We start from the raw sequence: 56,765 nt of genomic DNA, 5'->3' as shown, positions 1-56,765 counted from the left end.
GTGCGGCAGCCTCGGGCCGCACAGCACCAGGTGGCCGGGCTGGAACGGCCCGATCCAGTCGCCCACGAAGGCCTTGCCGGAGCTGGCGACGATCAGGTGCAGCTCGTACTCGTCGTGGTGGTGCCAGCGCGCCAGCGGCGTTGGAAAGCCGTGCGACAGGCAGCGGATGAAGCCCACGTCCTCCGGCGCCTCGTAGCCCAGCGCCGGGCTGCGGGCATAGTCATGCTCCAGCTCGGGCTGGCGCTGGCGGGGGAGTTGGGGCGGGTGCTGCATCAGTGGGCTGTGACGGGCGAGTGCGAAGCAACGAAGCTTGCCACGCGCGCGCTGGCGCCTTGCAAAGCGGCCAGCAGCGCGGGCGTGCCGGCCAGTTCACCGAACAGCACCGTGTCCGCCGCGAAGGCTGCGACCGGGTCCGCCGCGCCGCAGATCGCGTGCGCCACCGCCGGGTCCATTGCCTGGTCGTGGTAGACGTGCGGCAGCGTGCCGGCATGCCAGCGCTGCAGGTAGGCCAGGAACAGCGCCGGCAGCATCGCCACGCTGGCAATGCTGGCGCCCGCGGCCAGGCGTTCGCGCAGCGTCGGCGCAATGAAGCCGGGGATCTTCGAGAAGCCGTCCATCGCCACGCGCTGGTTGGTATCGGCAATGGCAGGGTTGGCGAAGCGGTCCAGCACCACGTCGCGGTACTTGGCGAGGTCGATCGGGCTGGGCTTGGCTGGCGTGTCCAGCACCGGGATGGTGTCGTTGGTCACGTAGTCGAAGGCCAGTTGGCGGATGGCCGCGTCCTGCGTGCCTTCATGGATGTAGGTGTGGCAGACCAGCGTGCCGGCCCAGGCGATGCAGCTGTGCGTGGCGTTCAGCAGGCGAATCTTGGCTTCCTCGTAGGCATCCACCGACGAAACCATTTCCACGCCGACAGTCTCCCAGGCCGGGCGGCCAGCGGCGAAGCGGTCCTCGATGACCCACTGGATGAAACTTTCGCCCATCAGCGCGGCAGCGTCGTCCACGCCGGTCGCTGCCAGCACGCGCTCGCGCACGGCGGGCGTGGCGCGGGGCGTGATGCGGTCCACCATCGCATTCGGGCAGGTGGTGCAGACCTCCACCCACTCGCGCAGCGCGCTGTCGCCGATCAGGTCGATGAACTGCAGCAGGCCGCTGCGCACGCGGTCGCCGTTGTGGCGCAGGTTGTCGCAGTTCAGCAGCGTGAGCGGGCCGCTGGCCTGCTGCATGCGGGCGCGCAGGATCTGCGTCAGTGCGCCGTAGATCGTTGTGCCGGCTCTGTTCGCCTTGAGGGCTTCGACATCGGCCGCCAGGTCGGCGAAGTTCAGGTCCAGCTGGTGGTCCGCATCGAGGTAGTAGCCGGCTTCGGTCACGGTGAACGAGACGATGCGAGTCAGTGGGTCCGCACCGGCGGTGACCAGGCCTTGCAGCTGCGCGTCCCAGCCGATCACACGGGTGATGGCGCTGATGCGCTGATAGACCCGCTCGCCGGCCGGTGACACGGTTTCCAGCGTGTAGGCGCCGCCGGCGGCCTGCAGCGCGCCGATGGTGTCGGCGCCATCGGGCCGGATATTGCCGCCAGCCAGCACCCAGCGGCGGTCACCGGCGTCGTGCAGCGCCTGCTGGTAGACAGCCTGGTGCGCGCGGTGGAACGCGCCCAGGCCCAGGTGCAGCATCACGAACGGGGCTTCGGCGGAGGAGGGAGAGGCGGTGGTCATGGAAGCAAGGGGGAAATGAAGAGGAATCTCAATGGGTCGCGGCGACGGCGACGCCCGTGCGTGTCACGCGGCCACCGGCATCGAACAGGTGCACGGTCTCGGGCTGCAGCTGCAGGCCCACGCGGTCACCGGCGGACAGCGCGCTGCGCGAGTTCTGCCGCGCCACCAGCTGCGCGCCACTGTCGGTGCTGACGTAGATCAGCGTCTCGGCGCCCAGCGCCTCGACCAGCTCGACCTGGCCGCTGAGCTGGCCCTGGCCGGCCGGCAGCACGGCCAGGTTCTCGGGGCGCAGGCCGATGAAGCCGTCCGCCGCGACCGGCAGGCCGTAAGCGGCGGCGGCCTGCGGCATCTGCGCCGCGGCCACCACGTTCATCTGCGGCGTGCCGATGAACTGCGCCACGAACTGGTTGGCCGGCTTGTCGTACAGCTCCAGCGGCGTGCCGACCTGCTCGATCTTGCCGTCGCGCAGCACCACCACGCGGTCGGCCAGCGTCATCGCTTCGACCTGGTCGTGCGTCACGTAGATGGTGGTGGCGCCCAGCTCGCGATGCAGCTTGGCAATCTCCACGCGGGTCTGGCCGCGCAGCGCGGCGTCCAGGTTGGACAGCGGCTCGTCGAACAGGAAGACCTTGGGCGAGCGCACGATGGCGCGGCCGATGGCCACGCGCTGGCGCTGGCCGCCGGACAGCTCCTTGGGCGTGCGCTGCAGGTAGGCGGTGAGGTTCAGGATCTTCGCGGCACGCTCGACCTTCTCGCGGATCTCGCTTTCGCTGACCTTGGCCAGCTTCAGCGCGAAGCTCATGTTCTCGTACACGCTCATGTGCGGGTACAGCGCGTAGCTTTGGAAGACCATCGCCAGGTCGCGCTTGGAGGAGGGCGCGTGCGTGATGTCGCGGCCATCCAGCATCAGTTGGCCGCTGGTCACCGTTTCCAGCCCGGCGATCAGGCGCAGCAGCGTGGATTTGCCGCAGCCCGAGGGGCCTACGAACACCACGAACTCGCCGGGCTCGATGGACAGGTCCACGCCCTTGATGGTCTCGACCGCGCCGAACTGCTTGCGGAATTGCTTGAGCTGAAGGTAGGCCATTTCAGTCTCCTTGAAATTGATTGCGTGAGGTCATTTCACAGCGCCAAAAGTAAGGCCCTGGACGAGTTGTTTTTGACTGAACCAGCCGAACACGACGATGGGCGCGATGGCCATCAGCGAGGCAGCGGAGAGCTTGGCCCAGAACAGGCCTTCGGGGCTGGCGTAGGAGGCGATCAGCGTGGCCAGCGTTCCGGCCTTGGCGGAGCTGAGGTTCAGCGACCAGAAGGCCTCGTTCCAGCTCAGCACCAGGCACAGCAGGCCGGTGGAGGCCAGGCCGCCCATGCCCAGCGGCAGCAGCACCTTGTAGGCCTCCTGCCAGAGCGTGGCGCCGTCCATGCGCGCGGCTTCGAGGATTTCCGGCGGAATGTCCTTGAAGGCCGAATACAGCATCCAGACCATGATGGGCAGGTTGCTCAAAGTGAACACGAGGATCAGCCCGGTGCGCGTGTCCAGCAGCGCGCTTTGCTGGGCCAGCACGTAGATCGGCACCAGCGCGCCGACGGCCGGCATCATCTTGGTCGACAGCATCCACATCAGGATGTCGCGCGTGCGCTTGCTGCGGAAGAAGGCCATCGAATACGCGGCCGGCGCGGCGATCATCAGGCCCAGCACGGTGGACACCACGCTGGTGATCAGCGAGTTGGTCGCGTAGAGCAGGTAGTCACTGCGGGCCTGCACCTCGTGGAAGTTTTCCAGCGTGGGGCTGAACAGCCATTCGGTGGGCACGGCAATCGCCTGCAGTTCGGTCTTGAACGCGGTGGCGATCAAAAAGCCCAGCGGGAAGAACAGCAGCAGCGTGACCAGCCAGGCGACGAGGGTGCGCACGACCAGCGCCAGCGGGAAGCGGCGCGGCGCGAGCAGGATCTCGGCCGGCGCGGTTTCCACAGTGGGCAGCGTGGAAGAAGTGGTGGTGGGCATGTCGTTCCCTCAATCGAGGTTCTTGCCGACGAGGCGGATCAGGAAGATCGCCGCGATGTTGGCCAGCACGACGGCGAACAGCGCGCCTGCGGAAGCCACGCCGGCGTCGAAGTTCAGCAGCGCCTGCTTGAAGATCAGGAAGGCGATGTTGGTGCTGGCATCACCTGGGCCGCCGGAGGTCGTGGTGAAGATCTCGGCGAACACGCTGATCAGGAAGATCATCTCGATCATCACCACCACGGCCACCGAACGGCCCAGGTGCGGCAGCACCATGTAGCGCAGCTGCTGCAGGTAGTTGGCGCCGTCCATGCGCGCGGCTTCGAGCTGCTCGCGGTTGAGCGACTGCAGCGCGGTCATGAAGATCAGCGTGGCAAACGGCAGCCACTGCCAGCTGATCATGATGATCACGCTGAGCAGCGGCCAGTCGGTCAGCCAGTCCACCGGCTGCGCGCCGAAGGCCTGCCAGACCTGCGCCAGCACGCCGTAGATCGGGTTCATCATCATGTGCTTCCACAGCAGCGCATTGACCGTGGGCATGACGAAGAAAGGCGAAATGAGTAGCACGCGCACCAGCCCGCGGCCGGGGAAGGGTGCGTCGATCAGCAGGGCCAGCCCCACGCCCATCACCACGGTGATGACGATCACGCTGCCGAGCAGCAGCACGGTGTTCATCACCGCCGGCCAGAACGAGGCGTCGGTGATGAAATATTCGAAGTTCTCCAGCCCCGCAAATCCGGTCACGTCCGGCTGCATCAGGTTGAAGCGGATGGCGCTGAAGTACAGCGTCATGACCAGCGGCACGATCATCCACAGGAAGAGCGTGCCGATGGCCGGCGCCATCAGGGCGCGGGGCATGAAGCGATTCATGGCGAGGTCTCGGCAATGAGGCTGGCCACCGCCGCAGCGGTGGCCCGTCAGGCGGCAGGTGCCGGCTTACTTGTAATAGCCGCCCTTTTTCATTTCACGTTCGGCGGAGATTTGGCTGGCTTTCAGCGCCGCGTCCACCGTCGTCTTGCCCGACAGGGCAGCGCTCATCTGCTGGCCCACGGCAATGCCGATGGCCTGGAACTCCGGGATGGCCGCGAACTGCACGCCCACGTACGGCGACTTCGGCAGCGTCGAGTCGTTCGGGTTGGCGCTGTCGATGGCGGTCTTCTCGGCTGCGGCAAAACGCGCGGCCTTCTGGAATTCCGGCGAAGCGTAGGTGGACTTGCGGGTGCCGGTGGGCACGTTGGCCCAGCCGTTGGTCTTGGCAACCAGCTGGATGTACTCCTTGCTGGTGGCCCAGGTGATGAACTTCTGCGCCGCGTCCACCTTCTGCGAGCCGGCCGGGATGGCCAGGTTCCAGGACCACAGCCAGTTCGCGCCCTTGGGCGTGACGGCGGTGGGGGCCTGCGCAAAGGCCATCTTGTCGGCCACTTTGGACTGCTTCGGATCGCTGACAAACGAGGCGGCAATCGTCGCGTCGATCCACATGCCGCACTTGCCGGCGTTGGTCAGCGCCAGGATCTCGTTGAAGCTGTTGGCCGAGGAGCCTGGGGGGCCGTAGTTCTTCAGCAGGTCGACGTAGAAGGTGATCGCGTCATGCCAGGGCTTGGTGTCGATCTGCGGCTTCCACTGCATGTCGAACCACTGGCCGCCGTTGGTGTTCACCAGCGTGGTGAGGAAGGCCATGTTGTCGCCCCAGCCCGGCTTGCCGCGCAGGCAGATGCCGTACACGCCGTTCTTCGGGTCGTGGATCTTGGACGCCAGGTCCTTGATCTGGGTCCAGGTCGGGCGCTCCGGCACGGTCACGCCGACCTTGTCCGCCAGGTCCTTGCGGTACATCAGCATCGAGCTTTCGGCGTAGAAGGGGGCGGCGTAGAGCTTGCCGTCCAGCGAAAGGCCGCTGCGCACGGCCGGCAGCAGGTCGTCCACGTCGTATGCGGCGTCGGTCTTCAGGGGCTGCAGCCAGCCCTTCTTGCTCCAGATCGGCGCTTCGTACAGGCCGATGGTCATCACGTCGAACTGGCCGCCCTTGGTGGCGATGTCGGTCGTCACGCGCTGGCGCAGCGTGCCTTCTTCCAGCGTGACCCACTTCAGCGTGATGCCGGGGTTGGCCTGCTCGAAGTTCTTGCCGAGCTTCTGCATTTCGATCATGTGGCCGTTGTTCACCGTGGCGATCACCAGCTCGGTGGCGGCATGGGTGAAGGTGGCCGAGGCCAGGCCCAGCGCACCCAGCGCGGCCTGGACGACGAGGGTCAGGCAGGTCTTACTGCGGTTCATGTTGTGTGTCTCCTGAGATGTCGGGGCGTTTGGTGTTGTCGCTGCCTGCCCGCATGGCGCAGCGTGCGCATCTTCAGCGAGGGAGGGCTGTGGTTTTGATACTGCCGCCGCCAGTGTCTGTACTTCATTGCGCACAAATGCCCAGGTTTTCCCCAGGTCGGTGGAATTGGATACAGATTGAACGCTGGGTGGCAGCTTTGCTGCATCCAAGGTCAGGTCGCTGCCCTGGCTGCCGCAGCAGGGCAGGCGACAATCCGGCGCATGAAAGCCATCCGCCTGCGCGAAGGAAAAGAACGTTCGCTGCTGCGCCGCCACCCCTGGGTGTTCGCCGGCAGCGTGGAAAAAGGCAAGGCCGATGCGGGCGAGACGGTGCGCGTCGAAAGCCACGATGGCCAGTTCCTCGCCTGGGCTGCGTTCAGCCCGCTGTCGCAGATCCGCGTGCGGGCCTGGAGCTTCGACGAGGCCGAGCGCATCGACGCCGCCTTTTTCCAGCGCCGCATCCGCGCCGCGGTTGCCATGCGCCAGCGCCTGGCGGTGGCCAGCAATGGCGTGCGCCTGGTGCACGGCGAGGCCGACGGCCTGCCCGGCCTGGTGGTGGACCGCTACGGCGACATCCTCAGCGCGCAGTTCCTCTCGGCCGGCAGCGAGCGCTGGAAAGCGGTGATTGCCGATGCGCTGCTGGCCGAAACCGCGGCGCTGGGCTGCACCCGGCTGTACGAGCGCTCCGACGTGAACGTGCGTGAACTCGAAGGCCTGCCCGAGGTGACCGGCTGGCTGCGCGGCGAGGGCGACACCGGCGTCACGCTGCGCGAGCACGACATCCAGCTCACGCTGGACGTGGCCGAGGGCCACAAGACCGGCTACTACCTGGACCAGCGCGAGAACCGCGCGCTGTTCGCCCGCCTGGTGCGCCAGTTCGGCTGCCAGCGTGTGCTGAACTGCTACAGCTACACCGGCGGCTTCTCCATCGCTGCGCTGGCCGGCGGCGCCGCCGAGGTCACCAGCGTCGACTCCTCCGGCCCGTCGCTGGCCCGCGCCACCGCCCACGTCGCGCTGAATGGCTTCGATCCGGCACGCCACACTGCGCTGGACGCCGACGTGAACGCCACGCTGCGCCAGTGCCTGCAGGAAGGCAAACAGTTCGACGCCATTGTGCTCGACCCACCGAAGTTTGCGCCCACTGCTGCGCATGCCGAGCGCGCCAGCCGCGCCTACAAGGACATCAACCGGCTGGCCTTCAAGCTGCTGGCGCCCGGTGGCTTGCTGTTGACCTTCAGCTGCTCCGGCGGCATCAGCGCCGACCTGTTCCACAAGATCGTCGCCGGTGCCGGCATGGACGCGCCGGCTGACGGCTACCTGCTGCAGCGCCTGGAAGCCGCACCGGACCATCCGACGACGGTGTGTTTCCCCGAGGGCGAGTACCTGAAGGGCTTGGTCATCCTCAAGAAATAGGCCGAATCCCCTTTTCATTGCATTGGTTTTCATCGCCGGCAATGTCTCGGTGCGATGCAGGCGCTAAGGTTTTTCCTTCCGTGACATCAGCCGCGCGCCGCCCCGCCCGTGCCATGTGAAGCACTGAGCGAGTCGTCCTGGCCTGCGGCCTCCGACCAAGCGCGAGGTTCCAAAGCATGGATGGGGAATTGCTGGACAAGGGCTCGTCCGCCGGGCGAGCCAGGGGCACCGCAGGTGCGCGCGATGCGCTGCAAAGCCTGCTGAAACTGGCCGATGTGCGCCTGGGCGGCGATCGGCCCTGGGACATCCGCCCGGCGCCGGGCGCTGCCGCGCAGTTCGAGCAATTGCCGCAGCGCGTGCTGGCCGAAGGCTCGCTCGGCCTGGGCGAGGCCTACATGGACGGCTGGTGGGTGGCGGACCGGCTGGACCAGCTGTTCGAGCGCCTGCTCAAGGCCAGGCTGGACCAGCGGGTCACACCCTGGCCGGTGTTGTGGCACGGGCTGAAGGCCAAGCTCTTGAACCTGCAGAATCCGCGCCGTGCCTTCCAGGTCGGCGAGCAGCATTACGACCTGGGCAATGACTTCTACCAGGCCATGCTGGACCCGCGCATGACCTACACCTGTGCCTACTGGGGCGGCCAGCCGGGGGTGGCGCCAGCTGCGCTGGACGCCGCGCAGGAAGCCAAGCTGGACCTGGTCTGCCGCAAGCTGGGCCTGAAGCCGGGCATGCGGGTGCTGGACATTGGCTGCGGCTGGGGCAGCTTCATGAAATTCGCGGCCGAGCGATACGGCGTGCGCTGCGTGGGCGTCACCGTCTCGGCCGAGCAGGTGGCGCTGGGCCAGCAGCTGTGCGAAGGGCTGCCGGTCGAGTTCCGGCTGCAGGACTATCGGCAGCTCGACGAGCGCTTCGACCGCATCGTCAGCCTGGGCATGTTCGAGCACGTGGGCCACAAGAACGCTGGCACCTACATGGCCGTGGCCCGCCGCTGCCTGGCCGAAGACGGACTGTTCCTGCTGCACACCATCGGCCGCAACGACAGCGCGCACGGCACCGACCCGTGGGTCCACCGCTATGTGTTCCCCAACGGTGAGCTGCCCAGCATTGCGCGCATCGGGCGCAGCGCCGAGCCGCATTTCGTCGTCGAGGACCTGCATAACTTCGGCGCCGACTATGACCACACGCTGATGTGCTGGCACCAGCGCTTCGAAGCCGCGTGGCCGCGCTTTGCCGAACGCCTGGGCGAACGCTTCCACCGCATGTGGCGCTACTACCTGCTGAGCTGCGCCGGCGCCTTCCGCGCGCGCGACATCCAGCTCTGGCAATGGGTGCTGTCGCCGCGCGGCGTGCCGGGCGGATACAAGCGCGTGTCGTGAAACTGGCTATCGTTCGGGCATGAGCACTTCATCCCAGGATTCCCACGGCCCGCGCATAGCCTGGGCCGGTTTCGAAACCCATGCGCCGGAGGTCATCAAGGCCTTGCGCGCGCTCGGCCAGGCGGTCGACGAAGGCGGGCTGGACAAGTCCTTGACCGAGCTGCTGAAGGTGCGCGCCTCGCAGCTCAACGGCTGCGCCTTCTGCCTGCAGTTCCACCTGAACCTGGCCCGCAAACTGGGTGTACCGGCGCCCAAGCTGGACTTGGTCGCCACCTGGCGTGAAGCCGGCAGCGTCTACACCGCCCGCGAACGAGCCGCGCTGCAATGGACCGAAGCGCTCACGCTGATGGCTGGCCGGCCCATCGCCGACGCGGCCTACGGCGAGCTGCAGACGCAGTTCAGCGAAAAGGAAATTGCGCTGCTGACGACTTCCATCGGTGCAATCAATGCCTGGAACCGCATTGCCGGCAGCCTGCAGTTCACACCGCCAATTCCGAAGGCGATGGCCTGATCAGGCTGGCGCGGGCGCAGGCATTCGTGGGTCGAACTTCGCCCGCTTCACTGCGAAAAAGCTCTTCACGTTGCGCACGTTGGCGTCCTGCGTGAACAGCGATTGCGTCAGCGCCAGGAAGGCCGGCATGTCGGCCGCCCAGGTCACCAACACGAAATCCGGCCCGGGCGAGACGCGCCAGCATTGCTGAAGCACGCTCGCGGCGCCGCCGTCGAAGGCGAGCGCGCGCGCCTCGAAGGCGTCCAGGTGCTCGGCGCCCTGGCGATCCAGCGTCACCTCGCAGATGGCCTGCAGTCCGCGGCCGGCGAAGGCGGGTGCCAGCAGCGCAGTAAAGCGCTCGATCACGCCCAGCTCGCGCAGCCGCTTCACGCGTCGCAGTGCGGTAGCAGGTGACACATGCGCGGCCTCTGCCAGTGCCTGGTTGGTGAGGCTGGCGTCGGCCTGCAGCAGGTCCAGCAGGCGCCAGTCAATGGCGTCCAGCGTGACGGAAAAATTCTCTGATGCATTCACTTTGAAATATTCGGCCATCATCAATCAGTAGTGACTGAATATTTCACATTGGTATCGATCTAGCAAGCTTCTGTTGTGTTCCCAGGCCTACGATTCGCCTCGTTCCCTCACAGAAAGCGAGCACCCCATGTGCGGCATCGTCGGCGCAGTCAGCCACCACAACATCGTCCCCGTCCTCGTGCAAGGCCTGCAACGGCTGGAGTACCGCGGTTATGACTCCTGCGGCGTGGCGGTCTACCAGGACGGCGAACTGCGTCGCACCCGCTCGACCGCCCGCGTGGCCGAGTTGCAGCAGCAGATCGACACCGACGGCGTGGCCAGCGGCACCGGCATCGCCCACACCCGCTGGGCCACGCACGGCGCGCCGGTGGTGCACAACGCGCACCCGCACTTCTCCAGCGGGACCGCCTCGCAGGGGCGCAGTGGCGTCATCGCGCTGGTCCACAACGGCATCATCGAGAACCACGAGCAGTTGCGCGACGAGCTGAAGGCCAAGGGCTACGCCTTCGAGAGCCAGACCGACACCGAGGTCATTGCCCACCTGGTGCACCACCTCTACGACGGCGACCTGTTCGACGCCGTGCAGCGCGCCGTGCTGCGCCTGAAGGGCGCCTACGCCATCGCCGTCTTCTGCCGCGACGAGCCGCACCGCGTGGTCGGCGCCCGCGAAGGCTCGCCGATGATCCTGGGCCTCGGCACCGAAGCCAGCGGCGGCGCCAACTACCTGGCGTCCGACGCGATGGCGCTGGCGGGCGTCACCGACCGCATCGTCTACCTCGAAGAGGGCGACGTGGTCGACATCCAGATCGGCAAGCACTGGATCGTCGCCAGGGACGAGCATGGCCAGTTCCGCCCGGTGCCGCGCGAAGTGCGCATCGTGCAGGCCCACACCGGCGCCGCCGAGCTGGGCCCGTACCGCCACTACATGCAAAAGGAAATCTTCGAGCAGCCGCGCGCCATTGCCGACACGCTCGAAGGCGTGGCCGGCATCACGCCCGAGCTGTTTGGCGACGGCGCGTACAAGGTCTTCAAGGAAGTGGACCGCGTGCTGATCCTCGCCTGCGGCACCAGCTATTACTCCGGCTCCACCGCCAAGTACTGGCTGGAGAGCATCGCGAAGATCCCCACCAGCGTCGAGATCGCCAGCGAATACCGCTACCGCGACAGCGTGCCGGACCCGCGCACCCTCGTCGTCACCATCAGCCAGAGCGGCGAGACGGCCGACACGCTGGCCGCGCTGAAGCACGCCCGCTCGCTCGGCATGCCGCACACGCTGACCATCTGCAACGTGGCCACCAGCGCGATGGTGCGCGAATGCAAGCTGGCCTACATCACGCGCGCCGGCGTGGAAGTGGGCGTGGCCAGCACCAAGGCCTTCACCACCCAGCTCGCCGGCCTGTTCCTGCTCACGCTGGCGCTCGCACAAGTGCGCGGTCACCTGACGGAAGCGCAGGAGGCCGCGCACCTCAAGGCCATGCGCCACCTGCCCGCCGCGCTGCAGGCCGTGCTCGCGCTGGAGCCGCAAGTCGTGGCCTGGGCCGAGGCCTTCGCCCGCAAGGAAAACGCCCTTTTCCTCGGTCGCGGCCTGCATTACCCCATCGCCCTCGAAGGCGCGCTGAAGCTCAAGGAGATCAGCTACATCCACGCCGAGGCCTACCCCGCAGGCGAGCTCAAGCACGGCCCGCTGGCGCTGGTCACCTCCGAAATGCCGGTGGTCACCGTGGCCCCGAACGACGCACTGCTGGAGAAGCTCAAGAGCAACCTGCAGGAAGTCCGCGCCCGCGGCGGCCAACTCTACGTCTTCGCCGACGCCGACACCCGCATCACCAACGCCGAAGGCCTGCACGTCATCCGCATGCCCGAGCACTACGGCGCTCTGAGCCCCATCCTGCACGTGGTGCCACTGCAGTTGCTGGCGTATCACACGGCGGTGGCGCGAGGGACGGATGTGGACAAGCCGCGCAACCTGGCGAAAAGCGTAACGGTGGAGTGAGCCTGGCGCGGCATTTCGCGGGCGGCTGTCGCCAGCACCACCGCTGCAGTGTGGGACCACATGCCCTGTTCACATGCCTATTTGTTGCTGATGATCTCCAGCAACTCGCCCCGCACGGCTGGGTCGGCCATGTATTTGCTGTACAGCGGGGACATCCTGCGAACGTAGGGTGAAAAGTCGATCACGTTCGCGAATTGGGCGCCGTCCTTGGTCACGGCGGCGCGAGCGGTGACGACCCGCTTGTCCCACAGCTCGCGCATCAACAGGGCAGAACTCTTGCCCGCCTTTTGGAACACGACCCGGTCCTGCGGGCTGAGCTTGTCCCACAGCTTGGTGGAGACGACCAGGGCTTCGGGTGACACCATGTGGCTGTCCAGCAGCATGTACTTGGCGGCCTTGTACTGGCCGGTGGATTCGTAGGACACCATGTTGCCTTCGGCGCAGTCCACGGTGCCTTTCTGCAGGCCGTCCAGCACGTCCTTGTAGGGCAGCACCACCGGGGTGGCGCCGAGCAGCTTGACCATCTCGATGTAGGCCTCGGATTGCTGCACGCGGATCTTCTGCCCCGCGAAATCTTCCGTCCGCGTCATCAGCTTGTTGGCACAGAAGAACGAACGGGCGCCGCCGTTGTACCAGCCCAGCACGACAAAGCCGGAGGCCCTCAACTTCTCGGCCAGGCGCTCACCGGCGGCACCGTCGAGGAAGCGAAACATGTGGGCCGCGTCGATGAACAGGAAGGGCAGGTTGTAGGCCTTCAAGCCGGGCGCCGCTTCGGACAGCGGCGCCGAGTTGAACTCGGCCACGTCGATTTCGCCGGCCTTGAACATCGTCACGGCCTTGGCCTGGTCGCCCAGCGCTGCGTTGGAAAACAGCTCGATCTTGATGGCGCCCTTGGTGCCCAGCTCGACCTCGTGGATGAAGCTTTTCATGGCCTCGGTCACCGGATAACCGTCCGGGTGGGTGTTCCACGCGCGGAGCTGGGTCTGCGCGGACGCCGGCCATGCGCCCATCCATGTGGCCAGGAAAAGACCGCCGAGCAATGCTTTGCGCATGAATGTGCCGCTGTTCGAGTTTTGATGAAGCGCGGGATGCGCGGTGGGTCGCTCCGCACATCGTCAGTCATCGTACAACTCGCGGGCGGCCGTATTTCACAGCAGCTGAGCCGTCGGCAAGTAGCGGGTATGTACCAGGGCCGCCGGCTGTCTTTGGCGTGGTGGCAGCCCTGGCGTGCGCCGCGCCGCGACAATTGGGCGCATGACAAGCACGCCCTCCGCCTCGCTGCTGCACAGCGCCTTCTACCGCTTCGTGCCGCTGTCCGACCCCCAGGCTGCGGCAGTGCAGCTGCGCAGCTTGGCGCATGCGCTGCAAGGCAGCATCCTGGTGGCAGCGGAAGGCATCAACGGCACTGTTGCGGGTGAGCTGCAAGCGGTGGCGGCCTTCGAGGCGGCGCTGCAGCAGGCGGACGTGCTGGCGGGCGCGTTTCGCGGCATGCCGTTCAAGCACAGCGAATGCGCCACGCCGCCGTTCGGCCGGCTCAAGGTCAGCGTCAAGCCGGAGATCGTGGCGCTGGGTTTGCCGCAGGACCCGGCAGCTGCGCTGCCGCCACCGGACGAGCGCGACGCCAGTCACCTGTCGCCAGAGGCCTGGCGCGCGCTGCTGGCGCGGGACGACGTGGTGCTGCTGGACAACCGCAACCACTTCGAGTTCCGCCTCGGCCATTTCCGTGGCGCGGTCGATCCGCAGGTGCACAACTTCAGCGACTTTGTCGCCTACGTGCAGGCGCAAGCACCGGCCTGGCGAGCCGCCGGCCGGCCGGTGGCCATGTACTGCACCGGCGGCATTCGCTGCGACAAGACGGCGCCGTGGCTGCGCAGCCAGGGGCTGGATGTGTGGCAGCTGGACGGCGGCATCCTGAACTACTTCCAAAGCCTGCCCGATGCCGAGCGCGATTGGCAGGGCGAGTGTTTCGTGTTCGACAAGCGCGTGGCGCTGGACACCCGGTTGCGCGAGACCGGCACGACGGCAGAGCAGGTTTTCGATCCCACCCTTCCCGACGAGGCGTGGCGCCTGCAGCGGGCGCGTCGCCTGGACGGGGCGGGCGGCTGACGGCGACGCGGCCGGGCTGCTCTGGCAACGCGTGGTGGACAATTGCCATTGTTTGCCCAGGGCACGGCTCAAGAGGTTGTTTGCACGGGCGCAAGTGAGGCCTTATCCCTGTGGCCAGCCTTCTTTGCAGCGACCCTTTTCAGCAAGCACGATGCCCGCATACCGTTCCAAGACCTCCACCGCCGGCCGCAACATGGCCGGGGCCCGCTCCCTGTGGCGCGCCACCGGCATGAAAGACGAGGACTTCGCCAAGCCCATCATCGCGGTGGTCAATTCGTTCACCCAGTTCGTGCCCGGCCACGTGCACCTGAAGGACCTGGGCCAGCTCGTCGCCCGCGAGATCGAGGCGGCCGGCGGCGTCGCCAAGGAATTCAACACCATCGCGGTGGACGACGGCATCGCCATGGGCCACGACGGCATGCTGTATTCGCTGCCCAGCCGCGACATCATCGCGGACTCGGTCGAGTACATGGTCAACGCGCACTGTGCCGACGCGATGGTCTGCATCTCCAACTGCGACAAGATCACGCCCGGCATGCTGATGGCCGCGATGCGGCTCAACGTCCCGGTGATCTTCGTCTCCGGCGGCCCGATGGAGGCCGGCAAGACCAAGCTGGCCAACCCGGTCACCAAGGTCATGGAGTTCAAGAAGCTGGACCTGATCGACGCGATGGTGATCGCGGCCGACGCGAAGTATTCGGACGCCGAAGTCGCCGAGGTCGAGCGCTCCGCCTGTCCCACCTGCGGCTCCTGCTCGGGCATGTTCACCGCCAATTCGATGAACTGCCTGACCGAGGCGCTGGGCCTCTCGCTGCCGGGCAACGGCACCGTGGTGGCCACCCACGCGGACCGCGAGATGCTGTTCAGGCGCGCCGGCCGCCGCATCGTCGAGATCACCCGGCAGCACTACGAGCAGGACGACGCCCGTGTGCTGCCGCGCTCGGTCGGCTTCAAGGCCTTCGAAAACGCGATCACGCTGGACATCGCGATGGGCGGCTCGACCAACACCATCCTGCACCTGCTGGCCATCGCCCGCGAGGCCGAGATCGACTTCGGCATGGCCGACATAGACCGCCTCTCGCGCACCGTGCCGCAGCTGTGCAAGGTGGCACCCAACACCAACAAGTACCACATCGAGGACGTGCACCGCGCCGGCGGCATCATGGCCATCCTCGGCGAGCTGGACCGCGCAGGCAAGCTGCACACCGACGTGCCCACGGTGCACACGCCGACGATGAAGGAAGCGCTGGCCCAGTGGGACATCGCGCAGACCACCGACCCCGACGTGCGCCGCTTCTACATGGCCGGCCCCGCCGGCATCCCGACGCAGGTGGCCTTCAGCCAGGAAACCCGCTGGCCCAGCCTGGACCTGGACCGCGCCGAAGGCTGCGTCCGCTCGTACGCACATGCCTTCTCCAAGGAAGGCGGCCTGGCCGTGCTGACCGGCAACATCGCCCTCGACGGCTGCGTGGTCAAGACGGCCGGCGTGGACGACAGCATCCTGGTCTTCGAGGGCAAGGCGCACGTCACCGAGTCGCAGGACGAGGCGGTCGAGAACATCCTGGCCGACCAGGTCAAGGCTGGCGATGTGGTCATCGTGCGCTACGAAGGCCCCAAGGGCGGCCCCGGCATGCAGGAAATGCTCTACCCCACGAGCTACATCAAGTCCAAGGGCCTGGGCAAGGCCTGCGCGCTGCTGACCGATGGCCGTTTCTCAGGCGGCACCTCGGGCCTGTCCATCGGCCACTGCTCGCCCGAAGCGGCGGCCGGTGGCGCCATCGGCCTGGTGCGCAACGGCGACCGCATCCGCATCGACATCCCGGCCCGCACGATCAACGTGCTGCTGTCCGACGAGGAACTGGCCACGCGCCGCGCCGCGCAGGACGCCAAGGGCTGGAAGCCGGCCCAGCCGCGTCCGCGCAAGGTGTCGGCGGCCTTGAAGGCCTACGCCAAGCTGGTCATGTCGGCCGACAAGGGCGCCGTGCGCGACCTGTCACTGCTGGACGATTGAAGCGGGCGCGATCGGCGCCTTTCTCCTCCCCAAGCCGCTCCTCGAAGCGGCTTTTTCGCGTGATGGGTGATTGGTGAGAAGGAAATTCTCCGAACACGGGGGAACCCCTGTGCAATGAAGAAGATTCTCCTCCGCTGTGAGAAGAACAATTCTGCATGAGCATTGGTTCCGCTTCCCCCATCCGCCGCCCCGACTACCGCCTGTCCGACAACCTGTGGGCCAAGGACGGAGTCGTTTTCCTCACCGGCACCCAGTCGCTGGTGCGCCTGCTGGTCATGCAAGGCCAGCGCGACGCGGCCCGCGGCCTGAACACGCAAGGCTTCATCAGCGGCTACCGCGGCTCGCCGCTGGGCATGGTGGACCAGGCCATCTGGAAGGCCGGCAAGAAGTTCACCGAAGCCGGCATCCGCTTCGTGCCGGCCATCAACGAAGAACTGGGCGCCACACAGGTGCTGGGCACGCAGCGCGTGGAGCTGGACCCGGAGCGCACGGTGGATGCCGTGTTCGGCATGTGGTACGGCAAGGGCCCGGGCGTGGACCGCGCGGGCGATGCGCTCAAGCATGGCAACGCGTTTGGCTCATCGCCGCGCGGCGGCGTGCTGGTGGTGGCGGGGGACGACCACGGCTGCGTGTCGTCTTCGATGCCGCACCAGAGCGACCAGGCCTTCCAGGCCTGGGGCATGCCGGTGCTGCAGCCGGCCAGCGTGGCCGAGTACCTGGAGTTTGGCCTTTACGGCTACGAGCTGTCGCGCTACTCGGGCGCCTGGGTCGGCATGGCCGCGCTGTCGGAAGTGGTGGAGAGCGGCGCCACGGTGGACCTGGACCTGGTCAACGCCCGCGCCGCGGCCTGGGTCGATGCGGCCAGCGTCACCGCCGCCACCGGCTACCAGCCGCCAGCCGATGGCCTGCACATCCGCTGGCCGGACCTGCCCTCGCTGGCCATCGAGGCCCGCATGGCCGCCAAGCTGCAGGCGACGGCCGCATTCGCCAAGGTCAACAGCATCGACCGCCACGTCATAGCGAGCCCGCATGCCACGGTGGGCATCATCACCTGCGGCAAGGCGCACTACGACCTGATGGAAGTGTTGCGCCGGCTGGAGATCTCGCCCGAAATGCTGGCCGAGGCCGGCGTGCGGCTCTACAAGGTGGGCCTGAGCTTCCCCATCGAGACGACGCGGGTCAAGGCCTTTGCGCAGGGCCTGAAGGAGATCCTGATCGTCGAGGAGAAGGGCGCGGTCGTTGAGACGCAGCTGCGCGACCTGTTCTACAACGCGCCGGCCGACGCGCGCCCGGCCCTGGTCGGCAAGCACGACCGCGACGGCAAGCCGCTGGTCTCGGCGCTGGGCGAGCTGCGGCCATCGCGGCTGATCGAAATCACCGCGCACTGGCTGGCCGAGCATTTCGGCGAGGCCCGTTTTGGCGACCACTTGCGCCATGTGCGGGATTTCACGCCACCGCCGCTGCTGTCCAACGGCGGCGACACGGTCAAGCGCCTGCCGTACTTCTGCGCAGGCTGCCCGCACAACACCAGCACGAAGGTACCTGAAGGATCAACGGCCCGTGCCGGCATCGGTTGCCACTTCATGGCCAACTGGATGAACCGCGACACCGAAGGCCTGATCCAGATGGGCGGCGAGGGCGTGGACTGGATCTCGCATTCGATGTTCACCAAGGTGCCGCACGTCTTCCAGAACCTGGGCGACGGCACCTACTACCACTCGGGCTACCTGGCGGTGCGCCAGGCGGTCGCGGCCAAGGCGGTCATCACCTACAAGATCCTGTTCAACGACGCGGTGGCGATGACCGGCGGCCAGCCGGTGGACGGCGTGATCAGCGTGGACGCGATTGCGCGCCAGATGGAAAGCGAAGGCGTCAAGCAGGTCGTGGTCGTCAGCGACGACATAGCCAAGTACGACGAGATGCGCGAGCGCTTCCCCGCCGGCACCGAGTTCCACGACCGCGCCGAGCTGGACGCCGTGCAGCGCCGCTTGCGCGAGGTGGCCGGCGTCACCGTGCTGATCTACGAACAGACTTGCGCGGCCGAGAAGCGCCGCCGCCGCAAGAAGGGCGAGATGGTCGATCCGGCCAGGCGCCTGTTCATCAACGAGGCGGTGTGCGAAGGCTGTGGCGACTGCACGGTGCAGAGCAACTGCGTGGCCGTGCTGCCGCTGGAAACCGAGCTGGGCCGCAAGCGCAAGATCGACCAGAGCAACTGCAACAAGGACTACTCCTGCGCCAAGGGCTTCTGCCCCAGCTTCGTCGGCGTCACTGGCGGCAAGCTGCGCAAGCGCGCGGGAGCGCTGAGCACCGGCAAGGCGGCGTTCCTGGCCCGTGTCGAAGCGCTGCCGCACCCGGCCGAACACAGCTGGGCCGCGCCGTACGACTTGCTGGTCACCGGCGTCGGCGGCACCGGGGTGGTCACCGTGGGCGCGGTGATTGCGATGGCCGCGCACCTGGAAGGCAAGCGCGCCAGCGTGCTGGACTTCATGGGCTTTGCGCAGAAAGGCGGCGCGGTGCTGAGCTTCGTGCGCCTGGCCGACGTGCCCGAGCGGCTGAACCAGGTGCGCATCGACACCCAGCAGGCCGACGCCATCCTGGCCTGCGACGTGGTCGTCGGCGCCTCGCCGGACGCGCTGCAGACCGTGCGCCACGGCCGCACCCGCATTCTGGCCAACACGCACCAGATCCCCGTGGCCGAGTCGCTGCGCAACCCGGATTCCAGCCTCAAGGTCGACCTGCTGCTGGAGAAGATGCGTTTTGTCGCCGGTGACGAACAGGTCGAGACCTTCGACGCCCAGGCGCTGGCCGAAGACTTCCTGGGCGACACCATCACCTCCAACATCCTCGCCATGGGCTACGCCTGGCAGCGCGGCCTGGTGCCCATCAGCCTGGCCGCGCTGACCAAGGCCATAGCGCTGAACGCGGTGGCTGTCGAATCCAACCTGCTGGCCTTCTCGCTGGGCCGCCTGGCCGCGGCCGATCCGCAAGGCCTGAAAGCCTTGCGCAGTGGCGCAACAGAGGTGCCTCTTGACGAGTCCGTCGACGCGCTGGTCGCGCGCGCCGTGGCGCATCTCTCGGGCTACCAGAACGATGCCTGGGCCCGCCGCTTCGAGGCCACGGTGCAGCGCGTGCGCCAGGCCGAGGCAGTCCTGGCAGGTGGCGATGCCAGCCTGCCGGTCACCCGCGCGGTGGCCAGCAGCCTGCTCAAGCTGATGAGCTACAAGGACGAATACGAAGTCGCCCGGCTCTACACCGACGGCAATTTCCGCCGCAAGCTCAGCGAGCAGTTCGAGGGCGAGCTGCAACTCGAATTCCACATGGCGCCGCCGCTGTTGTCCCGCCCGAAAAACGGCCAGGCCCCGCGCAAGATCCGGCTGGACGCCTGGATGCTGCCGGCCATGCGCCTGCTGGCCAAGGGCAAGGCGCTGCGCGGCACCGCGCTGGACCTCTTCGGCTACACCGAAGAGCGCCGCATGGAGCGGCAGCTGATTGGCCAGTTCGAGGCCCGCACCCAGGAACTGATAGCAGGCCTGGCGGTGGACAAGCAGGCACTCGCCGCCCAGATTGCGGCGGTGCCCATGAGCATGCGCGGCTACGGCCACATCAAGCTGGCGAACGTGGCGCTCGCCCGCGCCCGCGAAGCCGAGCTGATGCACCGCTACCTGCCGCAGCGCTACCCGAAGCCGCCGTCGTCCACCAAGGCCGGGCAGATTCGGGGCGTGGCGGTGGTGGCGGGCTGAAGCGGCGCTTGCTCGCCGCTGTTTCGCCGCGGCCGGGCCGTGGCGGCTGCTGCTTGACCGTGGGTGGCCCTCGCCTATCCTGGCGGCCGGCCGGCGCAGGCGGTTCTAACAGGTTGTGAACGCAAGTTGCCGATTCTGGCTAACACTGCCGGGTGCCCTGGTGCTGGAATGGCACATGCCACGCACCCGCAGCCGGAGAGATCGATGAGCACTGACACCGCCCCAGGCCAGGAACGCACTGTTTTGGGGGCATGTCCCCATGACTGCCCCGACACCTGTTCGATGATGGTGAAGACCAGGGACGGCAAGGTCACGGGCGTCGAAGGCAACGCGTCCCACCCGTTCACGCAGGGCCGGCTTTGCGCCAAGACGAACCACTACGAAGAGCGCGTGAACCACGCCGAGCGGGTGCTTTACCCGATGCGCCGGGTCGGTCCCAAGGGTGCCGGGGTGTTCGAACGCATCAGCTGGCAGGAGGCGCTTTCCACGATCGCGACGCGCTGGCGCAGCATCATCGCCGAGCACGGCCCCACTGCCATCCTGCCGTACAGCTACCTGGGCACGCAGGGGCTGGTCAACGGGCTCACCGTCGGCGATCCCTTCTTCAACAAGCTCGGCGCGACGGTCTCGGAACGCACGTTCTGCGACTCGGGTGCCTGCACCGCCTACATCATGACGGTGGGCCCGACGCCGGGCATGGACCCGGAGAGCTTCCAGCATTCGAAGCTCATCATCCTGTGGGCCTGCAACATGCTCAGCACCAACGCGCACATGTGGCCGTTCGTGGAGAAGGCGCAGCGCAACGGCGCCAAGGTGATCGTCATCGATCCGGTGCGCACCAAGGGCGCCCTGCTGGCCGACCAGCACATCCGCGTGAAGCCCGGCACCGACGCGGCGCTGGCGCTGGCGCTGATGCACGTCATCGTCAACGAGGGCCTGGTGGATCGGGACTACGTGGACCAGTACACCGTCGGCTACGAAGACCTGAAGGCGCATGTCCAGCCCTACACGCCCGAATTCGCGGCCGCCGAGACCGGGGTCGATGCAGAGGTGATCCGCACCCTGGCCCGCGAGTACGCCGCCACGCAGCCGGCCGCGATCCGCATCGGGGTGGGCATCGAACGTTCGGCCGGCGGCGGCCAGCTGGTGCGGGCCTTGACCAGCCTGCCGGCCCTGGTGGGGGCCTGGCGCAGGCCTGGCGGCGGCATCCTGCAGCTGCCGCTGTGGGCCTTCCCCATCAACTGGGCCGGCCTGCACAGAGCCGACTTCATCACGCCCGGCACGCGGGTGATCAACCAGTGGCACCTGGGCCGCGCCCTCACCGGCGATCTGCCGCTGGACACGCCGGTGCAGTCGCTGTTCGTCTACAACAGCAATCCCGTGGTGGTTGCGCCCGACCAGGCGGCGCTGCTGAAGGGGCTGTCACGCGAGGATCTGTTCACCGTCGTCAGCGAACACTTCATCACCGACACGGCCCGCTACGCGGACCTGCTGCTGCCCGCCACCACCCAGGCCGAACAGGTCGACCTGATGTTCTCCTGGGGCCACTTCTACCTCACGCACAACACGCAGGCGATCGAGCCGATGGGTGAAGCGGTCAGCAATTCGGAGCTGTTCCGGCGGCTCGCGAAGGCGATGGACTTCGACGATCCGTTCTTTTACCGCGACGACGAACAGATCATGCAGGACGCGATGCTGTGGGACGCGCCAGCGCTTGCCGGCATCACGCTGGAGACCTTGCGCATCACCGGCTACATGCGGCTCAACCTGCCCGAGGCGCAAGCGTTTGCGCCGCACGCCGAAGGCAACTTCCCGACGCCGTCGGGCAAGGTGGAGCTCAAGGCCTCGATGGCGGCGGGCGGCAACTTCGTGGTGCCGGTGTTCCGGCAAGGCTCCAACGACCACCAGGATGGCAGCCCGGTCGAGGCGCTTCCGACGTATCACGCCAGGCATGAATCGGCGGCGAAGACGCCAGAGCTGGCCGCGAAGTTCCCGCTGTCGATGATGTCGCCCAAGAGCCATGCGTTCATCAACTCGAACTACCCCAACCTCAAACGCCAGTTTGCGCACCAGGGTGAGCAGTTCGTGATGATCAATCCGCAGGACGCGACGCCGCGCGGCATCGCCCACAACGCGGTGATCAAGGTGCACAACACCCGCGGCGCGTTCACCGCCATCGCGCGCGTCACCGAAGACGCGATGCCAGGCGTGGTGGTGGCGCCGCTGGGTCATTGGCTGGACAAGACCCGCTCGCATGCGACGCCGGCTGCCTTGAACCCGACCGCCTTCGCCGATCTCGGCCGCGCGCCGACCTTCTCCGACAACCTGGTGGATGTGAGCCTGGCCTGAATCGCCTCGCGCATCACAGCACTTTCGACAGTCTTGAAGGAATCATTGGAATGACCCATGTTGTGACGGAGAACTGCGAGCAATGCAGGTTCACGGAGTGCGTCACGGTCTGCCCGGTCGCCTGTTTCCGTGGTGATGGCAGCCGGCTCTACATCGAGCCCGACCTCTGCGTGGACTGCGGGGCTTGCGTTCCGCTGTGTCCCGTGCATGCAATCGTCGACAGCTTCGATCTGTCGCCCGGGCAGGAGGTGTGGATCGAGACGAATCGTGCGCAGGCCAAGCTGCTGCCCGGCGTGCGCGAGCGGGCCGCGCCGCTGCCGACCGCTGCGCAGCGCCGGGCCGAATTGGGGCACTGACGTGACCGGGATGCAGCGCACCAGCCCCACGTTCGCGGTCATCGGTGCCGGCCCGAGCGGCTTCTATTCGGTCGAGGCGCTGCTGCGCGAGGTTCCCGGGTGCGAGGTGCACCTCATCGAGCGCACGCTGGCCCCGCATGGCCTGGTGCGCTACGGCGTTGCGCCGGACCATCAGAAGCTCAAGCAGGTCACCGCTGTGTTCGACCAGATCGTGTCGGACGAGCGCGTGTTCCTGCACGCCGGCGTCGATGTGGGTGGCGATGTGCCGCTCGACGAGATCCGGGAGCGCTGCCATGCCGTGGTGCTGGCCACCGGCAGTGCGGTCGGCCGCCAGATCGGCGTGCCTGGCGAGTCGCTGCGGCAGGTTTTCACCTCGGCCGAGTTCGTCGGCTGGTACAACGGGCATCCTGACCATGCTGCGCTGGGGCCTGACCTGGCCGTGTCGAGTGCGGTGATCGTCGGCAACGGCAATGTTGCGCTCGACGTGTGTCGCCTGCTGGCGCGCGCCATCGAGGACCTGGAGGTCTCGGACATCCCCGAGCCGATGCTGCAGGAATTCCGCAGGCGCCGCATCCGCGAAGTGCACCTGCTGGGCCGTGGTGGACCCGGCAATGTGAAGTTCACCTTCCGGGAGTTCAGGCAACTCGCCGATCTACCCAATGTGCGCATCTGCATGCCGCAACTGGATGCGCTCGGCGATGCCGCATGGGCCGGCAGCGCCAGTGCCGATGCGGCCCGGGTGGCGCAGTGGCTGAAGGCCCACGCAACTGCCGTCCCGGACGCTGCCGACACCAGCCGTGTGACCGTGAACCTGTGGTTCAACGTCGTGCCCGCAGCCTTTGTCGGCAAGGGGCCGGTCACAGCGGTGGCGCTGCGGCCGTCCGCTCCGGGTGAGGCACGCACAAAGGACGAAGCCACCGCCACCACCACGATCCCCTGCGGCATCGCGGTCAGCTGCGTGGGCTTCTCCTGCAGGCGGCTGGCCGGCATGCCGGCCTACAGTGACGCCGGCTTCGTTCAGCACGACGCCGGCCAGGTGCTGGGCCTGGACGGGCGTGAGGTGCCCGGCCTGTTCGTTGCGGGCTGGGCCAAGCGCGGCCCGACGGGGATCATTGGCACGAACCGCGCCGATGCGGAGGCCACCGTGCGGTCGCTGTTGCAGCGGCTGCCTCAGTTGCTCGATGACGCTGCGCGCCTGCGCGGTGGCGACCTGCACGCACTGTTCAGGCAACGAGGCCTGCAGACGTTGACGCATGCCGATTGGCACGCCCTCGACCGCATCGAGAAAGTCCGAGGCGAGGCCGGCGGCAAACCGCGAGAGAAGCTGCTCTCGATCGACCAAGCACAGGCGGCCTTGCGAGGGCCGCTCGCCGCCTGATGCGCAGCCACGGCGAAGACCTGCGCTCGACGCGCCTTGCCCCGTGGTTGACCGGTGAAACCTTGGTGTGCTTGGTCTGCATCGGCGGACGCTGAAGAAGCTGTGGACCGCAAACTTGCCGGTTCCGGCTAACGCCCGCCAAGCCCTCGCCAACACAATTTCCACGTGCTCGCTAATGGGCGCTAGGAGTGGAAATTGGAAGCTTGTCGTCTCTCTGCCAAACGATCTTTGGCCCTTACCACCCGCATCGCCACCACGGCTCTGGCACTGGCGCTGAGCGCGCATCAGGCCTGCGCGGTCGATACCGATCCCGGTGACTACACGGCGCTGCCCGATGGCACCAACGCATTTCTCCTGTACGGGCAGTACGCGCAGCGCAATGCGAACTATGTCGATGGCACACGGGTCGCAGGCTCGCAGCGCCTCAAGAGCGAAGTCGGCATCGTGCGCTTTCTCCATGTGGTGCGCATCGATGATCGCTGGACCGTCGACCCGAACGTGCTTTTGCCATTCGGGCACCTCAATCCTTCAGGAGATCTCTCGGTGCTGGGCAGTGCCTCCGGTATCGGGGACTTGATCCTGGCACCCGCATTCAAGTACAAGATCGACCCCGTCGCCGGCGAGACCTTCGGCTTCACGCCATACCTCTACCTGCCAACCGGCTCGTACCACGCAGACCAGGCGCTGAACCTCGGCGAGCACCGCTGGAAGCTGGCGCTGCAGGCGGCCTACACCCGGCCGCTCGCGACGCGGTGGCGCGTGGATGGGGTCGCAGACGTGACCTTCCATGGCGACAACGACGGCTGCAGGGCCGCCTGCGGGTCGACCACCAACGTGACCCTGCAGCGCGATGCGCTGTACTCGGTGCAGGGCCACCTGCGGTACGAGGCCTCGGCGGCATTGTCCGGCGCCGTCAGTCTGATGCATTTGTGGGGCGGCGAGAGCCAGGTGGGCGGCACATCTCAGGGCGACCGCGTGCGCACCACGGCAGTTCGCCTCACCACCTCCTACTTCGTTGCGCCGAACACGCAACTGCTGGGCACCTTGGCACGCGACGTCGCAGTGGAGAACGGCCTGCGCGAGAACATGCGCGTCAACCTGCGGGTGCTGTACCTGTTCTGAACCGGCGGCAGTGCGGCGCCTGCATCAGGGCACCGCGCTCACAACCTCAACTGCGGCGCTGCAGCGTCTCCGATGGCCTTTCGCCGTACATGCCGGCGTACTCCTTGGCGAACCGGGGCAGGTGATTGAAGCCCACTGCCGCGGCCACGTCCTGCACCGTCGTGCCGCCGCGCGCGGAGGTCAGCGCCCTGCGTGCCGCAGAGAGCCGAAGCGTGCGCAGGTAGGCCACGGGATTGACGTCGAAGATGCTCTCGAATGCATACTGCAGGGCACGCCGCGAGCAGCCCAGTTCGTTGCACAGGTCGCTGATCGAGATCGGCTCGCTCATCCGCTCCATCATCACGGAACGGGCGTGCCGGACGATGCGTGGATAGCTGTCAGCCCGCAGCTTGGGGACGGACATCGGGTGCCGGTCCAGCACGTCGGAGATGTAGTCGAGGCTGAGTTCGGTGAGGTCCTGGACCTCGGCGCACAGCCCATCCGGCTCGGCCCCGGACGGCTCCAGGCAGGTGGCTTCGAGCCGGGCCGCCAGGGCGGACTTCGCATTGCCGCCATCGCTCCAGCAGTCCATCGAGGCGAAGTGCCTGACCCAACGCTCCCCGGGGAGGTCCGGCGCGAGCGACTGCAGCATGCGCATTGGCAGCGATATCCCGACGCAGACCGAATGTAAGGGGGTGCGCAATTCGAACTCCCGGCCCGGCGTGAACGCGACGACTGCGTCTATCCCGATGTGGCGGCCGTTCCAGTAGGCCTGCTCTGAAAGCTCGCGGGCCACCGCGATGGTGATGTGGCGCTCATCCGAGTGACCGGTCTGGTAGACGCTCCGGTTCAGTGTTTCGCGGAACACCGTGACCTCGCCCACCGCGACCGACAGCAGGCTGCCGGAGAACTGGCCGGTTGACAACTGCTGGTACGACTGGTCCAGCGGCGCCAGGCCGAGCGCCTGCTCATCGGCATCGCGCGCGCAAACGATGCGCTTCGACGCCTGCGGCGCGGGGCTTTTGCCCCAGCTTGGGGATGACGCTTGGTGCATGCCAGACGTTTCAGCTACCTGTGGCAGCCCAAGCAACATTCGAGCCGGCATGTGGGCGAATCCGCCGCAGCGCGGGTTTGCCGCTTGCCGCCTGACGGAAACCGGGGCGCCCCCGGCGCTGCCCTGTCGGCATCCTGGCACCCAGGGATTGAGCAGCGATGCCGCTGTTCCTTGGAAGTCTCCAGCAGGTACATCGGCTCAGATCCGCATCGCGATAGAGCGCATCGGCGCGAGGTGGGCCGAATTCGCCGTCTCTCAGTCGGCCGTCACCTGTTCGAGCACGCCCTGCGCCGGCGCGCCGTCGGGTTGGGCAAGCCAGTTCAGGGCGTTGCCTTTGGCGCAGCCGGTGCCTTCTTCCACAGAGGTGAGGGCGTTCAGGGCGGTGGCGATGCTGCGTTTGTAGCAGCTGCCGATGTTGTCGCTGTAGCTGACTGTTTGCGTGCCCTCCTGGCCCACGCGCTGGGTGGCGCCACCGGTGTTGCTGAAGATGAGGCCGGATTTCGAAGTGAGGCTGTTCTCGAAGGCGCTGTTGAACACGGCCTTGCCGTTGACTGTTCGCGCCACCACGGTGCTGAAGTCCTGGGCCATGGTGCTGTTCTGGGTGTTCGCATCGCCGTCGTAGACGTAGCCCACGTCCAGCGGGTAGCTGAAGGCGAAGGTGTCGACCGTCTTGTTCTTGCCGCTGGTGGTCGTCACGGTGGCGGCCACGGTGGACTTTTGCGCAATGGTCTGCGAGTACAGCACGTCGGTGATCTGGAAGGTCTGCAGGTTGCTGAACGTCAGATCCTGCTGCACCGTGGTGGTCACGCGGCCTTTGGACGTGTCGACGTAGCCGGTGATCGCATAGCTGCGCGTGGCCGTCACGCTCAGCGGGCCATTCGCGCTGCCGTCGTCAGCCACGACAACCTCGTTGGTCGTGACGGGCGCGGTCAGTGCAGTGCTGGTCAGCGTGTTGCTGCTGACGGCGCCGCCCGTCGTGGTGGCGCCTGCGTCCCGGTAGACCAGCAGGTTGCCGACGACCGAGTAGTGGTCCTGGGCCCCTTCGACCGAGATGGCCACGGTGTGCGACGCGCCGTCGCTCAGCGCACCGGCGAACGGCGTGAGGTCGACGCGTGAAGGGTTGAAGGCGAGGGTCTCGGCACCGGGTGTCGGGCGCCAGAGGCCGGGGTCGATGCCGCCGGTGTAGACGCGCGGAACGACCGGCGCCAGCCCGGCCGGCTGGCCGTCGATGGTGACCAGCACCTCGCGGAAGCTGCCACCGCCGCAGCTTTGCAGCGCGCTGGTCTGGTCGTCGGGCACACAGGTGTACCAGAACTCGTCGCCGCCCTGGCTCTCGGCCTGCACGTCCAGGTAGAGCCGCACGATGTTGGTCGGCAGCGAAAGCGTGCGCTGCAGCGCGTCGGTGGCCGTGGCGAGGCTGGCCGGATCGCCGGTCACCAGGTCGCCAGCGAAGGGAATCACCGCGTCGGCCACGCGCGAGGTGGCGGCGTCTGCGTCGGTCGCTGCCGGATAGAACACCAGCCTGGCCGAGCCCTGGAGCAGGCCGGTGTAGGTGTCGTCGACCACGTTGTCCAGCCGCACGTAGCCGGTTGCCGCTGCGGTGAACGCGTTGGCGTAATCGGTCAGGTCCCGCTCGACGTGCCAGCTCGGCGCCACGGTGGCCGAAGGCTCCTGCGTGGTGCCGAAATACAGGTTCACGCCGCCGATGGAGATCAGCGCGGTGCGGTCGAACTGCCGGCCGGCATTGACCGAGAAGTCCGCTTCCAGCACCACCTTGGCGAACTTGCCGGTGCAGGCGCCCGAACCGGGGTAGGCGAAGGCATGGGCGTCGAAGCCGCTGTAGGTCATGCCGCTGTACAGCGTGATCGTGCACGGTGTGCTGGTGGGCCTGGGCAGCGGCGCATCGGCCACCACCGCGCCGGTGGCGCCGGCGGAGGCGGCCAGAGCCGCCACGGGCACCACGGCACCGGGCGTGGAAGCCCCGTCGCCATCCCCGTCACAGCCGCTGATGAAAAGTGCAAGCGCACACGTTGCGAGCGCCAGCGCAAGGGATGCACGTGGCGTCGGGCGGATCGGAAGGTTCGGCATGAACGGGCTCTGCTGGGTTGAGGAAGATGGCGGGGAGCCAGCCACGCAAAGGGTATGCCAAGGTCTTGCTCATCTGTCGGCGAGGATACCCCATGCCGCATGGCTGATTTCGATCTGGCGGCTGCATGACGGCCGGTGGCGCGGCTGCCTTCGCGGCCGACGTCGCGGTGTCGAACATGCCCCGCGCTAGACTGCCCGCCTCACCGAGCGTCTCACCGCATGCAAGCCAAGCGAGTCCTCTTCCAACATCCTCTGGCTTTCTGGGTCGGCTGCGCGCTGATCACCGCAGGCGTGCTCGCGCATGTGCCCATGTTGTTGATGGGCCAGCACACGCATTGGCGGCTGGTGGGCATGCCGATGACGGCGGAGATGTGGATTGGCATGGCGCTCATCCCCATCGGTCTTTCGCTGTCGTTCTACGCGTTGATGCCGCCGCGGGCGCGGGTCGAATCGTCTACTCCGCAGGCCAGTGCCAGGTACCTGCATGTCGCCGACGGCGTGGCACTGAACCGCGAGCACTGGAAGCTGGTGCTCGTGCTCATCGTCACCCTCGCCATCGACGTGATGAAGCCTGCGACGCTCGGCTTTGTGATGCCGGGCTTGAGTGCCGAATATGCGCTGCCCAGGTCCCACGCGAGCCTGCTGGCGCTGTTCGCGCTCACCGGGACGACCGTGGGCTCGGTCGTCTGGGGGCGCATTGCCGACCGCTTCGGCCGGCGGGCGGCCATCCTGTTTTCGGCGCTGATGTTCATCGGCACGGCCATCTGCGGCGCGATGCCGACCTTCGAATGGAACCTCGCGATGTGCTTCCTGATGGGGGCATCGGCCGGCGGCTTGCTGCCCATCGCCTTCACCTTGATGGCAGAGACCGTGCCGGCCCGGCATCGAGGCTGGCTGATGGTCGCGCTGGGCGGCATCGGCACCTCTGCGGGTTACATGATTGCGGCGGGATCGGCTGCGTGGCTGGAGCCACTCTTCAACTGGCGCGTGCTGTGGCTGCTGGGCTTGCCCACGGGCGCTGCGATCATCTTCCTGAACCGCTTCATTCCCGAGTCTCCGCGCTTCCTGGCCGCCATGGGCCGTCACGAAGAGTCCCACGCGATCCTGCGCCAGTTCGCAGGATCGAAGCGAGCCCTCGAGGCCGATGACCCGGCGCATCCCGGTCCGGCCGTCATCGACGAAAGCCATCCCGTGTCAGGCATTCGCCAACTGATGCGGGGCCGGCATGCCCGCATCACCTGGGCGCTGCTGGTCTGCGGCACCGGCTGGGGTCTGGCGAACTTCGGCTTCCTGCTGTGGTTGCCGACGAACCTGAAGGAGCTGGGCGTCGACCCCGCTGCGGCCAGCGCGCTGCTGGCGAAGTCGGCCTTCTTTGCCTTGCCCGGCATCGCGGTCGTCATCCTTCTCTACCAACGCTGGAGCAGCTTCAAGGCGCTGGTGCTGTTCATTGCACTCACGGCCGCGGTGCTGCTCGGTTTCGCCGCCTTGGCCGCCTTCCAGGTCCGGTCGACGGGCCTGACGACGGTGGCCACCGCGGCCCTGCTCGTCAGCGTCAGCGGCGTGATCGCAATGCTCATTCCCTACGCGGCCGAGATCTACCCTGTGCACCTGCGCGGAAGCGGGTCCGGCGTCATTGCCGCCAGCTCCAAGTTCGGCGGCATCCTGGGCGCCGCGTTGGCACTCTTCAGCTTCTTCGATCATTTCGCGCTGTCAGCCGTCGCACTCGCCTTGCCCATGGCCGTGTCGGCCGCCATGCTGTGGCGCAGCGGCGTCGAGACCCGGGGCATTGCGCTGGAAGACATCCAGAGCGCGCTCAGCAGTTAGCCGCGCATCAAGGCCCGATCATGCGGGCCTTCCTGGACACCGGCGGCGGCATGTCTTGGCTGGCGATCAGCTGATCTGCTCCGGCAAGATGCTGCGCCGCTGGCGGGCGAGAGAAATGGGAGGCCTGACACCCGGCGTGGTGGGCCATGCTGCTGAGCGCCGCCTTCAGAGCCTGGTCAGCCAGTACTCGGGTAGACGGCGGCCATCTGCCACGGCGTGGATCAGGATGCCGTATTCGACCTCCGTGTAGACGATGGAGAACGGGAAGTCGGGTATCAGCCGCCGCCGGGTACCGCCGGCCGAGGGCTTGCCGTGTTCGGGGAAGGCCGCAGCGCGTTGCGCCGTGGCTTCGATCTCGTCTCGAAATTTCGCGCCGAGACCTTTGCGCAAAGCTTCGTAGTAGGCAGTTTGAGCAAGCAACTCCAAACGGGCTTGTTTGGTGAAACGAGCCTTCGTCACGGAGCGATCCGCCGGGCTTCGGCGAACACGTCCTCTGCGGCGAACGTCTCAACTTCGCCCCGTTCGTACGCCGCGACCCTGCCTTCAATTTCCTTGTGCCAGGCCGCTTCAATCTCCGACAGCGGCGGCTCGTGAAGCGACTCCAGCAACAACTCGACCAGGCGAGAGCGCTCCTCTGGCATCAAGGCGCGACCGCGCTCGGCAAGTTCGGCAACAAGGTCTGGCATAGCAATCTCCCGGCAATGTAGGAAATGATACGCGCCGGCCCGTTCACCGATCTGCGTCACTCCGCAGCGTCAAGTCTCCCTTCCACCTTCGGTGATGACCACGGAGGAGATGTGTTCGGGGCTGAGCGCAGCTAGCCCACGCTTTGCTCAAGCCTTCTTCGCCACCAAGGTCAGGATGTCATAGCTCGCGACCATCTCGCCGTGCTGGTTGCGTACTTCCACGTCCCAGGCGACGACGCCTTGGCCGATGCCTTTGGCGTCGCGCTTGTTGCGGTCGATCTTGCGTTTGCAGGTGAGGCGGGCCTGGATGGTGTCGCCGATGGCGACGGGCTTGGTGAAGCGCAGGGTGTCCAGGCCGTAGTTGGCGAGCACCGGGCCAGGGGCTGGTGAGACGAACAGGCCGGCGGCGGCGGAGAGCACGAAGTAGCCGTGGGCGATGCGTTGGCCGAAGTCGGTTTGCCTGGCGGCAATCTCGTCGAAGTGCATGTAGAAGAAGTCGCCCGAGATGCCGCCGAAGGCGACGATGTCGGCCTCGCCCACGGTACGGCGGTGCGTGAGCAGCGACTCGCCGATCTGCAGATCCTCGAAGTGACGGCGGAACGGGTGCTCCTCGGTCTCGATGACCTTGGCGCCGCGCACATGCTCGCCGGTGATCGCGGCCAGCATGGTGGGCGAGCCTTGCACGGCGCTGCGCTGCAGGTAGTGGTGCACCGCGCGCAGGCCACCCAGTTCTTCGCCGCCGCCTGCGCGGCCAGGGCCACCGTGCTTGAGGGCTGGCAGCGGCGAGCCGTGGCCGGTGGACTCGACAGCGGCTTCACGGTCCAGCACCAGCAGGCGGCCGTGCCACATCGCAGCGGCGGGAATGGCGCGTGCAGCAATCACCGGGTCTCGCGTGACCAGTGTGCCGACCAGGCTGCCCTTGCCGCGAGCGGCCAGTGCCAAGGCTTCGTCCAGTCCTTCATAAGGCAGCAGGCTGCTGACCGGGCCGAAGGCTTCGATGTCGTGCACGTCGGCGTGGTGCGAGTCTCGCGCCAGCAGCAGCGTGGGCGAGAAGAAGGCACCTTCGCTGACGCCGTCGCCGACTGGCGCAAAGCCATCGCGTTCGCCGTAGACCAGCTCGGCGTTCTGCAGCAGCCTGGCCACGCGCTCGGCCACATCGGCCTGCTGCGCGTGCGAGGCCAGCGCGCCCATGCGCACGCCTTCGCGCGCCGGGTCGCCCACGACGGTGGCCGCCAGGCGCTTGCGCAGCCGCGCGGCCACTTCGTCCACGTACTGGCGCGGCACGATGGCGCGGCGGATGGCGGTGCACTTCTGGCCAGCCTTGGTGGTCATCTCGTTGGCCACCTCGCGCACGAAGAGCTCGAACTCCTCGTCGTCCGGCGTCACGTCGGGCGCGAGGATGGCGCAGTTCAGCGAGTCGGCCTCGGCGTTGAAGGGCACGGACTGGCGGATCAGGTTCGGATGCACGCGCAGCCTGGCGGCGGTGTCGGCCGAGCCGGTGAAGGTCACCATGTCCTGGCCGGCCAGGCGGTCCAGCAGGTCCCCGGTGCTGCCGATCACCAGTTGCAAACAGCCTTCGGGCAGCAGGCCGCTGGCGTGCATCAGCCGCACCGCGGCTTCGGTCAAATAGCTGGTGGCGGTCGCAGGCTTGACGATGCACGGCATGCCGGCAAGGAAGCCGGGGGCGAACTTTTCCAGCATGCCCCAGACCGGGAAGTTGAAGGCATTGATGTGCACCGCCACGCCGCCGCGCGGCACCAGGATGTGGGTGCCGGCGAAGCCGCCCTTCTTGCCCAGCGGGATCACCGGGCCCTCGTGGAGCACATTGCCCGAGGGCAGGCCGTTGGCACCCAGGCTGGCGTAGGCGTACAGCGTGCCGGAGCCGCCTTCGATGTCGACCCAGCTGTCCTTGCGTGTGGCGCCGGTGTGGCGCGAGATTTCGTACAGCGTTTCCTTGTGCTCGTTGAGGTAGGCGCCCAGCGCCTTCAGCCGCGCGGCACGCTGCTGGAAGTCCAGCTTCAGCAGCGCGGCCACGCCAGGGCCACGGGCGTGCGTGACGGCCTCGCCGAAGTCCAGGCTTTCGGCATGCGTGCCGGCCACCGGTTGGCCGTTGATGGCGCTCAGCAGGGCTTGCGAATGCTGCTGGCCCACCCAGTGTCCGCCGATGAAACTTTGAAGTACGGGGGTTGTCATGTCGAGGCTCCGGTCAAGCGCGTTCAATGGCGATGGCGATGCCCTGGCCGACGCCGATGCACATGGTGGCAATCGCGCGGCGGCCGGCGGTGCGCTCCAGCTGGCGCAGTGCGGTCAGCACCAGGCGTGCACCGGAGGCACCCAGCGGGTGGCCGATGGCGATGGCACCGCCGTTCGGGTTGACCTTGGCCGAGTCGTCGGGCAGGCCGAGTTCGCGCATCACCGCCAGACCTTGCGCGGCAAAGGCTTCGTTGAGCTCGATGGTGTCGACCTCGTCCAGCGTCCAGCCCAGGTGGGCCAGCAGCTTCTTGGTGGCCGGCGCCGGGCCCATGCCCATGACGCGCGGCGGCACGCCGGCGGCCACCATCGCCAGCACGCGGCCGCGCGGCTTCAGCTGGTAGCGCTTGACGGCCTCGTCCGAGGCCAGCAGCAGCGCCACCGCGCCATCGTTCACGCCCGAGGCATTGCCGGCGGTGACGCTGCCGTCTGGCCGCACTACGCCCTTCAGGCGGTTCAGCTGCTCCAGCGTGGTGTCGGGGCGCGGGTGTTCGTCGGTGGTGATGCTGATCGGCTCGCCATTGCCCTTGGCTGATGTTTTGGATGAAGGAATGACCACCGGCACGATCTCGCCGTCGAAGAAGCCGGCCCGGCGTGCGGCCTCGGTGCGCTGCTGCGAGGTCCAGGCGAACTGATCCTGGTCGGCGCGCGAGACCTTGTAGTCGGTGGCGACGTTTTCTGCCGTCTCGGGCATCGAGTCGATGCCGTGCGAGGCTTTCATCTTCGCGTTGACGAAGCGCCAGCCGATGGTGGTGTCCTCGACCTTGGCGCTGCGCGAAAACGCGCTGTCGGCCTTGCCCATCACGAAGGGCGCGCGCGTCATGCTCTCCACACCGCCGGCTATGACCAGGTCCGCATCGCCCGCGACGATGGCGCGCGCCGCGCTGCCCACCGCGTCCAGCCCGGAGCCGCACAGGCGGTTGATGGTGCTGCCCGGTACGTCCACCGGCAGGCCCGCCAGCAGCGCAACCATGCGGGCCACGTTGCGGTTGTCCTCGCCGGCCTGGTTGGCGCAGCCGTAGAGCACGTCGTCCACTGCCGCCCAGTCCACGCCGGGGTTGCGGTCCATCAAGGCCTTGATGGGCACGGCGCCGAGGTCGTCTGTGCGCACGCCTGCCAGGCTGCCGCCGTAACGGCCGAAGGGCGTGCGCACGCCGTCGATGATCCAGGCGTGGCGAGGCGAGGGGGTCATGGGTTCAGTCTCCGTTGGATGTCTTGGGATCGGGTGGCGGCTCGGCCGGCAGCGGCGGGCGCACCGCGCCGATGCCGCCGAAAAACAGGTCCGTGACGACGGGGGCCATCGCGGCGTAGGTCAGCGCGCCATCCGGGCGCAGCCAGGTGAACATCCAATTGATCATGCCGAACAGCAGCATGGTCAACGGCTTGCTCATGCCGCCCTCGGCCAGCCGCGGACGCATCTGGCGGATGGCCCGCGCAAAGCCTTCCACCACCTGGCGTTCCTTGTTCAGCACCCGTTCGCGGTCGGCTGGTTCGAGGATGCCCACGTCCTCGGTCAGCACCCGGTGCGCATGCTGGGCGCTGCCGTATTCCTCGACGAAGCGGTGGATCAACTCGCGCAGCCGCGGCTCTGGCAACAGGTCGGCTGCTTCGACCTCCTGCACCAGCTCCTGCAGCCGTGCCACATGGCCTTCGGCAATCTCGACCAGCAGCGCGTACTTGTCGCGGAAGTAGTGGTAGACCGCGGGCTTGGACAGGCCGCAGGCCTGCGCGACCTGGTTCATCGAAGTGCCCGGGTAGCCCTGCTGGGCAAACAGCTCGGCCGCACGCGCCAGGATGGCGTCGCGCTGGTTGTCGTATCCGGGAGAACGTCCGCGGGCCACGGCTTTCCTTGTCAGTGAGGGGAAGCCGGATTCTCAGCGTTCATCGAAGGAGAGCACCACGCGCTCGGTCAGCGGGTGCGACTGACAGGTCAGCACAAAGCCGGCCTCGACCTCGTGCTTCTCCAGCGCGAAGTTGCGGTCCATGCGCACCTGGCCTTCGAGCAGCTTGGCGCGGCAGGTGCAGCACACACCGGACTTGCACGAGAACGGCACCTCCAGGCCGGCTGCAGCCGCGGCGTCCAGGATGCTGGGGTCGCTCTTGCGGAACGAGATCTCGCGCTCCAGCCCGTCACGGATGATGATGACGCGGGCGCTTTCGGCGTCGCCAGGCTGCGGCAGGTGCACCTGCGCGGCGCGCTCGGCATCCGGCACGCCGAAGCGCTCGATGTGGATCTGCGCTTCCGACACGCCGGCCGCACGCAGTGCCGCTTCGGCTTCGTCGTTGACGCCAAACGGGCCGCAGACAAACGCATGGTCGATGCCCGCCGGGTTGACCACCGTGCGGAAGAACTCGGCCAGCTTGTTGCGGTCCAGCCGGCCGGCGTTCAGCGGCGTGTCCATGACTTCGCGCGAAAAGACATGGTGCAGCACCAGCCGCGTCAGGTGGCGGTTCTTCAGGTCCTCGAGTTCTTCCTTGAACATCGTGGACTTCTGCTGCCGGTTGCCGTAGATCAGCGTGAAGCGGGCCTTGGGCTGTTCGGCCAGCACCGTCTTCATGATGGACAGGATGGGCGTGATGCCGCTGCCGCCGGCAATGCCGAGGTAGTGGCGCGCTGGCGCGTCAGCCGCCGGCAGCGCAGGCACCGTGAAATGCCCCTGCGGCGGAATGACCTGCAGCAGGTCGCCCGGCTTCAGGTGGTCGTTGACCCAGGTCGAGAACACGCCGCCCGGCACCTTGCGCACGCCCACGCGCAGCTCGTCGCCGCTGGCCGAGCAAATCGAGTATGAGCGCCGCAGGTCCACGCCGTCGACTTCGGTGCGCAGCGTCAGGTACTGGCCAGGCTTGAAGCGGAACTGCTCGCGCAGGGATTCAGGCACCTCAAACGACACGATGGTGGCTTCGTCGGTGTCTGGCAGCAGCGCGCGCACGCGCAAAGGGTGGAAGTGCAGGCTGCTCATATGGGTTTGAAGTGTTCGAAAGGCTCCTGGCACGCGATGCAGCGGTACAGGGCCTTGCAGGCGGTGGAGCCGAAGGCGGACAGGCGCTCGGTGCGTTTGCTGCCGCAGCGCGGGCAGGCCAGCCGGGGGATGACACGCACCAGCGACTCGCCTTGGTCCAGCACCGGCCCGGGCGGCGCGATGCCGTAGGCGTTCATCTTCTGGCGGCCGGCCTCGCTGATCCAGTCGGTGGTCCAGGCGGGGGCGCGCTGCAGGCGCACGCGGGCGGGGCCCAGGCCCGCGGCGTTGACGGCTGCCAGCACGTCACGCTCGATGACCTCGGTGGCTGGGCAGCCGGAGTAGGTGGGCGTGAGCACGACCTCGATGCCGTCGCCGCCGGTGGCGACCACGTCGCGCACGATCCCCAGGTCGCGCACCGAGACGGCTGGCACCTCGGGGTCCAGCACGGTGTCCAGCACCGCCCAGACCTGTTCGAGGCGGGCCGTGTCCGGTTCGGGCGGCGCGACCAGGTTCACCAGACGCCTCCGGGGAAGCTGCGCTGCAGGTGCTGCATTTCGGCCAGGATGTAGCCCATGTGCTCGCTGTGGCGGCCGCGCTTGCCGTCGCTGCGGAAGGCGCCGATCTTGGGCGCTTGCAGCTTGCCGCCTTCGAGGATCTGATCCATCTCGGCCGTCCACGCGGCCTGCACCTCGGACCAGCGCGGGCCCAGGCCGCTGGCGGCCGCCGCTTCATCCACCGCATCGGTGTCGAACAGCTCGGGCACGTACAGCCACAGGTCGCGCAGCGCACGTTCCATGCGGCGGCGCGATTCTTCGGTGCCGTCGCCCAGCCGGGCCACCCAGTCTGCGGCGTGCTGCTGGTGGTAGCGCGCTTCCTTCACGGCCTTGCCGGCAATGCCGGCCAGCTCGCTGTCGCTGGAGTCCTGCAGGCGGAGCCACAGCTGCTTCAGGAACGTGGCGACGATGGCATTGCGCAGCACAGTGACGGCGAAGTCGCCGCGCGGCAACTCGACCAGCGTCGGGTTCAGGAATTCGCGCTCGTCGCGCAGGAAGGCCAGCTGGTCCTCGTCATGGCCTGCGCCTTCGAGCTTGCCGGCATGGGTCAGCAGCGCACGCGCCTGGCCTACCAGGTCCAGTGCCATGTTGGATAGGGCGATGTCCTCTTCCAGCACCGGGCCGCAGCCCGACCATTCGGCCAGGCGTTGGCCGGCGATCAGGCAGGTGTCGGCCAGCCGCAGCACGTATTGCACGGCAGGGTTCGCAGCAACTTGAATCGAGGCAGTCATCACATGTGGTCCACGGAGGCGGGCAGCTCGTAGAAGGTCGGATGGCGGTAGACCTTGTCTTCCATCGGGTCGAAGTACATGTCCTTGTCCGACGGGTCGCTGGCGACGATGTCCTTGGACTGCACGACCCACACGCTGGTGCCTTCCTGGCGCCGGGTGTAGACCTCGCGCGCCAGCTGGATCGCGCCGGCCGCGTCGGGTGCGTGCAGGCTGCCGCAGTGCTTGTGGTCCAGCCCCGCCTTGCTGCGCACGAACACTTCCCACAGCGGCCATTCCTGGGCTGCCTTGGGGTCGACCTTTGGGTTCTGGCTGTTGCCGGTGCTCATGCTGCTTCCTTGTCTTGCTGCTGTTGCTTGCTGGCATGCGCCATCGCGGCGTCGCGCACCCAGGCGCCGTCTTCCCAGGCGTCCACGCGGGCGTTCAGGCGCTCGCGGTTGCAGGGGCCGTCGCCATTGACGACGCGCCAGAACTCGGCCCAGTCGATGCTGCCGAAGTCGTGGGACTGGCGTTCCTCGTTCCACTTCAGATCCGGGTCCGGCAGGCTCACGCCCAGCAGCTTGGCCTGCTCGACGGTGGCGTCGATGAACTTCTGGCGCAGTGCGTCGTTCGAGATGCGCTTGATGCCCCAGCGCATGGACTGCGCCGAGTTCGGGCTCTCCGCATCGGGCGGGCCGAACATCATCAGCGAGGGCCACCACCAGCGGTTCACCGCGTCCTGCACCATCTCCTTCTGCGCCGCAGTGCCGTGGTTCATCATCGTCAGCAGGGCTTCGTAGCCCTGGCGCTGGTGAAAGCTTTCTTCGCGGCAGATGCGCACCATCGCCCGCGCATACGGCGCGTAGGAGCAGCGGCACAGCGGCACCTGGTTCATGATGGCTGCGCCGTCCACCAGCCAGCCGATCACGCCCATGTCGGCCCAGCTCAGCGTGGGGTAGTTGAAGATCGAGCTGTACTTGGCGCGGCCGGTGTGCAGCGCCTCGTACATCTGGTCGCGCGAGGTGCCCAAGGTCTCGGCCGCCGCATAGAGGTAGAGGCCGTGGCCGGCTTCGTCCTGCACCTTGGCCAGGAGGATGGTCTTGCGCTTGAGCGTGGGCGCGCGGGTGATCCAGTTGCCCTCGGGCAGCATGCCGACGATCTCCGAATGCGCGTGCTGGCTGATCTGCCGCACCAGCGTCTTGCGGTAGTGCTCGGGCATCCAGTCCTTGGCTTCGATGAAGCCGCCGTCGTCAATGCGGGCTTCGAAGCGGGCTTCCAGCTGCACCTCCTCGGCGCTGCGCAGCGGCTTCTGCGCCGGGCCGCCTTCCTTGGCCATCAGGTCCATGGCTTGGGTGTACATGTGCGTTCCTTTGGTGAACGGAGTGAAAGGGCGAGGACTACTTCGGCCGCTTGTCGACCACGCGGCGGGCCTTGCCCACCAGCGTGCGCTCGATGCTGCCGTTGGCCTGCACGCTGGGCTTGACCGAGATGCCCACCAGGGTCTTGATGCGGTGCTGCAGCCAACCGGCGATGTCGCGCAGCTCGCTGTCGTTCAAGGCCGCGCCGGCATGCTGTTCGCAGACCACTTCGACCTGGTCCAGCAGGCCTTCGCGGCTGACGATGATCTGGTACTGGCCGGAGAGCTGCTGGTGCTGCAGCACGATCTCCTCGATCTGCGTGGGGAACACGTTCACGCCGCGGATGATCAGCATGTCGTCGCTGCGGCCCACGATCTTGCCCATGCGGCGGAACGAACGGGACGTGGGTGGCAAGAGGCGCGTCAGGTCGCGCGTGCGGTAGCGGATGATGGGCAGCGCTTCCTTGCTCAGCGAGGTGAACACCAGCTCGCCTTCGCTGCCGTCGGGCAGCACTTCGCCGGTCAGCGGATCGATGATCTCCGGGTAGAAATGGTCTTCCCAGACGACCGGCCCGTCCTTGCTTTCGATGCATTCGCTGGCGACCCCAGGGCCCATCACTTCGGACAGGCCGTAGATGTCGACCGCGTCGATGCCGCCCTTGCCCTCGATCTCGCGCCGCATCGCCTCGGTCCACGGCTCCGCGCCGAAGATGCCGACCTTCAGCGAGCTTTCGCGCGCATCCAGCCCCTGGCGGGTGAACTCTTCGATGATGACCTGCATGTACGAGGGCGTCACCATGATGATGTCGGGCTTGAAGTCGTGGATCAGCTGGACCTGCTTTTCGGTCTGGCCGCCGGACATCGGGATCACGGTGCAGCCGGCGCGCTCGGCGCCGTAGTGCGCGCCCAGGCCGCCGGTGAACAGGCCGTAGCCGTAAGCGACATGGATGATGTCGCCGGCCCGGCCGCCTGCGGCGCGGATGGACCGCGCCACCAGATCGGCCCAGGTGGCTATGTCCTTCTTGGTGTAGCCCACCACGGTCGGCTTGCCGGTGGTGCCGGAAGACGCGTGAATGCGCGAGACCTGCTCGCGCGGCACCGCGAACAGGCCAAAGGGGTAGTTGTCCCGCAGGTCGCGCTTGGTGGTGAACGGGAACTTCGACAGGTCGGCCAGCGCCTTCAGGTCACCGGGGTGCACGCCTGCTGAATCGAAAGCCTGGCGGTAGTGCGGCACGTGGTCGTAGGCGTGCTGCAGCGTCCAGCGCAGGCGCTGCAGTTGCAGCGCTTCGATCTCGTCACGGCTGGCGGTCTCGATGGTCTCCAGGTCACCAGGGGCAGGGCGCTTGGCGGGCATGTCTCTCTCCGAAAATCAAGGGCCGGGGCGTGGGCTCTGCGGCCTCATTCACCGTGGAAGTGGCTGCCTGCAAAGTGGTGGCGCGAGAGCAGCGGCGCGCGCCGGTAGCGCGTCTCGCCGTAGTGCTGCTGCAGGTTGGCCAGCACGCCGAACACGCGGCTGGGACTCAGCTGGTCGGCCCAGGCCAGCGGGCCCTGCGGATAGTTGGTGCCCAGGCGCATGGCGGTGTCGATGTCGGCCGCGCGCGTGGTCGAGGCCGTCATCAGCTCGGCTGCTTCGTTGGCCAGGCAGCAGACGGTGCGCATCACCACCAGGCCGGCCACGTCGTTCAGTGCGAGCAGGCCGATGCCCGCGGTGTGCAGCAGCGTGGCCAGGTCGGCCAGGTGGGTCTCGGCGCCCGCGCTGGCGGCGGCGCCCAGCAGCGGCGTGCTGGCGAAGTCGCGCGCCAGGTCCAGCAACAGCATCGGCTTGCCGGCTGCGCGTTCGGTGGCGGTGCGGCCGTCGGTCAGGGCGAGCTTCACGTCGCCGAGCAGCAGCTGTTCGGCGGGCAGCGCGTCGTCCAGGTGGATGCTCACGCCGGCTGTCGCCAGGCGCTGCAGCAGCGGCGCGAGCAGGCCGGCATCGCGCGGCGCCCGCACCGCGGGTGCGTCGGCCGCTGGCGCGACCAGCGCGACGGTGGGCGCTGCGGCGTCCTTGGCATGGTCGTAAAAGCCGCGCCCGCTCTTGCGGCCGAAGCGGCCCGCACGCACCAGTTCCTGCTGGATCAGGTTCGGCGCGTAGCGCGGGTCGTAGCCCGTGGCCTGGAAGACCGACTCGGTGACCGAGAGGTTCACGTCCTGGCCGATCAGGTCGGTTAGCTCGAACGGTCCCATCGCAAAGCCGCCGGCTTCGCGCAGCAGCCGGTCAATGGCTGGCGCTTCGGCTACGCGTTCGGCCAGCAGCTTGAAGCCCTCCGCGTAATACGGGCGGGCCACGCGGTTGACGATGAAGCCGGGTGCGTTGGGCGCGTCCACCGGCGTCTTGCCCCAGGCAAGAGACAACGCGCGCATCGCATCGACCAAGGCTGGCGCGGTTTCCACGCCGGCAATGAGCTCGACCAGCTTCATGCGCGTGGCCGGGTTGAAGAAGTGCCAGCCGACCAGGCGAGCGGGGCGCTTCAGGCCGAAGGCAATCGCGGTGATGGAGATCGACGAAGTGTTGGTGGCCAGCACCGCCTCGTCGCCCAGCAGTTCCTCCAGTTGGCGGAACAGGCCCTGCTTGGGCTCCAGCCGCTCGACGATGGCTTCCACCGCCAGGCCGCAGCCCGATAGCTCGGCCAATTGCTCGGTGGCGCGCAGGCGGCTGCCCACGGCGGCACGTTCGTCAACCGTCAGCCGGCCACGCTGCACGGCCTGGTCCAGGTCCGCGCCAATGCGGGCGATGGCTTTGGCCGCCGCGCCCGGCGCCAGGTCGAACAGGCAGACCGCGTGGCCGGCCTGGGCGGCCAGCTGGGCGATGCCAGCGCCCATGCTGCCGGCGCCGATCACGGCAACGCGGGTGGAAGGATCAAGCTTGGAGAAAGAGCGCATGGGGTTCTGCAGGGGCCGGCCGAGGTGGGCTGTTGATCATGGGCGAAGCCATCCGCGATGTCGGGTCGGGAAAGCACCTGAGACGGGGTCAGACATAATTAACCGACCGATCGGTAAATAATAGATCGGGTGTTGATCCAGCGCAAGTTCGGGGACTTGGTGGAAACCCGTGGCGGGGTGCCGTCGGGTCGGCGGGGTGCGTTGGCGGCAAGCAGCGCCACGCCAGCCGACAATCGCGCATTGCCCAGAACGCAGGAGAACGCGCTTGAAGACCTATGACATCGAAGTCCAGAACCTGAAATCGGCCCGACACGACATGGGCCTGATCGAACTCCGCGTGGACCTCACGGTGGTGAACCTCCCGCCGCGCGATGAAGGTGCCGCCAGCAGCCGCTTGCGCATGCCGGTCGAACACGCTCGCACCTTGCTGATCCTGCTCAAGCAGCAGATTGCCGAGCTGGACAAGCTGCAGCCGCGCAGCCGGCGCTCCGGCCGCTGCTGAGCGCCCCCAAACCTGGCGCCCTTCGGTCGCCAGGCCCCCCGAGGGGGTCAAGAAAACTTGGGGCGGCCCTGCGTTTTCTTGAGAGACCCCCGCGAAATCGCGAGGGCTCAGTTCAGCCGCGAGCCCTTGGGCAGCCGCGCGGCCAGCCACTCGTGCACGTCGGCCCGGATGTGCCGGCCTTCGAGCAGGAAGCTTTCGAACCGGCTGGGCACGTAGGGCAGGTACAGCAGCGGCATGCCGGCTTCCTCGGGCGTGCGGGCGGCCTTGCGGTTGTTGCACGGGCCGCAGGCCGCGACCAGGTTCATCCAGGTCCAGCCGCCGCCGCGTGACTCGGGCTGGATGTGTTCGCACTGCAGATCGCGCTCCTGGAAACGCTGGCCGCAGTAGGCGCAGGTCATGCGGTCGCGCCGCAGCAGCTTGGCCTTGGTGAAGCCGGGCACCACGTCGAACAGGTTCAGCTTCGAGGCGCCCCGCAACGCGATGATCGGGTGCACCTTGATCAGCGACTGCCGGCCGCTGGCGACGTTGGTACCGCCGCGCAGCGTGGCCAGCGGGCCGTCACCATCGGTCCAGGCGACCGAGCCGGTGGCGATGTGCACAGCAGCCTGTTCGAGCGAGATCCACGCCTGCGGCGTGCCCTGGATGTCGAGCTGCAACACGTGTTGGTGAGGGGGATGCATGGCGGGCCTCCCTTCATGGCCGCGGATGGTTCAAAAATTGGCGGAGAGCGAGCGGATCGAACGCTCGCGGCGACTCTCGTCACCGGCCAGGGCAACGCTGAACAAGTCCTGCGTGCCGCGGCGGATTCAGGCGGGATGCCAGGCTAGGCGCGAGCCGCCGCCCAGGCTCATGCCTGGGCAAGGTTCGCAACGACGCCTGGCGCCCGCCTGAACCGCCCCGAAGGGCTGGCGAGATAACGGGCCGCCTCGGTCGTTGCGCCGCTCGGCGTCGGGCAGAGAGCCCGACCTTCGCGTCGCGCCTACGATCCGGCCCGTTCTCTCGCCAGCGCGGCATGCAGGACTTGTTCAGCGTTGCCCTTGTTTAGCAAGCCGGCCCCTTGCCACTCGGGCAGCTCTCCGTTGAGCGATTGGAAAAACAAAAAAGGCCCGGGCACCTTTGCGGGTGACCGGGCCTCTGCGTGCAGAGCGACGAGGACTCGCGCCTATGCGCGGTCCTCTCCCGGATGCGTCGAATCCTCCAGCCAGCTCAGCTGGGGGCGCGAACTCGATGGTTGGTACGCGTGACTGCCTGCATTCCCGCCCACGCGCCGGCACACGGCAAGGCCGTGGGCGCGATGGCAATGGGACAAAGAGGTGATGGTCACGATGAAGTCTCGGGTGCTGCGTTGAACTGGGTCGGACTGTAAATAGTCTTTACTATTTCTGTCAACGCCGTTGAGGCAAGCGAATGAAAACAACAACAGCGCGTTCAGGCTGCCGCGGCAGTCGCGCTGCCCGGCCGTCGGTGCGGGAGCGCGTGCGGATCAGCGTGGGCAGGCTTTTCACCAGCGGCCCGCGCACCTGCGGGTCGAACTCGAAGTGGCCGGTCCAGACACAGTCTGCGCGGGCCGGTGCGGTGGCAGAGGTCCAGGCCCTGGCCGCTGGGTTTTGAGCGCCGCCGCGGGCTTGCGGTGCCGGGCCTGAAGCGTTTGCTTACGTGGATCGTGGGGGGACGGGGATTTCCAGGGCAAGCGGGGCTTCCACCGCGAAACAGCGGCTCCTAAAGTCGCGAATTTCGCATCGGAGGATCCATGTTTTCGAAGTTGTTCTTCCCCACTCGCCTGCTGTGTGGCGTTGCCCTCGGCATGGGCCTGGCCCACGCTGCGCTCGCCGCGGACGACATCGCCTGTTCGACAGCGGTGCCCACGCCCCAGAAGGTCAGCCGCACCGTGCTCGACTACAACGGCAACCCTCAGACCTACACCTTCTGGACCGCGCAGGACTACTGCTACGGCGATGCGCAGGACTGGTACGAACCGGCACCGACGCAGGGCCGCCTGGTGCAGCGCGCTGACCTCTGGTATCCCACGTCCGACATCAATGTCGTCCGCCCGCTGATCATCTGGACGCATCCCACCGGCATGACCGAAGACTTCCGGGCTGCGAAAAACGCGCCCTACGAAGAGTCCACCATCTTCCAGAGCGTGCTGGTGCCGGCGATGCAGGCGGGTTATGCCGTCGCATCGCTGCAGTTCCGCCATCCGACGGCGTCCTACGACCCCGCGCATCCCACCGACCTGCCCGGCAACACCGACATCCGCGACGCCGTCCAGTACCTGAAGTACCACGCGGACGAGCTTCACATCGACCCGGCCAATGTGTTCCTGGTCGGCCAGTCGCGCGGCACGCTGAACATGCTGTGGGCGATCCGGCCCGACGCTGCGGCGTCCGTGCCCGGCAAGCCCTGGCGTGCAGAGAGCAGCACGGTGCGCGCGGTGTGGGATTACCAGGCGCAGAGCTGCTACAAGAAGGCCAAGGTCAAGAAGACCTTCATCCTGCCGGAGGACTACGGCGCCTATGTCAATGATCCGGACAACTACAACCTGCCTGACAGCTACGACGCCGGCTGCGCGCTCGAAGACGTGCAAGCGGCCACCTCCGGTGCCACGCTGCCGCCGATCCGCGTGATGTACGACGAAGAGCCGATCAGCCACGGCAGCGTGACACTGCAGCACTGGTGCAGCGACAACAGCGACACCACCTGCCGCGCGCAATACCCGCGCCCGGGCACCGTCTGGGCCGACTACTTCGACCTGCACGACGCGAACTTCGGTGTCGCCTTGTCTGCCGCGTACCAGGCCAAGGGTTCCGGTGACGTGGCCTGCCACGGGGTGGCGAAGAAATACGACCACAAGAGCGGGCCCTACAACGGCTACGCCAACTTCACGCACTTCTTCGACCTGTACCACTACCCCTCGGCGCTGCCGACGGGCTATGTGCCGGACTGCCCCGTCGTCGCGCACCCGACCGGCGAGTGAAGCCAGGCAGGCCGGCTCAGAGCGGCCTGCACCAAGCGCCTAACATCGGCCTCTTTGCTGACCAGAGGCCTGTCATGACGGATGAAGCTCGCGTGGATCCCGGCCGCAGGGTCCTGATCGCCGGTGCGACCGGGCTGGTGGGCCAGGCCTTGTTGGCGCTGCTGCTGGCCAATGCTTCGGTCATGCAGGTGCATGCATTGGTCCGGCGCCCGCTTCCGGCGAGGCACGCGAAGCTCAGCGCGCATGTCGTGGACTTTGCTGCCTTGCCACCGCTGCCACCGGTCGACGAGGTCTACCTGGCGCTGGGTACGACGATCAGGATCGCTGGCAGCCAGCCGGCGTTCCGGGCGGTGGATTTCGATGCCAACCTGGCGGTGGCCCGCGCGGCGCGGGCTGCGGGTGCCCGGCGTGCCGGCCTGGTCAGTGCGATGGGCGCAAAGGCCAGTGCCAGCGTCTTCTACAGCCGCGTGAAGGGCGAGATGGAAGACGCACTGGCGACCGTGGGCTTCGACGCCTGGGTCATTGCCAGGCCTTCGATGCTGGTTGGCGACCGTGTGGCGCTGGGCCAGCCGCCGCGCCGCGGCGAGCAGATTGCCGAGACTGTCGGCCACTGGCTGGGGCCACTGATTCCGGCGAACTATCGGCCGGTTGATGCGGTGCGCGTGGCGCGTGCGCTGGCCACGCGTGTGCCGTTGGCGCAGGGGCAGGAAGTCCTGTTGTCTGGCGAGCTGCAACGGTTCGCCTGAGCGGCGTGCGACCCGCGATCAGCGGCCGTTGCTGAGGTTCACCCGGTCCAGCCACAGCAGCGCATCCGCATGCGCAATGAAGTGCTCGAGGTAGGCCGGCGAGAGTTCGCGCATCAGGTGCAGCGAGCGGTGCACCAGGTGCTGCGAGTTCAGCGGGCCGGCGTTGTCCGGCAACGAGGCCAGCGACTGCGCCAGGCGCTGCTCGGCACTGAGTCGGGACCAGGTGCGCTTGAACAGCTGCATCGCCTTCAGCTCGCCGGGCACGGTGCGGGCGGCCGTTGGCGCATTGGCCGGCAGGGCCATCTGCGCGGGCTCGGTCATGCCGGCCATCAAGGCCTTGAACGGGCTGGGCATCGGCGTTGGCGCGGACTCGGTTTCTGCAGCCAGTCGTGTCTCGAGTTCGTCTTCACAGGCTGCGAGCTGCCGGGCCAGCTTCTCGTCCAGCACGCGCCGCGCAGCGCCTTGATGCATGGCGGCGCGCCGGGCCAGCGACTGCAGCAACTGCCATCGCACCGGCAACAGCCGCGCCGCGCCGCGCGTCTGCAAGGCCTGCAGCCTGTCGTTCATGGCGATGGGGCGGCCTCGCGCGAGGGCTTGGGCGTGGGCGACATCTCGACGCGGCGGTTCTTCGCGCGGCCTTCCGCGCTGTCGTTCGAGGCCACTGGCTGTTGGGCGCCGAAGGCGGCGGCGAACACCGCCGAAGCCGGCACGCCTTCTTCGATGAGGGTGCGGGTGACGGTCAGTGCGCGCTGGGCCGAGAGTTCCCAGTTGTCGGCAAATACCTGGTTCTTGCCGCCGCGCATCAGGCGGTCGTCGGTGAAGCCGCTGACCATCAGCGCTTCGTCGCGCGACTGCAGATAGGTCGCCAGCGGCGCCGCCAGGCTCTTCAGCAGCTGCCGGCCTTCGGGCTGAAGCTCCGCCGAGTTGAAGCCGAACAGCACGCTGCCGGAAATGCCGATGCGGCCATGGTCCAGCGTGACGCGGCCGGCGGCCAGCGGCACCGCCAGCGCGCGCTCGAGCTCGGTGCGGCGCTGGGTTTCCAGCTGGCGCTGCTTGACCTCCATTTCCAGCCGCGCGGCCAGCTCCAGCTGCGAAGCCAGCGCAAACAGCAGGATCAGCACAAACGCGCCCAGCAGGCCGGCCATCAGGTCGCCGAAGACCGCCCAGACCGGCGCAGATGCCTCGACGCCCGCGTCCATCTCCAGTTCGTCGCTCGTCATCAAGCGGCTTCCGCGCTGGCCAGGTTGCCTGACACGCGCTGCAGTTCCTCGATGATCTGCTTTTGCGACAGCATGCTCAGGTCGATCACCTCGCGCGCCTGGGCCACGTAGTAGGCCAGCTGCTCGTCACTGCGCGAGAGCGACTTGCTCAAGGCGCCTTCGATGCGCTGCAACTGCGAGACCAGCTTCTCGTTCGAGTCGCTGAACAGCTGCACGCCAGCGCCAAAGGCCTCGCCCAGGCTGCCGACCTCGGCCGCGCTGCCGGTGAGTTGCGCCGCGGCTTCGGTCAGTTGCGCAGACTGGGTTTCGACCTGCGCGCCGAACTGCTCGCCCACGCGCGCCAACATCCCGGCGGACTGTTCGACCAGCGCATCGATCGCGCCGCGTTGTTCGGTCGCGGCCTGGTTCACGGCGGTGAGCAGCGTGCCCAGCGTCTCCAGCACCTGCGCGCGTTCCTCCAGCAGCGCGTTGTCGCGCGCCATGCTGTCGGACAGTTGCTGGCGCAGCTCGCCAATCACCTCGGCGGCGGCGCGCGGCGCCTCGGCCGCGGCCCGCATCAGCTGGCCGATCTCGGCGATGGTGCTGGCGGCGTGGGTCTCGGCCTGCGTGGTGATTTCGCGCGCGGTGCGTTCCATCGTCTCGCAGATGCGCGCCTGCTGCGCCAGCGTCTGCGCGCCGGCCGCCTGCCATTCCGCGCGCAGCGAAGCGGCCATCTGTTCCAGCGCCTGCGTCATTGCGGCCAGGCGCTGCTGGTCCTGCGTGGCCGAGGCGGACCGCAGCTGGTCATGCGCCTGGCTGGCGGTCTGCAGCAGCGAGGCGGCATGCTGCTCGAAGCTGGCCGCGGCGGTGCTCAGGGCCTGCTGCGTGCTGTGCGCGGCCTGTTCGCTGGCCTGCTGGTGTTGGGCCAACGCTGCCTGCCAGCCGTCGGTCACGCGCTGTGCGGTGTCGTCCAGCCGCGCGGTCACGCTGCTGATCTGCTCGGTGGCAGTGCTGGCCAGGCGTTCCTGCAAGGCGCTGCTGTCGCGCGCCAGCTCGGTCATCGCGTCAGCCAGCGCCTGCTGGGATGCGGCCTGGTGCTGGCTCACGGTGTCCAGCAGCGATGCGGAGCGCTGCTCGAAGGTGTCGCTGAAGCGGGTCAGCGAGGCACCAAGCGCCTCGCTCAGGCCCTGGCTGCTGCGCTCGTGCTGGCCCAGCGCCGCCTGCCAGGTGTCGGCCACTCGGCTGTTGCTGGCTTCGAAACGGGCCGAGAGCTGGTCCAGCTGCTGCTGCAGCGCGCCGGCCAGCGTGGCATGCAGCGCGCGGGTCTCCTGGGCAATGCCGGCCAGCGTGGCTTCGACCACGGGCTGGATGGTGTCGCCGGCCGCGCGGGCGCTGGCGGTGAGGCTGTCCTTCAAGGTCTTGTCGACCGAAGCCGCGAGGCTGGCATAGGCCGTGCCGGCCTGGGCCTGGAAGCGTTCCTGGCTGGCCAGCAGCTGGGTGTTGGACTGCTCGGCCTGGCGCGCCAGCGTGGCCATCATGGCCTGCAGCTGTTCGACCAGCGCCGGCATCTGCTCGGTCTGGCGCTGCAGCAGTGCCAGCGTCTGCTGGCGGTGGCTGTCGCGTTCGATGTCCCGCGCGCGGGCCTTGGAGAACACATGCAGGCCGTCCGCGATCTGCTTGTCCAGCAGCTGCGCCACCTGCACTCGCTCGCGGCGGCCGAGTGCCGACATCAGCCCCAGCGCAGCAGAAGCGGCGACACCCGCCACCGAGGTGCCGAATGCCAGACCCAGGCCTTGCACCGGCGCAGCCAGCGAATCGCGCACGGCGGCGAGGTCGGCCGCGCCGGCCAGGGCGCTGCCGGTGCCACGCAGCGTCAGCACCATGCCGAGGAAGGTGCCCAGCATGCCCAGCAGCACCAGGAGACCCGCGAGGTAAGGCGCCATTGCCGGGCCGGGCAGGCCAGCCGATTCGCCGTCGATGCGGCGGCGCACGGCGGGCTGCAGCGCGGTGGGCACGCGGTCCAGCCAGGGGCGCAGTTCAGGCAGTGGCGCTGGCATTTCGGCCAGCGCTTGCGCCAGCCCGGCGGTCGCCTGCTCGAAGCGCCGCAGCTCCAGCGCGCCCATCAGGAAGAACGCAGCGATCAGCACGGTGACGGCCAGTGCGAGCGGGCTGGTGCCAAGGTAGCCGGCGGCAATCCAGCCGACCACGGCCAGGCCGGCAGCGAAGGTGGCGAGGCGTAGGAATCTGTTCATGGCAATCTGTTCACGAGCCGCGAAGGGCGGCGAGCAGCCCTTCCAGCGGTTGCATGCGGTGGTCCAGTTCGGCGAGCAGCAGCGCGCGCATGTCCTGGCAAAAATGGTCCAGCCAGGCGGTGGACGGCGTGGCTTCGGGCTCGGTCTGCAAAGTGGCCTCGGCGGCCTGCGCGCGGCGCAGGCGCTCGAAATGCACGCCCAGCGAAGCGGGCAGGCTGGCCAGCAGCGCCTGCTCCTGCGCGCCGATGATGGGTGCCATCGCCACGTCCAGCGCTGCCAGCCTGGCCATCTCGGGCGACTGGGTGGCCAGGGCCGCCTGCAGGCGCTCGCGCAGCGTGCCGATCTGCGTCTCCATGGCCTGCTGCGCGGCGAGGTAGCGCTGGCGGTAGGACGGGAAGTCGAGCGCAGCGGCCTCTGGGGCGGCGCGCCTGGCGGCAGCGGTCGGGTTCAACGGGCGGGGCTCGGTCTTGCCGGCGGGGGCCTGTTCGACGAGGGTCGTCAGCTCGGCCCGCACGCGGCGGTATGCGCGCTCCGCCGCGGTGGCGGGCGGCAGGGCGCGGGTTCGGGTGGGGGGCGTTGGCGCCACCGTGGGCGCGCTGTTCAAGGCGGCGGACAGCGAAATCGCGTCACGCCAGTCGACCCAGCCGCTCAGGCGCTCGGCGAAGGCAGCCTTCGAGGCCGGCACGTCCGCGGCGTCCGTCAGCGCGGCCAGCAGGCGCACCAACGCCGAGCCGGTCACCAGGGGGCGGCGCGTCACTTGCGCCTTGCTGCCGTTCAAGGTTCCCAATCGAAAAAACGTCGGATTTTACCGACAGCGGCCAGACCGGGCCAGGCTGCCCCTTCGCGACGCCGGGTTGCAGGGCTGGGCGTCGAGGGGATGAGACTGTTGGTCAAGCTCAAGGCCGTGCCGTGCCGTGCCGCGGCGTCGCCAAGGTGCTTTCCGCGTTGGCTAGCCTTCTTCGTCGCAGCGCGGCTCGATCTTCTGTGCTGTGGCTCTCAGCGGGGCGAGCACCTTGCGCAAGGATGGCAGATCACGCGCAATGGTGTGCCACACGATGCTCAGGTCCACATTGAAATACCCGTGAATCCAGCGGTTGCGCGTGTCCCAAATGGTCTTCCAGGGCACCTCGGGGTGGGCATCGATCAGCGAGCGGGAGCGAATGCGGATTTGGGTCGCAATCTCGCCGATCAGTTCGACCTGGCGCACTGCAGCGGCGTCATGCAGCGGGCAGCGACCTTCCATGAAGTCCTCTTCGTCGCATTCAGAGACGATCTTGTCGGCGAGATCAAGTGCGGCCTCGATGTGATCCAGGTAGTCAAGCAGCCTGGGCTGATTCATACCGGCAGGGCTTCGCTGATGATGCGGTCACGGGAGCGTTTCGGCAGGCCTCCGGGGGTCACAAGGTCAACTTTCACGCCCAGCAGTTCTTCCAGCTCGACGTGCAGACCAGCCAGGTCATAGAGCGAGGCGCCATCCAGCGGTTCGATCAGGAAGTCGATGTCGCTGGCTTCGGTGTCTTTCCCGCTGGCGACGGAGCCGAAGACACGGAGGTTGCGCAGGCGGGCTTGTTTGGCAACAAGGATGCGCAAGGCTTCACGGTGAAGTTCAAGCAGCTGCGAGGGCTTCATGGTGCGCTGATCATAGGGCCGCCGGAACAGTCTGCGCAAATCCACGGCATGGAGCCCGTCACAATCCCCCGCACAGCCCGCAGCGAGGGCGCCAGCGGCGCATGCGCCAAGCAACTTGATGAACCAGACACCGAGCACCTCGACACCCCGGGACCTGCTGATCCTCAGCGTGAGCGCCGGCAACGGCCATGTGCGGGCCGCGCAGGCGCTGGCCGCTGCGGCGACCACGCTGCAGCCAGCCTGCAGCGCCACCCATGTGGACGCGATGGCGCATGTCGCCGCCGGCTTCCGCAAGGTCTACACCGACTGGTACATCCAGCTCGTCAACCGTGCGCCGGAGCTGTGGTCCTACCTGCACCAGAAGACCGACGAGACGCCGCACAGCGCCACCTCGCAGCGTCTGCGCCGCGCCATCGAGCGCGTGAGCGCCGGGGACCTGCTGCGCGAGGTGCGCAAGGCCCGGCCGAAAGCCATCGTCTGCACCCATTTCCTGCCGGCCGAGCTGCTGATGCGCGAGCAGCAGAAGGGCCGGATGGACGCGCCGATCTGGCTGCAGGTCACGGACTACGACCTGCACAACATGTGGCTGGTGCCCGGCATGGCCGGCTACCTCGCGGCGACCGAGGAGGTGGCCTTTCGCATGCGCGAGCGTGGCCTGCCGGAGGACCGCATCCATGTCACCGGCATCCCGGTCATGCCCGGCTTCTCTCAACCTGAGGCACCTGAATTGGCGCGCGGCGCCAACGTCATCCGCCTCGGGCTGGACCCTGTGCGCCGCGTGATCCTGATGGCCTCGGGCGGCGCCGGCGTGGGCGACCTGCCCAGCATGGTCGAGCAGGTGCTGGCGCTGCAAGGCCCGGGCTGCGACTTCCAGGTGATTGCCGTGGCCGGCCGCAACGCGGCGGCGCACGCGGCGCTGCAGGCGCTGGCGCAGCGCGTGCCGGGGCGGCTGGTCGCCATCGGCTTCACGCAGGAGATGGAGCGGCTGATGGCCGCGGCCGACCTGGTCGTCACCAAGCCCGGCGGGCTGACCATCTCCGAATGCCTGGCGCTGGGCAAGCCCATGCTGCTGGTGTCGCCCATCCCCGGCCAGGAAGAGCACAACGCCGGCTTCCTGCTCGAAGAGGGGGCCGCGTGGCTGGCCTATGACGCCATCGGCCTGGGCTACAAGGTGGCGCGGCTGATGGCCATGCCGGACAAGCTCGGGCAGATGGCCGCCGCCAGCCAGGCGCTGGGCAAGCCGCAGGCCGCGCGCCGCGTGCTGGAACAGGTGCTCGGGCGATGAGCGGTGCGCCCAACGACACCAGCCTGCGCCGCACGCTGGTCTACCTGCTGTGGGTGCTGGTGGTGGCGTTTTTCTTTGCCAACGTCGAGGTGCAGATTGAAGGCCCGGCCGGCTGGGCCGCGGCGCTGCCGACCTGGCGCATCGAGTCGCACTGGCTGCTGGACATCTTCTGGGGCGGCCGCGCGATGACCGGCTACCACGCCTGGGTCTTCAGCTTCATGGCGCTGGTCTTCTTCATGCCACTGGCCTTCAACGGCCGCTTCGGCTGGCGAGACGCCGCGTTGGCGCTGGCCGGCCTGATGACGTTCTGGATCGTCGAGGACTGGCTGTGGTTCGTGCTGAACCCTGCCTATGGCTGGCAGCAGTTCAACCCGGCCCACGTGCCCTGGCACAAGCACTGGCTGCTGTTTGCGCCAACGGATTACTGGGTCGGCCTGGGTGGCGCCGCGCTGATCGTCGCGCTGCGCCATCGGCCGCGCCGCGAGGGCCGCACATGAAGCGCGAATCCCGGCGGACCAAGCAGAAGCACTACGCGGTGCCCGGCGTGCGGCCGGAAGACTGGGCCGATCCGCTGACCGGCCAGCAGCATGCGCTGGCCAACCTGCACCGCATCACGCCTACGCTGTTCCGCAGCGCCCAGCCCCGGCGCAACGACCTGCCGGCGCTGCACGCATTGGGCATCCGCACGGTCGTCAGTTTCCGCTCCTTCAACAGCGACGAGCGTGCGCTGGCCGGCAGCGGCATCGGCCAGGTCCGCGTGCCCATCGACACCTGGGCCATTGACGACGACAAGGTGCTGCAGGCGCTGCGCGCGATCCGCGCCGCCGAACAGCGTGGCCCGGTGCTGGTCCACTGCTGGCATGGCGCTGACCGCACCGGCGTCGTCGCCGCCGCGTACCGCATGGTGCTGCAAGGCTGGGACAAGGACGCCGCCCGCCACGAGATGTTCCGCGGCGGCTACGGTTACCACACGCTGTGGCGCAACATCCCGCGCTACCTGGACCGGCTGGACGTGGCCGCGCTGCGCCAGGCCCTGCTTGAAACTGCGACCACATCATGACCACCGCCTCACCCTCGGCCCTGCAGCGCGTGGGCCTGACCACCGCCGCGCTGGTGCTGCTCAACGTCGTGCTGTACCTGGCGCAGGCCTTGTCCGGCCAGTCCTGGATCGAGCGCTCGCCGCAGGAAATGCTGGCCTGGGGCGGCAACCTGGCCTTGCTGAGCCTGACCGGCGACCTGTGGCGGCTGGGTGCCAGCGTCTTCCTGCACGGCGGGCTGCTGCACCTGGCGATGAACATGTACATGCTGTGGCTGCTGGGCCCTGCCGCCCAGCGCCAGCTCGGCCGCAGCGGCTTGCTGCTGGTTTTCCTGGCCGGCGGCTGGGCGGCCAGTTGCGCCAGCAGCGGCTGGTTCGGCTGGCATCTGCTGCGCGAGTATGTGCAGGGCGGCCATCCTGCGCAGTGGATGGTCGTCAGCGCGGGTGCGTCGGGCGGGATCATGGCCTTGTGCGGCGCGCTGCTGTCCTCGCTGGCCTGGCAAAAATTGCAGCGCGAGCCGTCGCGGCTGGGCGCCGGCTTTGGCAGGGCGCTGGGACAAGTGGTGTTGATCAACCTGGTGGCCGGCAGCCTGATCAGCGGCGTGGACCAGTCCGCGCACGTGGGCGGGCTGCTCGCCGGTGGCCTGATGGGCGCACTGGTGGCGTCCGCCGGCAACCTGCGCTCGCAGGGCCTGGCGCTGTTGCTGCGGCTGGCGGTGGCGCTGCTGGCAGGCTGGGGCAGCAGCTGGACCTTGCTGCACCTGGCGGACTGGCAGCCGCTGCAGCAGGCGCGCGGCGATTTCGAGCAGTCAGCGCCCGCCGAATGAGGCCTGGCGATGTCCACAGCGGCTGTGGACAAGCCTGTGTCAAAGCCGTGCCCAGTGGCGCCAAGTGCCGGTCGCGTCAGGCTTTTGTCTGGGGTGCCCGGGTTTTGTGCAGTTGCTGCCTGGCCCGGCGGCGGCGCAGCCATCGCGGTGCCAGCCAGTGGCCGAAGCCGGGCTCCTCGTAGGCCAGCAGCGCGGGCACCCGCACTTCGATGCGGGTGCCGGTGGGCACTTCGCTGGCCAGCGTCAGGCGGGCGCCTATCAGTGCGGCGCGTTCATGCATGCCGGCCAGCCCCCAGTGGCCGTCGGCGGCACCACGGTCCCGCACCTGCGGGCTGAGGCCGATGCCGTCGTCGCAGACGCACAGCAGCAGCCCGTCGCTGCCGTAGGCGATCACCAGCGTGATCTGGTTGGCATTTGCATGCCGGTAGGCGTTCAGCAGACCTTCACGGGCAATGCAGTACAGCTCGTCCAGCACCTTGCGCTGCAGCGCCCGCGGCTGGCCCTGGGTGGTGACGCGCAGGCGCGCAGCCGAGCCCGAGCCCAGCACGCGGCCCAGCGCCTCCAGCGCCTGGGCCAGCTCGGTGCCGTCGACCTGCGGGCTGCGCAGGTCGCGCACCCGCTCGCGGGCTTCGAGCACCACGTCGTCGGCCTTGTCCAGCAGCGTCTCGATCTGCTGCCGCACCGGCGCATCGGCCGGCAGCGTCGAGGCCAGGCCCTGCACGTTGACGATCAGGCCCTGCGTGCTCTGCAGCAAGGTGTCGTGCAGCTCGCGGGCGATGCGCTCGCGCTCGCTGTGGCGCACCTGCAGCTCGCGCCGCACGCGCAGGGCGATCGCCCGCGCGCGCAGCAGGTAGAGCCCACCCGTGACCAGCAGCAGCGCCACGCCGCAGGCCAGCGCGAACAGCCGGCTCTGCTGCCAGGTCGGCGCAATGCGGAAGTCCAGCGTCGTCTCCTGCGGGTTCCACACGCCGTCCCCGTTGGCCGCCACGACGCGGAAGCGGTAGTGCCCGTCCGCCAGGTTCGCGTAGGTGGCTTCGTGTCGCGTGCCGGCCTCCTGCCAGTCGTTGTCCACGCCATCCAGCCGGTAGCGGAAGCGCGCGCGGTCGGCCACGGCCAGCGTCAGCGCGGTGTAGCGGATCGCCAGGTTGCGCGTGCCGGCCGGCAGTTGCAGGTCCGGCACCGGTGCATGGGGCACGTCTCCCACCCGCAGCTGCTGGATCTCCACTGTCGGCGACCGTATGTTGCGCGGCAGCTCGGCCGGGTCCAGCCAGGCCAGGCCGTGGTTGGTCGCGAACCACAGCCGGTCCCGCGCGTCCCGCACCAGCGTGGACTGCAGCGGCGCCTGCTGGGCAATGCCGGGCAGGCCCTCGTGCCAGTCCAGCAGGCGGTAATTCAGGCGGGGCGGCTGCTGCTCGAACATCGCCGGCAGGTCGGCCGGCTTGACCTGCACCACGCCGCGCGCACCGTTCAGCCACAGGTCGCCGTCGCGCGTCTCGGCAATGCCGGAGACATGGCCGAAGGCATCGTCGCGCTCGGCCGAGACGGTCGAAAAACGCCGGCCGTCGAAGCGCGCGAAGCCGGACTCACCGGCCACGAAGATCGCATCGCGGCCGACGTGAATCGCCGTGGTGCGGCCGGTCAACAGCCCGTCGGCGTTGCCGTAGCGGCGCAGTGTGCCGCCGGCCAGCTGCACCACCTCGTCGTCGAAGCCGAACCAGGTGTCGCCGTTGTCGGCCACGGTGATCGCCGTCGGTGGCGGGCCGCCGTTGTCGATGCGTTGTTCGCGCTGCACGCTGTTCGGCGTGACGTGGTAGACGCCCTTGCCGACCAGCGAGACCCAGGCGCCGCCCGCATGGTCGGGGGCAAAGGCTCGCTCAGAGACGCTGCTGGCGACCGACGTGAAGTCGACGAGCTGGCGTTGTCCGCCATGGAGCCGGGTCATGGTGTCGTCAAGCACCCACAGCGCGCCATCGGGGGCCTGCATCATCGCGTGCGCACCGTGCCGCTCATTGCGCACCTGAGGCGGGTTGGGCGGGTCCAGCCACAAGGTCTGGTTGCGATTGGCGACCAGCACACCGCTGCCCGAGGGCGTGACGGCCAGGCGGCCCGGCACGCCCTGCGAGAAGGCGGCCAAAGGGTGCAGCCGCATGTGCCGAAAGCTCTCCAGGCCGTAGTTCGTGCCGACCCAGATGTCGCCGTCGCCGTCCTCCAGCAGCGGTACCACCACCTCGGACGCCAGGCCGTCCGGCCCGGAGAACAGTTCGGAATCCTGCGGCGCGAGGCGTTGGCCGGTGGGCACGGCCGACGGGTCGCGCAGCCGCCGCACGCCGGCGCCGGACTCGGTCATCCACATGCTGCCGTCGCGCGCGAACAGCATCTGCTTGACACGGAGGAACGGGTTGGCAGGCAGCGCCGCATGGGTGGCGGTGGCCTGGGCCAGCGCAGACGACAGCGGTGCGCCTTGCGCGTAGTCCGGCAGCGGCCGCGTGCCTCCTGCGGGCTCCGAGACCCAGAGCCGCCCGGCGCGGTCCTCGGCCATCACCGGCTCGTGGATCAGCCACTCGCCGGTGGGCCTGAACTGGCGCTCGCCCGGTTTCAGGTAGAACAAGGTGTTGGATGTGGTCACCCACAGCACGCCGCGGTGGTCGGTCAGCAGGCCGTCGGCGCCGTCGTCAGGAAAGCCCCAGTCACTGCCGATGCGCTGCCAGCGCTGGCCGTCGAAACGCGCCAGGCCCTCGCCGGCGGCCGCCCACAGCGCGCCGTCCGGCGTGGTCACGATGCGCAGCACGCGGCCGCCCGGCATGCCTTGCGCCTGGTCGTAGGCCGTCACCATGCCGTCGCGCAGGCGAACCACCCCGCCGGTATAGAGGCCGAGCCAGATGTCCCCGTTGGGCAGCACCTTCAGGGCGTTGATGTTGGTCGAGCGCAGCCGTTGGCCCTCGCGCAGCGGGTAGCGGTCGAAGCGGGCGCCGTCGAAGCGGTACAGGCCCAGGCCGGTGCCCAGCCACAGCGAGCCGGTCGGCGACTGCGCGAGCGTCCAGATGT

49 protein-coding genes (2 of these 49 only partly in view) are annotated in these 56,765 nt (G+C 68.0%); 19 read left to right on the top strand and 30 right to left on the bottom strand.

What is annotated here, in order from left to right; all coding sequences use genetic code 11:
* The 6 genes from AC3WR5_RS17135 to AC3WR5_RS17110 all read right to left on the bottom strand — a co-directional run.
* Window positions 1–273, bottom strand: partial view of an AraC family transcriptional regulator gene (locus AC3WR5_RS17135; RefSeq protein WP_492485885.1) — the 5' end (the start) only. 675 nt of this gene lie to the left of the window's left edge; only the first 273 of its 948 coding nucleotides appear in the window; the start codon lies at window positions 271–273; the stop codon falls past the left edge of the window.
* Window positions 273–1,715 (bottom strand): D-arabinitol 4-dehydrogenase, encoded by a 1,443-nt coding sequence (gene dalD / locus AC3WR5_RS17130; RefSeq protein ID WP_492485884.1) that lies wholly within the window; start codon window positions 1,713–1,715, stop codon window positions 273–275. Before dalD ends, AC3WR5_RS17135 begins: the two co-directional genes overlap by 1 nt.
* A 28-nt stretch (window positions 1,716–1,743) precedes the next feature.
* A complete protein-coding gene (locus AC3WR5_RS17125) occupies window positions 1,744–2,802 on the bottom strand; it encodes an ABC transporter ATP-binding protein (protein WP_231010092.1) in 1,059 nt (352 codons plus the stop codon).
* Window positions 2,803–2,832: 30 nt separating this feature from the next.
* Window positions 2,833–3,720 carry a carbohydrate ABC transporter permease gene (locus tag AC3WR5_RS17120; RefSeq protein WP_492485883.1) on the bottom strand — a complete coding sequence of 296 codons (888 nt, stop codon included), beginning with the start codon at window positions 3,718–3,720 and terminating at the stop codon, window positions 2,833–2,835.
* 9 nt (window positions 3,721–3,729) lie between these two features.
* Window positions 3,730–4,587, bottom strand: coding sequence for a carbohydrate ABC transporter permease (locus AC3WR5_RS17115; protein ID WP_141286134.1), 858 nt, complete (start codon window positions 4,585–4,587; stop codon window positions 3,730–3,732).
* Between the two features lie 66 nt (window positions 4,588–4,653).
* The gene (locus AC3WR5_RS17110) at window positions 4,654–5,985 is read right to left on the bottom strand and encodes an ABC transporter substrate-binding protein (RefSeq protein ID WP_492485882.1); all 1,332 of its coding nucleotides are present in this window, start codon (window positions 5,983–5,985) and stop codon (window positions 4,654–4,656) included.
* Between the two features lie 261 nt (window positions 5,986–6,246).
* Here AC3WR5_RS17110 and AC3WR5_RS17105 point away from each other — a divergent pair, with 261 nt between their 5' ends.
* The 3 genes from AC3WR5_RS17105 (at window position 6,247) to AC3WR5_RS17095 (ending at window position 9,321) form a co-directional block, all read left to right on the top strand.
* On the top strand, window positions 6,247–7,437 hold the full coding sequence (locus tag AC3WR5_RS17105; RefSeq protein ID WP_492485881.1) for a class I SAM-dependent rRNA methyltransferase: 1,191 nt from the start codon (window positions 6,247–6,249) through the stop codon (window positions 7,435–7,437).
* A 176-nt stretch (window positions 7,438–7,613) separates the two neighbouring features.
* On the top strand, window positions 7,614–8,810 hold the full coding sequence (gene cfa, locus AC3WR5_RS17100; protein ID WP_492485880.1) for a cyclopropane fatty acyl phospholipid synthase: 1,197 nt from the start codon (window positions 7,614–7,616) through the stop codon (window positions 8,808–8,810).
* A 19-nt stretch (window positions 8,811–8,829) separates the two neighbouring features.
* Entirely contained in the window at window positions 8,830–9,321 is a 492-nt protein-coding gene (locus AC3WR5_RS17095; RefSeq protein WP_492485879.1) for a carboxymuconolactone decarboxylase family protein, read from the top strand.
* Here the strand turns inward: AC3WR5_RS17095 and AC3WR5_RS17090 are convergent, their stop codons facing one another.
* Complete coding sequence (locus AC3WR5_RS17090) at window positions 9,322–9,831, bottom strand: Lrp/AsnC family transcriptional regulator (RefSeq protein WP_492485878.1); 510 nt, start codon at window positions 9,829–9,831, stop codon at window positions 9,322–9,324.
* A gap of 127 nt (window positions 9,832–9,958) precedes the next feature.
* Here AC3WR5_RS17090 and glmS point away from each other — a divergent pair, with 127 nt between their 5' ends.
* A complete protein-coding gene (glmS, locus tag AC3WR5_RS17085; protein WP_492485877.1) occupies window positions 9,959–11,824 on the top strand; it encodes a glutamine--fructose-6-phosphate transaminase (isomerizing) in 1,866 nt (621 codons plus the stop codon).
* Window positions 11,825–11,901: 77 nt separating this feature from the next.
* On the opposite strand, the gene AC3WR5_RS17080 is transcribed toward glmS, so the two are convergent.
* Window positions 11,902–12,876, bottom strand: a complete 975-nt coding sequence (locus AC3WR5_RS17080; protein WP_492485876.1) for a TRAP transporter substrate-binding protein — start codon at window positions 12,874–12,876, stop codon at window positions 11,902–11,904.
* A 202-nt stretch (window positions 12,877–13,078) separates the two neighbouring features.
* Between AC3WR5_RS17080 and trhO the strand changes: the two genes are divergently transcribed.
* The 7 genes from trhO to AC3WR5_RS17045 all read left to right on the top strand — a co-directional run bounded on the left by trhO (window position 13,079) and on the right by AC3WR5_RS17045 (window position 24,886).
* The gene (gene trhO / locus AC3WR5_RS17075) at window positions 13,079–13,930 is read left to right on the top strand and encodes an oxygen-dependent tRNA uridine(34) hydroxylase TrhO (protein WP_492485875.1); all 852 of its coding nucleotides are present in this window, start codon (window positions 13,079–13,081) and stop codon (window positions 13,928–13,930) included.
* Window positions 13,931–14,081: 151 nt separating this feature from the next.
* Window positions 14,082–15,941, top strand: a complete 1,860-nt coding sequence (gene ilvD / locus AC3WR5_RS17070) for a dihydroxy-acid dehydratase (protein ID WP_492485874.1) — start codon at window positions 14,082–14,084, stop codon at window positions 15,939–15,941.
* A 155-nt stretch (window positions 15,942–16,096) separates the two neighbouring features.
* A complete protein-coding gene (locus tag AC3WR5_RS17065) occupies window positions 16,097–19,681 on the top strand; it encodes an indolepyruvate ferredoxin oxidoreductase family protein (RefSeq protein WP_492485873.1) in 3,585 nt (1,194 codons plus the stop codon).
* 204 nt (window positions 19,682–19,885) lie between these two features.
* Window positions 19,886–22,030: a molybdopterin-containing oxidoreductase family protein gene (locus AC3WR5_RS17060; RefSeq protein ID WP_492485872.1), complete on the top strand. Its 2,145-nt coding sequence runs from the start codon at window positions 19,886–19,888 to the stop codon at window positions 22,028–22,030.
* Window positions 22,031–22,080: 50 nt separating this feature from the next.
* Entirely contained in the window at window positions 22,081–22,386 is a 306-nt protein-coding gene (locus tag AC3WR5_RS17055; protein WP_492485871.1) for a ferredoxin family protein, read from the top strand.
* 10 nt (window positions 22,387–22,396) lie between these two features.
* The gene (locus AC3WR5_RS17050; RefSeq protein ID WP_492485907.1) at window positions 22,397–23,764 is read left to right on the top strand and encodes an FAD-dependent oxidoreductase; all 1,368 of its coding nucleotides are present in this window, start codon (window positions 22,397–22,399) and stop codon (window positions 23,762–23,764) included.
* A 228-nt stretch (window positions 23,765–23,992) separates the two neighbouring features.
* Window positions 23,993–24,886 (top strand): transporter, encoded by an 894-nt coding sequence (locus tag AC3WR5_RS17045; RefSeq protein ID WP_492485870.1) that lies wholly within the window; start codon window positions 23,993–23,995, stop codon window positions 24,884–24,886.
* A gap of 46 nt (window positions 24,887–24,932) precedes the next feature.
* Here AC3WR5_RS17045 and AC3WR5_RS17040 read toward each other — a convergent pair whose 3' ends face one another.
* Window positions 24,933–25,919, bottom strand: a complete 987-nt coding sequence (locus tag AC3WR5_RS17040; RefSeq protein ID WP_492485869.1) for a helix-turn-helix domain-containing protein — start codon at window positions 25,917–25,919, stop codon at window positions 24,933–24,935.
* Window positions 25,920–26,174: 255 nt separating this feature from the next.
* Window positions 26,175–28,007, bottom strand: coding sequence for a peptide-N4-asparagine amidase (locus tag AC3WR5_RS17035; protein WP_492485868.1), 1,833 nt, complete (start codon window positions 28,005–28,007; stop codon window positions 26,175–26,177).
* Window positions 28,008–28,226: 219 nt separating this feature from the next.
* On the opposite strand from AC3WR5_RS17035, the gene AC3WR5_RS17030 reads away from it, so the two are divergent.
* Window positions 28,227–29,831 carry an MFS transporter gene (locus AC3WR5_RS17030; RefSeq protein ID WP_492485867.1) on the top strand — a complete coding sequence of 535 codons (1,605 nt, stop codon included), beginning with the start codon at window positions 28,227–28,229 and terminating at the stop codon, window positions 29,829–29,831.
* Window positions 29,832–29,996: 165 nt separating this feature from the next.
* On the opposite strand, the gene AC3WR5_RS17025 is transcribed toward AC3WR5_RS17030, so the two are convergent.
* The 12 genes from AC3WR5_RS17025 to AC3WR5_RS16970 all read right to left on the bottom strand — a co-directional run bounded on the left by AC3WR5_RS17025 (window position 29,997) and on the right by AC3WR5_RS16970 (window position 41,267).
* Window positions 29,997–30,290: a type II toxin-antitoxin system RelE/ParE family toxin gene (locus tag AC3WR5_RS17025; protein ID WP_492485866.1), complete on the bottom strand. Its 294-nt coding sequence runs from the start codon at window positions 30,288–30,290 to the stop codon at window positions 29,997–29,999.
* Window positions 30,287–30,517, bottom strand: coding sequence for an addiction module protein (locus AC3WR5_RS17020; protein WP_492485865.1), 231 nt, complete (start codon window positions 30,515–30,517; stop codon window positions 30,287–30,289). The genes AC3WR5_RS17025 and AC3WR5_RS17020 overlap by 4 nt, the downstream gene beginning before the upstream one ends.
* A gap of 147 nt (window positions 30,518–30,664) precedes the next feature.
* On the bottom strand, window positions 30,665–32,710 hold the full coding sequence (paaZ, locus tag AC3WR5_RS17015) for a phenylacetic acid degradation bifunctional protein PaaZ (RefSeq protein ID WP_492485864.1): 2,046 nt from the start codon (window positions 32,708–32,710) through the stop codon (window positions 30,665–30,667).
* A gap of 13 nt (window positions 32,711–32,723) precedes the next feature.
* On the bottom strand, window positions 32,724–33,959 hold the full coding sequence (gene pcaF / locus AC3WR5_RS17010) for a 3-oxoadipyl-CoA thiolase (protein WP_492485863.1): 1,236 nt from the start codon (window positions 33,957–33,959) through the stop codon (window positions 32,724–32,726).
* A gap of 4 nt (window positions 33,960–33,963) precedes the next feature.
* Window positions 33,964–34,608 (bottom strand): TetR/AcrR family transcriptional regulator, encoded by a 645-nt coding sequence (locus AC3WR5_RS17005; protein ID WP_141288100.1) that lies wholly within the window; start codon window positions 34,606–34,608, stop codon window positions 33,964–33,966.
* A gap of 33 nt (window positions 34,609–34,641) precedes the next feature.
* Entirely contained in the window at window positions 34,642–35,727 is a 1,086-nt protein-coding gene (gene paaE / locus AC3WR5_RS17000; RefSeq protein WP_492485862.1) for a 1,2-phenylacetyl-CoA epoxidase subunit PaaE, read from the bottom strand.
* Complete coding sequence (paaD, locus tag AC3WR5_RS16995) at window positions 35,724–36,245, bottom strand: 1,2-phenylacetyl-CoA epoxidase subunit PaaD (RefSeq protein WP_492485906.1); 522 nt, start codon at window positions 36,243–36,245, stop codon at window positions 35,724–35,726. Before paaD ends, paaE begins: the two co-directional genes overlap by 4 nt.
* The gene (gene paaC, locus AC3WR5_RS16990; RefSeq protein WP_492485861.1) at window positions 36,239–37,012 is read right to left on the bottom strand and encodes a 1,2-phenylacetyl-CoA epoxidase subunit PaaC; all 774 of its coding nucleotides are present in this window, start codon (window positions 37,010–37,012) and stop codon (window positions 36,239–36,241) included. Before paaC ends, paaD begins: the two co-directional genes overlap by 7 nt.
* Window positions 37,012–37,338 carry a 1,2-phenylacetyl-CoA epoxidase subunit PaaB gene (gene paaB, locus AC3WR5_RS16985; RefSeq protein ID WP_141288097.1) on the bottom strand — a complete coding sequence of 109 codons (327 nt, stop codon included), beginning with the start codon at window positions 37,336–37,338 and terminating at the stop codon, window positions 37,012–37,014. Before paaB ends, paaC begins: the two co-directional genes overlap by 1 nt.
* Window positions 37,335–38,348 carry a 1,2-phenylacetyl-CoA epoxidase subunit PaaA gene (paaA, locus tag AC3WR5_RS16980; RefSeq protein WP_492485860.1) on the bottom strand — a complete coding sequence of 338 codons (1,014 nt, stop codon included), beginning with the start codon at window positions 38,346–38,348 and terminating at the stop codon, window positions 37,335–37,337. Before paaA ends, paaB begins: the two co-directional genes overlap by 4 nt.
* Before the next feature lie 37 nt (window positions 38,349–38,385).
* A complete protein-coding gene (gene paaK, locus AC3WR5_RS16975; protein WP_492485859.1) occupies window positions 38,386–39,699 on the bottom strand; it encodes a phenylacetate--CoA ligase PaaK in 1,314 nt (437 codons plus the stop codon).
* A 44-nt stretch (window positions 39,700–39,743) separates the two neighbouring features.
* Window positions 39,744–41,267 (bottom strand): 3-hydroxyacyl-CoA dehydrogenase, encoded by a 1,524-nt coding sequence (locus AC3WR5_RS16970; RefSeq protein WP_492485858.1) that lies wholly within the window; start codon window positions 41,265–41,267, stop codon window positions 39,744–39,746.
* A 265-nt stretch (window positions 41,268–41,532) separates the two neighbouring features.
* Here AC3WR5_RS16970 and AC3WR5_RS16965 point away from each other — a divergent pair, with 265 nt between their 5' ends.
* Entirely contained in the window at window positions 41,533–41,769 is a 237-nt protein-coding gene (locus tag AC3WR5_RS16965; protein ID WP_141290305.1) for a hypothetical protein, read from the top strand.
* Between the two features lie 107 nt (window positions 41,770–41,876).
* Here the strand turns inward: AC3WR5_RS16965 and AC3WR5_RS16960 are convergent, their stop codons facing one another.
* Complete coding sequence (locus AC3WR5_RS16960; protein ID WP_492485857.1) at window positions 41,877–42,449, bottom strand: HNH endonuclease; 573 nt, start codon at window positions 42,447–42,449, stop codon at window positions 41,877–41,879.
* 1,070 nt (window positions 42,450–43,519) lie between these two features.
* Here AC3WR5_RS16960 and AC3WR5_RS16955 point away from each other — a divergent pair.
* Entirely contained in the window at window positions 43,520–44,746 is a 1,227-nt protein-coding gene (locus AC3WR5_RS16955) for a hypothetical protein (RefSeq protein ID WP_492485856.1), read from the top strand.
* Window positions 44,747–44,820: 74 nt separating this feature from the next.
* On the top strand, window positions 44,821–45,492 hold the full coding sequence (locus AC3WR5_RS16950; protein WP_492485855.1) for an NAD(P)H-binding protein: 672 nt from the start codon (window positions 44,821–44,823) through the stop codon (window positions 45,490–45,492).
* Window positions 45,493–45,510: 18 nt separating this feature from the next.
* Here AC3WR5_RS16950 and AC3WR5_RS16945 read toward each other — a convergent pair whose 3' ends face one another.
* From AC3WR5_RS16945 to AC3WR5_RS16920, 6 genes are all read right to left on the bottom strand, one after another.
* Window positions 45,511–46,059 carry a DUF2894 domain-containing protein gene (locus AC3WR5_RS16945; RefSeq protein WP_492485854.1) on the bottom strand — a complete coding sequence of 183 codons (549 nt, stop codon included), beginning with the start codon at window positions 46,057–46,059 and terminating at the stop codon, window positions 45,511–45,513.
* Window positions 46,056–46,712, bottom strand: coding sequence for an OmpA family protein (locus tag AC3WR5_RS16940; protein WP_492485853.1), 657 nt, complete (start codon window positions 46,710–46,712; stop codon window positions 46,056–46,058). The genes AC3WR5_RS16945 and AC3WR5_RS16940 overlap by 4 nt, the downstream gene beginning before the upstream one ends.
* Window positions 46,712–48,943, bottom strand: a complete 2,232-nt coding sequence (locus tag AC3WR5_RS16935) for a DUF802 domain-containing protein (protein ID WP_492485852.1) — start codon at window positions 48,941–48,943, stop codon at window positions 46,712–46,714. The genes AC3WR5_RS16940 and AC3WR5_RS16935 overlap by 1 nt, the downstream gene beginning before the upstream one ends.
* A 10-nt stretch (window positions 48,944–48,953) precedes the next feature.
* Window positions 48,954–49,700, bottom strand: coding sequence for a DUF3348 family protein (locus AC3WR5_RS16930; protein WP_492485851.1), 747 nt, complete (start codon window positions 49,698–49,700; stop codon window positions 48,954–48,956).
* 192 nt (window positions 49,701–49,892) lie between these two features.
* On the bottom strand, window positions 49,893–50,282 hold the full coding sequence (locus AC3WR5_RS16925) for a HepT-like ribonuclease domain-containing protein (protein ID WP_492485850.1): 390 nt from the start codon (window positions 50,280–50,282) through the stop codon (window positions 49,893–49,895).
* Window positions 50,279–50,572 carry a nucleotidyltransferase family protein gene (locus AC3WR5_RS16920; RefSeq protein WP_492485849.1) on the bottom strand — a complete coding sequence of 98 codons (294 nt, stop codon included), beginning with the start codon at window positions 50,570–50,572 and terminating at the stop codon, window positions 50,279–50,281. Before AC3WR5_RS16920 ends, AC3WR5_RS16925 begins: the two co-directional genes overlap by 4 nt.
* 118 nt (window positions 50,573–50,690) lie before the next feature.
* Here AC3WR5_RS16920 and AC3WR5_RS16915 point away from each other — a divergent pair, with 118 nt between their 5' ends.
* From AC3WR5_RS16915 to AC3WR5_RS16900, 4 genes are read left to right on the top strand one after another with little or no spacing between them, the layout of a single operon-like run.
* Window positions 50,691–51,857 carry an MGDG synthase family glycosyltransferase gene (locus AC3WR5_RS16915; protein ID WP_492485848.1) on the top strand — a complete coding sequence of 389 codons (1,167 nt, stop codon included), beginning with the start codon at window positions 50,691–50,693 and terminating at the stop codon, window positions 51,855–51,857.
* A complete protein-coding gene (locus AC3WR5_RS16910) occupies window positions 51,854–52,354 on the top strand; it encodes a hypothetical protein (protein ID WP_492485847.1) in 501 nt (166 codons plus the stop codon). The genes AC3WR5_RS16915 and AC3WR5_RS16910 overlap by 4 nt, the downstream gene beginning before the upstream one ends.
* Window positions 52,351–52,917 (top strand): tyrosine-protein phosphatase, encoded by a 567-nt coding sequence (locus AC3WR5_RS16905; protein ID WP_492485846.1) that lies wholly within the window; start codon window positions 52,351–52,353, stop codon window positions 52,915–52,917. The genes AC3WR5_RS16910 and AC3WR5_RS16905 overlap by 4 nt, the downstream gene beginning before the upstream one ends.
* On the top strand, window positions 52,914–53,720 hold the full coding sequence (locus AC3WR5_RS16900) for a rhomboid family intramembrane serine protease (RefSeq protein WP_492485845.1): 807 nt from the start codon (window positions 52,914–52,916) through the stop codon (window positions 53,718–53,720). The genes AC3WR5_RS16905 and AC3WR5_RS16900 overlap by 4 nt, the downstream gene beginning before the upstream one ends.
* Before the next feature lie 76 nt (window positions 53,721–53,796).
* Here the strand turns inward: AC3WR5_RS16900 and AC3WR5_RS16895 are convergent, their stop codons facing one another.
* Window positions 53,797–56,765: the 3' portion of a sensor histidine kinase gene (locus tag AC3WR5_RS16895; protein ID WP_492485844.1), read on the bottom strand. It continues 151 nt past the right edge of the window; the window shows 2,969 of its 3,120 coding nt (coding positions 152–3,120); its start codon lies off the right edge, out of view; its stop codon occupies window positions 53,797–53,799.

The sequence above is a fragment of the Ideonella sp. FW305-24 genome, assembly GCF_058788035.1.
This window is presented reverse-complemented; position numbering and strand designations above follow the sequence as displayed.

Coding starts and splice junctions, on each gene's coding strand:
- dalD (WP_492485884.1), bottom strand. CDS start 1,715: ATGACCACCGCCTCTCCCTCCTCCGCCGAAGCCCCGTTCGTGATGCTG.
- AC3WR5_RS16905 (WP_492485846.1), top strand. CDS start 52,351: ATGAAGCGCGAATCCCGGCGGACCAAGCAGAAGCACTACGCGGTGCCC.
- trhO (WP_492485875.1), top strand. CDS start 13,079: ATGACAAGCACGCCCTCCGCCTCGCTGCTGCACAGCGCCTTCTACCGC.
- AC3WR5_RS17035 (WP_492485868.1), bottom strand. CDS start 28,007: ATGCCGAACCTTCCGATCCGCCCGACGCCACGTGCATCCCTTGCGCTG.
- paaA (WP_492485860.1), bottom strand. CDS start 38,348: ATGTACACCCAAGCCATGGACCTGATGGCCAAGGAAGGCGGCCCGGCG.
- paaB (WP_141288097.1), bottom strand. CDS start 37,338: ATGAGCACCGGCAACAGCCAGAACCCAAAGGTCGACCCCAAGGCAGCC.
- AC3WR5_RS17055 (WP_492485871.1), top strand. CDS start 22,081: ATGACCCATGTTGTGACGGAGAACTGCGAGCAATGCAGGTTCACGGAG.
- AC3WR5_RS17115 (WP_141286134.1), bottom strand. CDS start 4,587: ATGAATCGCTTCATGCCCCGCGCCCTGATGGCGCCGGCCATCGGCACG.
- AC3WR5_RS16970 (WP_492485858.1), bottom strand. CDS start 41,267: ATGCGCTCTTTCTCCAAGCTTGATCCTTCCACCCGCGTTGCCGTGATC.
- AC3WR5_RS16900 (WP_492485845.1), top strand. CDS start 52,914: ATGACCACCGCCTCACCCTCGGCCCTGCAGCGCGTGGGCCTGACCACC.
- AC3WR5_RS17020 (WP_492485865.1), bottom strand. CDS start 30,517: ATGCCAGACCTTGTTGCCGAACTTGCCGAGCGCGGTCGCGCCTTGATG.
- AC3WR5_RS17120 (WP_492485883.1), bottom strand. CDS start 3,720: ATGCCCACCACCACTTCTTCCACGCTGCCCACTGTGGAAACCGCGCCG.
- AC3WR5_RS17125 (WP_231010092.1), bottom strand. CDS start 2,802: ATGGCCTACCTTCAGCTCAAGCAATTCCGCAAGCAGTTCGGCGCGGTC.
- AC3WR5_RS16910 (WP_492485847.1), top strand. CDS start 51,854: ATGAGCGGTGCGCCCAACGACACCAGCCTGCGCCGCACGCTGGTCTAC.
- paaZ (WP_492485864.1), bottom strand. CDS start 32,710: ATGACAACCCCCGTACTTCAAAGTTTCATCGGCGGACACTGGGTGGGC.
- AC3WR5_RS16955 (WP_492485856.1), top strand. CDS start 43,520: ATGTTTTCGAAGTTGTTCTTCCCCACTCGCCTGCTGTGTGGCGTTGCC.
- AC3WR5_RS16920 (WP_492485849.1), bottom strand. CDS start 50,572: ATGAAGCCCTCGCAGCTGCTTGAACTTCACCGTGAAGCCTTGCGCATC.
- AC3WR5_RS16945 (WP_492485854.1), bottom strand. CDS start 46,059: ATGAACGACAGGCTGCAGGCCTTGCAGACGCGCGGCGCGGCGCGGCTG.
- AC3WR5_RS16960 (WP_492485857.1), bottom strand. CDS start 42,449: ATGCATCCCCCTCACCAACACGTGTTGCAGCTCGACATCCAGGGCACG.
- AC3WR5_RS17040 (WP_492485869.1), bottom strand. CDS start 25,919: ATGCACCAAGCGTCATCCCCAAGCTGGGGCAAAAGCCCCGCGCCGCAG.
- AC3WR5_RS17080 (WP_492485876.1), bottom strand. CDS start 12,876: ATGCGCAAAGCATTGCTCGGCGGTCTTTTCCTGGCCACATGGATGGGC.
- AC3WR5_RS16925 (WP_492485850.1), bottom strand. CDS start 50,282: ATGAATCAGCCCAGGCTGCTTGACTACCTGGATCACATCGAGGCCGCA.
- AC3WR5_RS16935 (WP_492485852.1), bottom strand. CDS start 48,943: ATGAACAGATTCCTACGCCTCGCCACCTTCGCTGCCGGCCTGGCCGTG.
- ilvD (WP_492485874.1), top strand. CDS start 14,082: ATGCCCGCATACCGTTCCAAGACCTCCACCGCCGGCCGCAACATGGCC.
- AC3WR5_RS16940 (WP_492485853.1), bottom strand. CDS start 46,712: ATGACGAGCGACGAACTGGAGATGGACGCGGGCGTCGAGGCATCTGCG.
- AC3WR5_RS17110 (WP_492485882.1), bottom strand. CDS start 5,985: ATGAACCGCAGTAAGACCTGCCTGACCCTCGTCGTCCAGGCCGCGCTG.
- AC3WR5_RS17030 (WP_492485867.1), top strand. CDS start 28,227: ATGCAAGCCAAGCGAGTCCTCTTCCAACATCCTCTGGCTTTCTGGGTC.
- paaE (WP_492485862.1), bottom strand. CDS start 35,727: ATGAGCAGCCTGCACTTCCACCCTTTGCGCGTGCGCGCGCTGCTGCCA.
- AC3WR5_RS17065 (WP_492485873.1), top strand. CDS start 16,097: ATGAGCATTGGTTCCGCTTCCCCCATCCGCCGCCCCGACTACCGCCTG.
- AC3WR5_RS17050 (WP_492485907.1), top strand. CDS start 22,397: ATGCAGCGCACCAGCCCCACGTTCGCGGTCATCGGTGCCGGCCCGAGC.
- pcaF (WP_492485863.1), bottom strand. CDS start 33,959: ATGACCCCCTCGCCTCGCCACGCCTGGATCATCGACGGCGTGCGCACG.
- AC3WR5_RS17095 (WP_492485879.1), top strand. CDS start 8,830: ATGAGCACTTCATCCCAGGATTCCCACGGCCCGCGCATAGCCTGGGCC.
- AC3WR5_RS17060 (WP_492485872.1), top strand. CDS start 19,886: ATGAGCACTGACACCGCCCCAGGCCAGGAACGCACTGTTTTGGGGGCA.
- glmS (WP_492485877.1), top strand. CDS start 9,959: ATGTGCGGCATCGTCGGCGCAGTCAGCCACCACAACATCGTCCCCGTC.
- cfa (WP_492485880.1), top strand. CDS start 7,614: ATGGATGGGGAATTGCTGGACAAGGGCTCGTCCGCCGGGCGAGCCAGG.
- paaK (WP_492485859.1), bottom strand. CDS start 39,699: ATGCCCGCCAAGCGCCCTGCCCCTGGTGACCTGGAGACCATCGAGACC.
- AC3WR5_RS16950 (WP_492485855.1), top strand. CDS start 44,821: ATGACGGATGAAGCTCGCGTGGATCCCGGCCGCAGGGTCCTGATCGCC.
- paaC (WP_492485861.1), bottom strand. CDS start 37,012: ATGACTGCCTCGATTCAAGTTGCTGCGAACCCTGCCGTGCAATACGTG.
- AC3WR5_RS17105 (WP_492485881.1), top strand. CDS start 6,247: ATGAAAGCCATCCGCCTGCGCGAAGGAAAAGAACGTTCGCTGCTGCGC.
- AC3WR5_RS16915 (WP_492485848.1), top strand. CDS start 50,691: ATGAACCAGACACCGAGCACCTCGACACCCCGGGACCTGCTGATCCTC.